The following is a 57671-nucleotide window of genomic DNA, read 5'->3' as shown; positions in this document are numbered from 1 at the left end:
CCACCTTCCTGTAGGAGCCGGCTCGCCGGCTCCTACAAAACAGCTCAACGATTGATCTGACCTGATGTCAGCACGGCCCCGTTCGGCCCGGAAAAACTTTGCAGGAGCAACACTATGAGCAAGACACCCGATACCGAGCCATCGCGGATTCGTGAAGGCTTGCCCTTCCCCCTCGGCGCGACCTGGGACGGTCTGGGGGTCAATTTCGCGCTGTTCTCGGCCAATGCCACCAAGGTCGAGCTGTGCCTGTTCGACGATACCGGCGAAGTAGAACTGGAGCGCATCGAACTGCCGGAATACACCGACGAGACGTTCCACGGCTACTTGCCCGACGCCCACCCCGGGCTGATCTATGGCTACCGCGTCTACGGCGCCTACGATCCTGCCAATGGCCATCGTTTCAACCATCACAAATTGTTGATCGACCCCTATGCCAAGCAACTGGTGGGCGAGCTCAAGTGGTCCGAAGCCCTGTTTGGCTACACCATCGGCCACCCGGATGCCGACCTGAGCTTTGATGAGCGCGACAGCGCGCCCTTCGTGCCCAAATGCAAAGTCATCGACCCGGCCCACACCTGGGGCAACGACCAGCCGGTGCGCACGCCCTGGGATCGCACGATCATCTACGAGACCCACTTGCGCGGCATCAGCATGCGCCATCCTTCGGTCCCTGAGGCGGTGCGCGGCACCTGCGCCGGGCTGATGGTCGATGACGTGCTCAAGCACATTCGCCAACTGGGCGTGTCATCCGTAGAGCTGCTGCCAATCCATGCCTTCGTCAATGACCAGCACCTGCTGCAAAAAGGCATGACCAACTATTGGGGCTACAACAGCATCGCCTTCTTTGCCCCCGACCCGCGCTACCTGGCCAGTGGCAAGATCGCCGAATTCAAGGAAATGGTCGCGCACCTGCACGAAGCCAAGCTGGAGGTGATCCTCGATGTGGTCTACAACCACACCGCCGAAGGCAACGAGCAGGGCCCGACGCTGTCCATGCGCGGCATCGACAATGCCTCCTACTACCGCCTGATGCCCGACGACAAGCGCTTCTACATCAACGATTCCGGGACCGGCAACACCCTGGACCTGAGCCACCCCTGCGTGCTGCAAATGGTCACCGATTCCCTGCGCTACTGGGCCACGGAAATGCATGTGGATGGTTTCCGCTTCGACCTGGCGACCATTCTCGGGCGCTACCACGACGGTTTCGACGAACGCCACAGCTTCCTGGTCGCCTGCCGGCAGGACCCGGTGCTGCGCCAGGTGAAAATGATCGCCGAACCCTGGGATGTGGGCCCCGGTGGTTATCAGGTGGGCAACTTCCCGCCAGGTTGGGTGGAATGGAATGACCGTTTCCGCGACACCGTGCGCGCGTTCTGGAAAGGCGATGATGGGCAACTGGCCGACTTTGCCGGGCGCATGACCGCTTCCGGCGAAATGTTCAACCAGCGCGGGCGCCGCCCCTACAGTTCGGTGAACTTCATCACCGCCCACGATGGCTTCACCCTCCACGACCTGGTGTCCTACAACGACAAGCACAACGAAGCCAACGACGAGAACAATCAGGACGGCAGCAATAACAACCTGTCGTGGAACCACGGCGTCGAAGGCCCCACCGAAGACCCCGAGATCAACGCGCTGCGCCTGCGCCAGATGCGTAACTTCTTCGCCACCCTATTGCTGGCCCAGGGCACGCCGATGCTGGTGGCCGGGGACGAGTTCGCACGTACCCAGCACGGCAACAACAACGCCTATTGCCAGGACAGTGAAATCGGCTGGGTCAACTGGGAGCTGGATGAAGATGGCAAGTCCTTGCTCAAGTTCGTCAAGCGCCTGATCAAGCTGCGCCTGGCCTACCCCATCCTGCGTCGCGGGCGCTTCCTGGTGGGCGACTACAACGAAGACATCGGGGTCAAGGACGTGACCTGGCTGGCCCCCGATGGCAACGAAATGTCCATCGAACAATGGGAAGACAGCCAGGGCCGTTGCCTGGGGATGTTGATGGACGGACGCGCCCAGGAAACCGGGATTCGCCGGCCAGGGGCCGATGCTACGCTGCTGCTGGTGGTGAACGCGCACCATGACCTGGTGAATTTCCGTTTGCCCCAGGTGCCGGATGGCGGCTTCTGGACCTGCATGGTCGACACCAACCAGCCGGCCGTACGCGGTCAGGAGCGTTTTGACTTTGACCACGAATATGCCGTGACCGGGCGCTCGCTGCTACTGTTCGAACTGCAGCATGAGGAAGAGGTGTGAAATGGCATTGCACGATTTTCTACAACTCAACCGCCACCCACTGGCTGAAATCGAGGGCCTTGGCCTGACCCTCAAGGCCCTGGTGGACGCGGGCCTGGACCAGTTGCCGCGCCCCGGTGGCGGGCAGACACTGGTGCGTTTCAGCCAGTTGGCCCAGGTGGCCGGCCACGATTTGAGCCTGTGCAAGTTGTACGAAGGGCACACTGACGCGCTGGCAATCATGGCCGAACTCGGCAGCCAGGCCCCGCCTGCGGGCAGCACTTGGGGCATGTGGGCCGCCGAACCGCCGGCGGCCCGGGTGCAGGTCAGACGCGCCGGCAGCCAGCTGCTGCTGGAGGGCCGCAAGGCCTGGTGCTCCGGCGCTGCGGTGGTCAGTCATGGATTACTGACTGCCTGGGATGAGCAGCAACGCCAACAGCTGGTCGCGGTGGCGATGGCTCAGCCGGGTGTCGAAGTGACCGGCGACGGCTGGCGAGCCGTGGGCATGCAAGCCTGTGCAAGTGTCGAGGTGGTTTTCGACACCGCCGTTGCAGTAGCGGTCGGCGGGCCAGGGGATTACCTGCAACGCCCGGGTTTCTGGCAAGGCGGGGTTGGTATCGCCGCCTGTTGGTACGGCGCGGCGCAACGTTTGGCCGAGGCCCTGCGCGAACACTGTGGCCGCCGCGAAGAACCCCATGCCCTGGCCCACCTGGGCGCGGTGGACATGGCGTTGCATGCTGGCGCCATGGTGTTGCGCAGCGCTGCACGGCAGATCGATGAGCAACCTCAGGCCAATGCCCAACTGCTCGCCCGCCGAGCGCGAGCAGTCATTGAGGCGACGGCCAACGAGGTCATCCATCACGTTGGCCGGGCCATGGGCGCCGGGCCGTATTGCCAGGATCCGCACTTTGCCCGGCTGATCGCCGACTTGCCGGTGTACTTGCGCCAAAGCCACGCCGAGCGTGACCTGGCGGCCCTCGGCCAGCAGCTGTCGCAGCAATCACCAGGGACGTGGCAGCTGTGAACGCCAACCCGATTGTCGGCCAAGGCACCTCGCTGCGCGCCTGGCAAGGCTCCACTCGGGTCGCCGGCCTGCCCCTGATCAGCATCGCGCAACTGGTGCCTGCTGGCTGTCGCGCGGTGATTATCGCGCCCCACCCAGACGATGAAGTACTGGGCTGTGGCGGCCTGTTGCAAGGCTTGGCGGCACTGGACCGCGAGTTGCTGCTGGTCTCGGTGACCGATGGTTGCGCCAGCCACCCCGGCTCGGCCCGCTGGCCGCGCCAGCGTTTACGCGAGGTGCGCCCCCAGGAGTCGGCCGAGGCGCTGCACCGCCTGGGCTGGTCGCCGCAACGGCTGAGCTGGCTGCGTGGTGGTTTTTCCGACAGCCAGGTACAGGCGCGGGAACCGGCACTGGTTGAATTTATCCAGCAACACTTGCACCCCCACGACGTGGTGTTCACCACCTGGCGCGAAGACGGCCATTGCGACCACGAAGCCGTAGGCCGAGCCAGTGCCCAGGCGGCCCGGGCCGTAGGCGCGCAGTTGATCGAGTTGCCGGTATGGACCTGGCACTGGGCAACCCCAGAGGACCCGCGGGTGCCCTGGCACCGTGCGCACAAGATCGCCCTGACGCCCGCTGCCGTAGCGCGCAAGCGCCACGCCCTGCACGCGTTCACCAGCCAGTTGGAGGGTGATCCGCAGATCGACTTGCCGCCCGTATTGCCGCCCCATGTGCTGGAGCGGCTACTGCAACCTTTTGAAGTGGTGTTTGTATGAGTGTTGCCACCGCCTATTTCGATCAACTGTTTGTCGACAATGACGACCCTTGGGCCTTTCGCCAGCGCTGGTACGAGCAGCGCAAACGGGCCTTGACCCTGGGGTTGCTGAGCAAACCGCGCTACACCTCGATTTTCGAGCCCGGCTGCGCCAATGGCGAATTAAGCGCCGAACTGGCGCCGCGCTGTGACCAGCTGGTGTGTTGCGACACCGCGGCCAAGGCGGTGGCCTTGGCCCAGGCGCGCCTGCAGGGTTTTGCCCACGCCCAGGTGTGCCAGAGCCGCTTGCCGGCACAGTGGCCGCAGGGCCGGTTCGAACTGATCGTGCTCAGCGAGTGGTGCTATTACCTCGACCATGATGACCTGTGCGAGTTGATCGAGCGGGCCCTGGCCGCGTTGACCCACGACGGTCAGGTGCTGGCCTGCCACTGGCGCCCGCCTATCAAGGGCTGCCCGCAGACGGCGGAACAGGTCCACCAGTTATTGCACGAGCGCCTGGGCATGCCGCGCGTGGCGCAAGTGGCTGACAGTGATTTCCTACTCGACCTGTGGTCTCGCGAAAGCGCCTCGGTCGCCCACCTTGAGGGGCTGCGATGATCGGCATTCTGATCCCGGTGCACAACGAAGAGGCGCTGCTGCCCGAGTGCTTGAAGGCTGCGATCATCGCCGCCAGCCATCCGGGCTTGCTCGGTGAAGAGGTGCAGATCCTGGTGGTCCTCGACAGCTGCACCGACCGCAGCAGCGAGATTGCCCAGGCATTCGGGGTGTACTGCCTGAACGTAGAGGCCCGCAACGTCGGCCAGGTGCGTGGAATAGGCGCACGGCACCTGTTGAACCAGGGCGCGCGCTGGATTTCCTGCACCGACGCCGACAGCCGCGTGGCGAGTGATTGGCTGGTGGCGCAACTGGCCCTGGGCGTGGACGCGGTATGCGGCACGGTCACGGTGGATGCCTGGAGCGAAGGTTTCGATGAGGCCGCGCAGATCCGCTACAACCAGGCCTATCGGGCTTGTGACGGGCATCGGCACATCCATGGGGCCAACCTGGGCGTCAGCGCCGGTGCCTATGTACGTGCCGGCGGCTTCGAACCCCTGGCCTGTCATGAAGATGTGCAACTGGTGCGCCAACTGGAGCGATGCGGCGCAACCATTGCCTGGAGCCATGCGCCCCAGGTCATCACCAGTGCGCGGCTGGACTGCCGCGCACAGGGCGGTTTTGGCGATTATTTGAAGGGCCTGATGCAGCCTTCCTGAAAAAGTTGCAACTTTGCCCGGCGAAATCCGGGTGATGAACAATACTCAAGCTTGGCAATCCAGGATTCGGATTGCCCGTGTGCCGCACAGGCCTTGGCGCCTGCGCGATAAAAAAGGAGAGTCGACCCGTCCACGGGGCACGACCTGCATCATCAGAACAAGGATGTGACATTGATCAAACCCGCCACTCTCAACGACGGTCGCCATACGCCGGCGCAAATCTGGAACAGCGCACCGCAACTGGCACAAATCCCCACCATCAGCCCTTCCCTCCTGGTGCCTGCCGGCTCGCGGGTGGTGATAGTTGCCCCGCACCCGGGTGACGAAGTGCTGGCCTGCGGTGGTTTGTTGCAACTGCTCAGCGCCCTTGACCACCCCTTGAAGCTGATCTCGATCACCGACGGTAGCGCCAGTCATCCGGGTTCCAACCAATGGTCGGCGCAGCGCCTGAGCGTGTTTCGCCCCCAGGAAAGTGTCGAGGCCCTGCGCCGCCTCGGCTTGCCCCTGCATAGCCTGAAGTGGATTCGCGGCGGTTTTTGCGACAACGACCTGGCCGCTCGCGAACAGCTATTGAGCCCCTTTATCGCCCGCTACCTGCAACCCGGTGATGTGGTGTTCACCACCTGGCGCAATGATGGCAATGCCGACCACGACGCCGTCGGCCGCGCCACGGCCATTGCCTGTGCGCTGACTGGCGCGCGCCTTCTTGAATTGCCGATCTGGGCCTGGCATCGCCCCGCCCGTGAAGCCGGGCGCATGCCCTGGCAGTGCGCGCGCAAGGTGCGCCTCGACACCTGGAGTGTGGCGCGCAAACGCCACGCCGCCCACGCCTACGCCAGTCAACTGCTTGGCGACCCGCTGATCGGCCTGGCGCCGATGCTGCCACCGGTACTGCTGGAACGGATGCGCGAACCCTACGAGATTGTGTTCTTGTAACTGGTCTGTACCTGTTAATTCTGACAGTGGCGGCCCTTTGCGGCTGTTGCTAACGTGGAACAAGCACTGCACCGGTTCAGGTGCAGTCGAGAAAGCCATGCCAACCCCTTGCATTGGCGATGTTTTACGAAACGGAACCAGCCGTCCCTTATCGTTATCGTGCTTCTCGTTGCCATGGTGGGTACCGCGCCTGCCCATGCAGGCGACGGGATGTCAGTTGCCATCGAGTGAGGATGGATCATGAGCACACGGCGATATTCTCTGCTGCACCTGAGCGCCTGGACGGCCGGCGCGACCCTGATGACCACCCTCTCGCTACCGGCCTACGCGGCTTGTACACCGGTGGTCACGGCCGGCGACGACACCACCACCTGCGACAGCGGCACCACGCCCGGCTTTACCGACCTCAACGGCAATAACACCCTCAACCTGCCTACCGGTGGCAATGGCGCAATCACCAGCGCCGTGACATTTGGCGACGGCCACGATCTGGTGCAAGCGCAATCGGGCAGCATGGGCGCGCTGAACATGGGCAATGGGGCGAATATTTTCCGTGTGGAGCTGGATGCTGTCGTGGGGGCGGTGACCCAGGGCGACGGCGCCGATAGCATCCAAATCAGCGGCGGCAGCGTTGGCGCGATTAACCAGGGTGATGGCATCGATGCCTACGCGCAAAGCGGCGGTCGTGTCGCCAGTTTGGCCCAGGGCGATGGGCGGGATACGTTCAACATGAGTGGCGGCGAGATCGTCGGGGCGTTCGAGGATGGCGATGTTGCCACCCAATCGGCGGGCACGATCGGGCGGGTCGACATGAAGCTCGACAACAACTTCTACACCCTGCTGGGCGGGAGGATCAACGGCAACCTGGTGACCGGGTTTGGCTTGGACACCATCAGCATTTCCGGGGGGTATATCGGCGGTAACGTCAGTGTCAGCGGCGGCAATGATTTGTTTACCCTGACCGGCGGCGTGGTCAACGGCCAGGTGCTCATGAGCTTTGGCAACGATCAGTTCAACTGGATCGGCGCCGGCACGATCAACTCTGCGGTCAATATGGGCCCGGATAACGACACCGCACTCCTGCAGAACCTGACGCAAGCCACCCTCGCCGCCACCCCCTTGATCGATGGCGGCCTGGGCAACGATACCCTGACGCTTGACAACACCCAGGCGACCAACGCCGAGCGCTACGCCAACTGGGAAACGCTCAACCTGGACAATGGCTCGCGTTTTAGCCTGGCTGGGGATTTCAAACTCGGCGATACAGGCACCGGCACTGGCACCTTGAATGTCGACGGCAGCAGCGTGCTGTTGGTCAGCCAGGGCAGCATCAGCCCCCTCACTGCCGGCCAGTTGGCCACCCTCCATAACAGCGGCCTGATTGATATGACCAGTGCCAGCAGCAGCGCCACCGACAGCCTGACGGTCAATGGCAACTACACCGGCAACAATGGCCAGATGGCGCTGCAAAGTGTATTGGGCGGTGATGGCTCGGCCAGTGACAGACTGGTGGTGAACCAGGGCACGCTTCAGGGCAGCACGACCCTCAACGTCAGCAACCTTGGGGGGGCTGGCGCCGAAACCCTGAGCGATGGCATTCAGGTGGTCCAAGCGCTCAACGGCGCGACCGGCAGTGACCAGGCCTTCAGCCTGGCGGGGGGCTCGGTGTCGGCCGGGGCGTTCGAGTACTTCCTGTTCAAGGGCGGTGTCAGCGCAGACTCCCAGCAGCAGTGGTACCTGCGCTCGGCCGTGGTGGCGCCGCCGCTGCCCGCCCCGGAGGGCCCCGTGGAACCGCTGCCGGTGCCGATTCCCGCCGAAGGCACACCGGTGGACTTGCCTGCGCCGGTGGCCGGGGAAGCGCCGATCCCGATCTATCGCCCCGAAGTACCCGTGTATTCGGCGCTGTTCCCCGCGGCGCAGCAGACGGTGCGGGCCATGCTCGGCACCTACCATGAGCGCATGGGCGACCAGGCACGCCAGGCCAACAGCGGCTCATTCCCGGCGGGCTGGGGCCGGGTGTACGGCAACAGCAGCCGCCAGGCCTATGCCGGCACGGTCAGCCCGCGGTTGGACAGTTCGGTCACCGGTTTCCAGGTGGGCAGCGACGTGCATGCCTGGACCACCGCCAACGGGCAGACCCAACGTGTGGGCTTCTTCGTCGGTCATAGCCGCCTGCGGGGCAATGTCGACGGCTTCAATCGCGGCTGGCAGCATCTGGATGCCGGCAACACCACCTTGCGTGGCGACAGCCTGGGCCTGTACTGGACCTTGATCGACCCGTATGGCTGGTACGTCGATGCCGTGCTGATGGGCACCCGCCTCAATGGCAGCAGCGAGTCTGATCGCGGGCTCAAGCTCAAGACCAAAGGCCACGATGTGCTGGGCTCGGTGGAAGTCGGCGTACCGCTGCCCGTCGCGCCAAACTGGGTGCTGGAGCCGCAATTGCAGTTGATCGTCAATAAAACCCGGCTCGATCGCCAGAATGACGGGGTTTCCGACGTTTCGTTTTCCGCCGATACCGCCATCACCACGCGGCTCGGCGCCAGGCTGCGGGGCAGCTATACCGTGGCGTCGATGCCGGTCCAGCCGTATCTGCGTGCCAATGTCTGGCATGCCTCGGCCGGCACCAATCGGGTGCGTTTCAACGGGGTCACGGATATCGACACCGAGCAAAAATCCACCACCCTGGACCTGAGTGCCGGTGCAACCCTGCAGATGTCCAGCAGCGTAAGCCTGTATGGCGATCTGGGTTATGAACGCAACCTCGATAGCAATGCGCTGGATGGGCGCAAAGGCACTGTGGGCGTCAGGGTGGAGTTCTGAAAACCCTAGGGGCGTGGGTGTTTTCTGTCGCGGGTGATGCGCCCGGGACTATTGGAACACCTGAGCCTCGCCATCGACGGTCGCCGCTATCCAGCGTGGTTCCATGGGGTCACTCCACACTGAACGGGGTGGCGTCGCCCCATCGCTGATCAGGATGCGCCGGCCCGACTGGCTCCACTCTTGCATTCGCGCCTTGAACAACGCGGGGTAATCCGCAGCTCGGCAGGTGATACCGGCCCAGGGATCAACGACCCAGGCGTCATCCCACTCCGGCCCCACAAACCCTTTGCTGCGAGGCTGCCCTGGCGGGCCGCCGATGATAGCGAAAGTATGCCCCTTGACTTGCGCGATACGCGCATGGCCGCCACTGGTATTGATGGTATCAACGGCCACCTTGGCCATCTGGTCGCAATTGCCGGCACCGGTTTTCAGGACTATTTCGCTATAGTTGGGGGCGCCTGTTCGTGTGTAAAGCCAGCCCACCATTTCCGTGGCGGTGTTGCTACGTGCGACCTCACCGGCAAGACCTGGAACCTGTTGATTGGCTGACCGGATGCCAGTGGCCTGGAATTGCTCGTCGACGGCTTTTCTCGCCCCTTCTGCATACAAGCGGTTCTGCTGCTCTGCCGGCAGTTGGACAAAGTCAGCCGGCTTCTTGATCGGCGCCAGTCGCACCGGCTTTGCCGCGACCACCACATGGCCGGGGTTGCTCCCCGCGGCGTACACCCCCATCAATACTTCACGCTGTTTTTCGGGGGGCAGTCCTTGCAACACGCCGGCAAGATGGTTGATTTCCTTAGGCGTCATGGGTTCGTCAGCGACGATCTTCTTGACCAGGCTATCCATAGTCGGCAGCACCACCAACGGGTTGTCCGGCAGGCCCTGGGCGGCAAAGCCATAGATATCCTTATGCTGGTCGTACAGTTTGATAAATTCAACGTCCAGTGGATCCTTGCGGGTCATGCGGTGAAATTCCAGTGGGCCATTGCCGTTCAGCTCAGCGTAGTAGTGCACACCGGTATCGGCCTCGACCACCACGTACTGCCGGCCGTCATGATTGACCTTCAGGCCCCTGACGACACGCTGGTCATTACTCAGATCGCTGATCGCATCCATCTTGACTACAACCGTTTGCTGGTTGACCGCCCGAGGCACACCAAAGTCGTCATAACCAAAGTCCGGTTCATTGACTACGGTCCCCGTGGTACGGCCCTTGTACGTCACAGGCTGTGAACTGGCCATTGGTAGTAGTTCATGGTTTCCCGCTTCATTGACGCGGTAACGACGATGCTCGTGAATGACCGTGCGCGGACCTTTCGCCTGCCCTACCCCCGGAATCAGGCGGCGATGCTCCAGGGCCTGGGCGTCCTGGAACACTGGGGTGCCGCCAGGTTCGATCTGTTTGGTGTAACACAGGTCGTCGAGATCCCGTTTGTGACGGCGCCCTCCGGCGCCACAGGTCATCACAAACCCTTCAAGCGGCCCTATATCCTCAGGCCCGCCTAGTTTGACCAGGCTTTCGGGTTTGCCCGGGTTATAGCGATAGACGTCATCGCCGACCATCACATCGCTGTATTTATTGCGTTTCACCACCCGTGCCTGCTCACTGGAAATACCTTCGGCCACCCGCAAGGTCTGTCCTTGGGCAACGGGCCTGGGGGTCAGGTCAATTGTTGGAGAGAGGTCGTAACGCCCTCGGCCGGGCAGTTTAAGCACGGCAGATTTTTTGAACTGTGCAATACCAGCTTGAACATTTTGCAGGTGCGCGCCGCCGAACTTCAGCAGCCTGTTGCCACTGCTACTCAGTGCAGGCATCACAGGGTCAAGGGGGTTGAGATTGCGCACCACAGAAACCGCAAACTTCTTTACCAACGAGCCAAACTTAGGCAGTAGCGCGCGCACTCCGATCTTGCCTGCACGCGAAACCAAACGCACCGAGCCCGCGGCAAACTTGCCCATAGGGCCCGCTAACGCTGACAGCCCATCGTTAACCAGATCCAACACACCCTGTTTGGTGTCACCCTTGACGAGACTTTCAATGCCGCTCCAGAGCGGAACCACCATCTGCGCGGTACCTTTGACGCGCTCCCAGAACGCCTCATCTTTTTTCTGTGCGGCACTTTCTCGCTCAGGATCGGACTCGGCCCACTCCTTCAGCCTGTCTGTATCGACGTAGAACAGATCATCAGTAGCAGTCTTTGCGATAGCCTCAGACCGTTCGGAAGTGAGGGTTTGTGGCACGGCTCGTGTAGAGGGGGCGGCAGATGATGGAAAGTGGGCGAGTTGTTGAGGGACAACGATAGAAAAACTAGCAGGTTTGGGGCCTTTGCCTGACTTATAGCTCGCCCACTTTTTCTGGAACTCAGCCCTGCCACCTGCACGAGCGTCGCGCACAACCAATTCTTCAGAAGGCACACCGTCAGCGGAGTGTTCGATCGAGATAAAGTCTTTGCCATAGCTTTTATCGGCCGGGTTGTAGGACTCCAGAATCGGTTTCAAGTCGTCACGACGCCGAGCGATACCTTTGACAGGATTGATCTCGTAGTAGGTTGTCTGCCCCTCATGTACCGCCTTGAGAATAAATGCCGGGCGTGTGATTGCTGCCTTTTTATCGTCATCAGTTTCCTTGGCTGAGTCGGGTTTAGTCCTAAGTGCGTAAACCGTGACATCTCCCTGTTCAATGGCCCTGCGGTCTTTTAGCGGGAGTTGGGACAACTGGTCGGTGATCAGTTTTGCATAGGCTGACTTTGTATCCTTAAGGTACTTGTCGAACGCCGTTTTGAACGTGGCTTGATCATAGACAGGGTATTTATAGCTGACCTCGGCCGGCGTGATTTTCTCGCCATTGAGATGCCTGTACAGAAGAAACAAAGGGCTGAACAGGCTCAGCACTTCGGTGCGTGAAGTACCCCGCGCCATACGCTCGAAATAATCCTTGCGCATCGGCACATCCGCTGACAATTGCTGGGCTGCCGACACCACCTTATCGACGTGGGCATCCAATGCGGCGACTGCTGTATTGATCTCCTCCTGGGAGTAGTCCTGTTTTTGTGGGAGCAGCCCTTGTGCCACGGCCCAATCCAACGTCGCCGGGATACGGGTCGACGCGATAGCCGCCCACTGCTCGTCCGTCGTCGCTTGCTCGCTGAACTTGGCTGGCAGGTCAACCAGCTCCTGAAAACTCATGTGCCGCGAAGAGCCCGGTTTTATCGCTTCGGCCAGGCTGACGCCGTGCTTGAAGTTCACCCACGCCGCCGATCCCTGGTAAGGCAGTTCTGCCGGTGTATCACGTACGGCAAAGTCGGCCGGGAATTGGGGTTTCAGGATATAGGCCGCCAGATAGGCCTGGTCGCTGGATAACTGCCTTGTGCTGACCAAGTGTTGCCTGAACTCGGACTTGATGGCTGGGTAGCTTTGGTTCCAACGCTCACTCGACGCTAGGTCAAAGCCGGCGATATGCCCCGGCTTTTGGCCTTGCACCGGGTCCAGGCTCAAGGTCAGGGCCTTGAGCAACAATTTGATCTTGACCTCACGGGTAATGACGCCATCCAGTGGAAATTCAGCCCCGCCCAGGGTCTTGAGCAACTGTTGAATCAGCTCATTGGCTTTGGGTGACTTAAGTATCAGTTCCAGTACCGCTGCAGGTGTGTCCTTGGCTTTTTCAAGGGCCTGTGGCGAGATCCCCTCAGTCAACAGACTGAGCAAAGGCCGCTTGTGCTTGGCCTCCTGCTCGGTGACCCATGCAGAGATAGCCGGCTCGTTAGTCTTGTGCAACAAACCATCGGCATTACTGGAAGTATTATCCAGACCCAGGGCGATTTCGCTGCGGGCATCTGCCACGGCATAAATGGCTGCTTGCAGTTGCTCCGGTGTCTTTGGATCAGATGGCACGATGCCATAAAACTTGAGCATGTTCTCCAGCCGGTTGGTACCCGGCTCGGTGGAACCGTTCGGCGGTATCAACGGTGAGTCTTTGTTCAGGAACACGCTTTTGTTCACGGGGGTATCGGCGTTTTTCGAGGCTGCAAGCTCCCTCAAAGTCTTCAGCATTTCGTCCAGATCCCCCAGTTTTCCTCGCACCTCGGCCTGTTGCGAACTGGCAGGTGGCTCCGCTGTTGGCACCGCGGCCAGGCTGGATTTGCCCTGGGCCACAGGTGGGGCATCAACCGGCGGAGCCGCCTGAGGCGAAAGAGTGGCGGGTCGGGTATTCAAGCTTGCTGGGGTCATGGCGTTTGCGTCTCTGGCAGTGATACACAGGGACAGCGACGAAACGAGGTGAACGGAGATCCTACGCCTGATCGCTGACAGCCTTGTGTGGATCACACGTAAGAAATTGTTCCAGAGGAATTGGTAACGGCGCTCGTCAGGGCAACGGCGCGGGTTGTTTTCAGGCGACGGCTTGGCGGCGATGGCGGCCGATAAACGCTGCGGGGTGTCTGGTACCCAACATCAGCGTTATCGTCCATCGCCGGCAGGCCGGCTCCTACGGTTATTACTCCTGGCGCAGAATCAGCACGGCCAAGGGCGGCAAATTCAACGACAGTGATACGGCCTGCCCATGGAGCGGCTCGTCCTGGGTAAAGGCTTCGCCGCCATTACCGTAGTTGGAGCCGGAATAGGTATCGGCATCGCTGTTGATCAGCTCTTTCCAGCGGCCGGCCAAGGGCACGCCGACCTTGTACGCCTCTCGGGGCACCGGGGTGAAGTTGGCAACGACCAACACCGGCTTGCCGCTTTTACCCCAGCGCAGCCACGCATACACGCTGTTGATGGCATCGTCACCAATCAACCACTGGAAGCCCTGCGGCGCATCGTCCTGCTCATGCAGCGCCGGCTCTTCGCGGTACAGGCAATTGAGGTCGCCCACCAGTTTCTGCACGCCGCGGTGTTCCGGGTACTGCAGCAGGTACCAGTCCAGTTGCTGGTCATGATTCCATTCGCGCCATTGGCCGAACTCACAGCCCATGAACAGCAGTTTTTTGCCCGGATGCATCCACATAAAGCTCAGGTAGGCGCGCAGGTTGGCGAATTTCTGCCAGCGATCGCCGGGCATTTTGTCGATCAGCGAGTGTTTGCCATGCACCACTTCATCATGGGAAATCGGCAGCACAAAGCGCTCGGACCAGGCATACACCAGGCCGAAACTCAGTTCGTTGTGATGGTGGGCGCGGTACACCGGGTCTTGCTGGATGTAATGCAGCGAATCGTGCATCCAGCCCATGTTCCACTTGTAGTTGAAGCCCAGGCCGCCCTGCTGGGTCGGCTGGCTGACGCCCGGCCAGGCCGTGGACTCCTCGGCGATCACCAGGGCGCCGGGGGCTTCCAGCGCCACCACGTCGTTCAGATGGCGCAGGAAGTCGATGGCTTCCAGGTTCTCGCGCCCGCCGTGGCGATTGGGCACCCACTCGCCGGCCTTGCGCGAATAATCGCGATACAGCATCGACGCCACCGCATCCACCCGCAGCCCATCGATATGGAAGTGCTTGAGCCAGTGCAACGCCGAGGCCAGCATGAAGCCGTGGACCTCGGTGCGCCCCAGGTTGTAGATCAGGGTGTCCCAGTCCTGGTGGAAGCCTTCGAGCGGGTTGCCATATTCGTACAGCGCGGTGCCGTCGAACTGCGCCAGGCCGTGGGTATCGGTGGGGAAATGCGCGGGCACCCAGTCGAGGATAATGCCGATATCCGCCTGATGGCAGGCGTTGACGAACGCGCCAAAGTCATCGGGCGAACCGAAACGCGCGCTGGGCGCAAATTGCGACAGCGGCTGATAGCCCCAGGAGCCGCCGAAAGGGTGCTCCATGATCGGCATCAACTCGATATGGGTAAAACCCAGTTGCTGCACATAGGGAATCAGCCGCTCACCCAGCTCGCGCCAACCGTATTGGCGCGCCACTTCGCCCAACTCGTCGAGTTCGCATTGCCAGGAGCCGACGTGCAGTTCGTAGATCGACAGCGGCGCGCTGGCCGCCTGGCGTTCGCCCCGGGCTTGCATCCACGCCTCATCTGCCCACTCCACCTGCAACGGTGCGGCGACTTTCGACGCGGTGTCGGGCGGCAGTTGCGTAGCCAGGGCCATGGGATCGGCCTTGAGCGGCAGGATCCCGGTGGCGCCGAGGATTTCGTATTTATAGGCCGCCCCCGGTTGCAGGCGAGGGATAAAGATCTCCCAGACCCCAGCCGGATGACGCAGGCGCATCGGGTGGCGGCGCCCGTCCCAGATATTGAAATCACCCACCACCGAGACTCGCCGCGCATTCGGCGCCCACACCGCAAAGCGCACGCCCTGGATGCCGTCAACACTCATCACCTGGGCGCCGAGGCAACTGCTCAGGTCGCGGTGATTGCCTTCGGCAAACAGGTACAGGTCCATTTCCCCGAGCAACTGCCCGAAGCTATAGGGGTCTTCGGTGATCTGCTCGCCGCCCGCCCACTGGATCTTCAGCAGGTAGCCCTGGCGTGTGGCGAAATGCCCAATGAATAAGCCTGGGACCGGCGTGGCGTCGAGGCTGCCGAGTACCTCGTGACTGCCACGGGCCAGGACCTCGACGCTCAGGGCCTCGGGCAAAAACGCGCGGATGACCTGGCCGCCTGCCTCGTCCTCATGGGGCCCGAGGATCGCGAACGGATCCGGGTGCTCGGCTCGCACCAGGGCTTCGATATCCTTGGGGGGTGGCATGATCTTGAACGTCGATTGCAGCGGTTCTTTGTGTGTAAAACTCATGATTTCTCCCACTGCTTGTGGTTTTGAATAAGGTCAGACACAGCAAACCCCCTAAATGTGGCCGGCCAACAAGCCATGCAACCCACGCAATGGCACCGCCAGCCAGGTCGGGCGGTTCTGCGCTTCGTAGGCCACTTCGTACGCAGCCTTCTCCAGGCTGAACAACGCCAGTGCCGCCTGCGCGCCTTTGGCATCCTGCCAGTCATGCGCCAGTGTAGACGTAGCCTGTTGATACGCCTGGATAAATGCCTGTCGCGCTTCACTCAGGTAACGATCGGCGACCCGCTGGCGTGCCGCATCAGCATCAGCCGAGTGATCCAGGCCTTGTGCTTGCACATTCAGGGCCATTGCGGCGGCATAGTCGAACGAACGCAACACGCCGCTGACGTCCTTGTACGGGCTGTGCTTGCCCCGGCGCTCGTGCAGCGGCCGTGCGGGCTCGCCTTCGAAGTCGATCAGGTAGGCATCGCCCTTGACCACCAGCACCTGGCCCAAGTGCAAATCCCCATGCACACGGATGCGCAAACCGCCCAGGGTGGCTTTTGCCAACTCCTGCACGTGGCTGGCGATGGGCTTTTTCTGCGCCAGCAGTTGAGTGACCAGCGCCTGATCGTCAGGGTTCAATTCACTTTGATGCTGTTTGAGCAGCTGCAGGGCGCGCTCGACCTGGGCCCCCACTTGCTTGGCCCACCCCTGGCAGTCCTTGGCCGAGGTGACTTCAGGCTGGAAGTCCGGATTGCTCGTAGGCGCGGCCAGGACGTTGTGCATCTCCCCGAGCCGCTGCCCAAGCAGCCCGGCGAAATCGGCCAGTTCACCGAGGGCGTTGTAGTGTTGTTCCTGTTCGGAAATGGCTTGGGCCAGTTCGTCGCGGATCGCCCGCTCCAGGTTGTTCTGGGTCCAGCTCCAGGCATCGCCCTGGTTGCTGAGATAGCCCTGGGCGATCATCAACAGATTGTCCTGGCCCTCGGCATCGCGACGGATCACCGAACCTAGCAAGGGCGAGATATGCGCGTAGCCGGCGGCGGTCAGGTAGGCGCCCATTTCCAGTTCCGGGTGGACCCCGGCGCTGACTTTGCGAATCAACTTCAGCACCAGGCTTTCGCCCACCACCACGGAACTGTTGGATTGTTCTGCCGCCAGGTAGCGCACTTGCAACTCGTCCCCCACCGGCAGGTTGGCCAATTGCGGGGTCGGCTCGAAACGGATCTCGCCGTCGCTGCTGCTGAGCACGGTCTGCGCACGCAGGCCCTCGATGACCGCGCGGATATAGCTGTCGAGGCTGAAGGCATCGGTGATCAAGCCCACCTGGCGTACTCGGCGGACCCGCGCCAGGGCCAGTTGTTGCGGCAAGGCGCTGGTGAACTGGTCTTCGCCTAGCAGGCCGAAGGGCAATTGGTAACGGCTGGTCTGCCCGCCGCTGGTCACTTCTATCTCGCTGAGCAGCACCGGGTGCTGCGCATCGCCAAACCGTACGCCATAGGCAATGTGCACACTGTCGATGGCCGCGTCCTTATTGGCAAACCAGCGCCGCTTGGGCAGCCAGGTGGGTAAGGAGGTTTGCTCCAGGGTGGTGCGCGATGGCGCTTCGAGCAACTCTTCGAGGCGTTTTTTCAGGACCAGGGTGGTGAAGTCCGGCATGCTTTGGGCCGGTTCCACATGCCAGCTGGGCATTTGGTTTTCGGTGGCCAGTACGAACCAGTAGAAGCCATAGGGCGCCAGGGTCAGCAGGAAATTCAGCTGGCCAATGGGCGGGAATGCATTGCCACCGAGCATTTCCACCGGAACCATGCCGGCGAAGGCCGACAGGTCCAGCTCCGCCGCCTGGGCGGTGCGCGACACGTTGGCCACGCACAGGATGATTTCGTGCTTGCCGTCGCCGCCGGTGTATTCGCGGGTGTAGGCCAGGATCCGGCGATTGCTGGGCGAAAGCATTTTCAGGCTGCCACGGCCAAATGCCTTGGACTGCTTGCGGATCGCCAGCATGCGCCGGGTCCAGTTCAGCAGTGAGTGTGGGTCCTGGGCCTGGGTTTCGACGTTGACCGACTGGTAACCGTAGAGCGGGTCCATGATCGGCGGCAGCACCAGGCTGGCCGGATCGGCGCGGGAAAACCCGCCATTGCGGTCGATGGACCACTGCATCGGCGTACGCACGCCGTCGCGGTCACCCAGGTAGATGTTGTCGCCCATGCCGATTTCATCCCCGTAGTACAGGGTCGGCGTGCCGGGCATGGACAACAGCAGGCTGTTGAGCAGCTCGATGCGCCGGCGGTCGCGTTCCATCAGTGGCGCCAGGCGCCGGCGAATACCCAGGTTGATACGCGCGCGGCGGTCGGCGGCGTAGTAGTTCCACAGGTAATCGCGCTCCTTGTCGGTGACCATTTCCAGGGTCAGCTCATCATGGTTGCGCAGGAAAATCGCCCATTGGCAGTTGGCGGGGATTTCCGGGGTCTGGCGCAGGATGTCGGTGATCGGGAAGCGATCTTCCTGGGCCAGGGCCATATACATGCGCGGCATCAACGGAAAATGGAAGGCCATGTGGCACTCATCGCCGTCATCGCCTTTCTGGTCGCCAAAGTACAGCTGGGTATCCTCCGGCCACTGGTTGGCTTCGGCCAGCAGCATGCGGTCGGGGTAATTGGCATCGATCTCGGCGCGGATCTGCTTGAGCACATCGTGGGTTTCGGGGAGGTTTTCGTTGTTGGTGCCGTCGCGCTCGATCAGGTAAGGAATCGCGTCCAGGCGCAGGCCGTCGATGCCCATGTCCAGCCAGTAGCGCATCACCGACAGCACGGCTTTCATGACTTGCGGGTTATCGAAGTTGAGGTCCGGCTGGTGGGAATAGAAACGGTGCCAGAAGTACTGGCCGGCCACCGGGTCCCAGGTCCAGTTGGACTTTTCGGTGTCGAGGAAGATGATGCGGGTGCCATCGTATTTCTGGTCATCATCGGACCACACGTAGAAGTCCCGCGCACTGGAACCGGGCTTGGCCTTGCGTGCCCGCTGGAACCAGGGGTGCTGGTCGGACGTGTGGTTGATCACCAGCTCCGTGATCACCCGCAGGCCACGCTTGTGCGCCTCGGCGATAAAGCGCTTGGCGTCGGCCATGGTCCCGTAGTCGCTGTGTACACCCCGGTATTCGGCGATGTCATAGCCGTCATCACGCCGTGGCGAGGGATAGAACGGCAGCAGCCAGATGGTATTCACGCCCAGGTCGGCGATGTAGTCGAGTTTGGCGATCAGCCCGGGGAAGTCACCGATGCCGTCGTTGTTGGAGTCGAAATAGGATTTGACGTGAACCTGGTAAATCACCGCGTCCTTGTACCAGAGCGGGTCTTTGATAAAGGTGGCAGCCTTGGGTTTCTTCGCCATTGGAAACTCCTGAATAAATACTGTGGTTAATGTGGGAGCTGGCTTGCCTGCGATAGCGATGGATCAGCAAAGATGCTTTTCACTGACCCACCGCTATCGCAGGCAAGCCAGCTCCCACATTGGATCCTCAGGGTTCTGAAGACCGTGTTCGACTTAAGAATGGGTTATGCGCCAGATGCCAAACGGCATGTGAGGCTCGATGCGCATCCATTGGGTCTTGCCGTACCAGGTCCAGCGATGGCCATTCATCAGGTCTTCGCCCTGGACCTGGGCGTCGTCCGACAAGCCCATCTCCCACAGCGGCAACTCGAAATGGGCCTCCTGGGCGTTGAACGGGTCGAGGCTGACGGCGATCAGGATGAAGTTGCTGCCATCTTCGCTGCGTTTGCCGAAGTACAGGATGTTGTCGTTGAAGGCGTTGTAGAGCGTCAGGCCCAGGTGTGTCTGCAGCGCCGGGTTCTGCCGGCGGATGCGGTTGAGCTGGGCGATCTCGGCAATGATGTTGCCGGGGGCGCTGAAGTCCCGGGGGCGGATCTCGTACTTTTCCGAGTCCAGGTACTCTTCCTTGCCCGGCACTGGCGCGCTTTCACACAGTTCAAAGCCCGAGTACATGCCCCACAGGCCCGAGCCCATGGTGGCCAGCGCGGCGCGGATCAAAAAGCCCGGGCGGCCGGACTCATGCAAGAAGCCTGGGTTGATGTCCGGGGTATTGACGAAAAAGTTCGGCCGGTAGCATTCACGCCAGGGCGACTGGTTCAGTTGGGTGAAGTACTCGCTGAGTTCGGCCTTGGTGTTGCGCCAAGTGAAATAAGTGTAGCTCTGGGAATAACCGACCTTGCCCAGGCGCGCCATCATCGCCGGGGTGGTGAAGGCTTCGGCGAGGAAGATCACCTCCGGGTGCTGGGCCCGTACGTCACTGATCAGCCATTGCCAAAATGGCAGCGGCTTGGTGTGCGGGTTGTCGACGCGGAAGGTCTTGACCCCCTCCTCGACCCAGCCCAGCACAATGTCGCGCAGCTCCAGCCACAGGCTGGGGATCGCATCGGCGGCATAGAAGTCGACGTTGACGATGTCCTGGTATTTTTTCGGCGGGTTTTCCGCGTATTTGATCGTGCCGTCCGGACGCCAGTTGAACCAGCCGGGGTGTTGCTTGAGCCACGGGTGGTCCTGGGAGCACTGGATGGCAAAGTCCAGGGCGATTTCCAGGCCATGCTCGGCGGCGGCCGCTACCAGGCGCCGGAAATCCTCGCGGGTGCCCAGTTGCGAATGGATTGCATCGTGGCCGCCCTCCTCGCTGCCGATCGCATAGGGGCTGCCGGGATCATCGGGGCCAGCGCTCAGTGAGTTGTTCTTGCCCTTGCGATGGCTACGGCCAATGGGGTGAATCGGTGGGAAATACAGGACGTCAAAGCCCATGTCGTGGATCATCGCCAGGCGCGAATGCACGTCATTGAAGGTGCCGTGGCGCGCCGGATCGTCGGTGATCGAGCGCGGGAACAGCTCGTACCAACTGGCAAACAGCGCCTGTGGGCGCTCCACATCCAGTGGGTACAGCGGGCTGATACTCAGGTAGGGGCGCAAATCAGCCTGGGCCATCAGCTGTGCACTGTCTTCGTGCAGAAACAGCGCGACCTGCTCGGTTTCCAGCAGCCCGGACAATTGCTGGTGCAACTGCTGCAAGCGCTCCTGCAATTCGCCTTCGCTGCGTTCGGCAGCTTGCAGCACCTGGTTGCGACCTTCCTGCAGCTCCAGGCTGACAGGAACCCCGGCCGTGTGTTTCTTGCCCAATTCGTAGCAGAAGCTGGCGAAATGATCGATCCACGCTTCGACGCAATACTGGTGGGGGCCTTGCTCGGTCACGCTGAACGCGCCCTGCCAGGCATTGTTGCCCTGGTCACTCATGGGCACGCTGTGCCAGCTGTCTTCACCCAAGGCCTGCCAACGGATCAAGACGGCCAACTGGTCATGGCCATCGGCAAAGACATTGCTCGCCACCTGGATGCGCTGGCCTTGCACGGCCTTGACGGCAAAGGCCCCGGCGTCGATCACAGGTGTGGTGTCTTCAATGGCGATCCTGGGCAGCAACAGTGCCTGGGACAGTGGTAGTGCGGGTCTTTCAGCAGTCATCGAGCATCTCCCCTTACGCCCCATGGACGCTCTTGTGCTTGATTGTCAGTGCTGCAAGCGGGCTCTCCCTGAGCCGGCCACATAAGGTCCGAGCCCGGGCGCGTTGGAAAAGTTCAGGTGGATGTACCGCCACCGGGCGGGAATCAAACGGCCATGACGGTTGTCCACCGGTTGAGCAAAGCACAAACGAGGCCACCGCGATGAACATCCCCATTCCTGCTGAAACCCCAGACCCGAATATCGACAAACCCACCCTGCCGCCGACCGAACCGGAGCCGATTCCCGAGCAGGAACCTCCGGAAAGCGTGCCACCGGCACAGGAAGAACCGCCGACGACGATGCCGCCGGTTATCGTGTAGGAGCCGCTGCTAAGGCTTGTCCAACAGCTTCACAATCCTTGGCATCACGCTGAACACGGCAAGGGCGAGCACGGTGCTCAGCACCGCAGTGGACTCCTTGCCCAGCCCCGCCGCCACCCCGATGGCGGCGGTCATCCACAGGCCGGCCGCAGTGGTCAGCCCCTTGACGTGCTGCCCGGCCTCCTCCTCCTTGCCCTTGAGGATGGTGCCCGCGCCCAAAAAACCGATCCCGGCGATCACCCCCTGTATCACCCGGCTCATGGCATCGGCCTGTGAACCGCCTATCTGCGGGACCAGCACGAACAACGCTGCGCCCATCGCCACCAGCATATGGGTGCGCACACCCGCGGCCTTGCCCTTTTGTTCACGTTCAAAGCCGAGGATGCCACCGAGGATCGCTGCAATCAGCAGGCGTACGGTGATTTGCGTCATTTGCCGCGCATCGCCGATATCGGCGAATTCGCTTTGCAGGGTTTGCCAGACTTCTTGCCACCAGGCGTCCATGGTCCTGTCCTTTTCATGGGGGGGATAGAAGATGGACAGCAACGACCGCCAGTCAGTTGCGCCGAACCATTGGCAAGGGCGCGACACCTAACCAACGGGACTGTGCAACCAGGAGAACACCATGCCCGTACGTATCGAAAACCAGAGCTGCTATTTCAAGATTGACGACAGCGGCGAAGAGCAGCGTTGCAGCGTGTTGGAGGTAACGGTGATTACCGACAGCGATAAAGCCATGTCGGCGGTGGAGATCGATGGCCAGCGGATTTACATCACTGAGGCGCAAGCCGACGCCTTGACCGTGGCCGGCGCCATCGATGGGCGTAAGCACCTCAAGGCCACTGACGGTGATTCGGTGATTTGATTGATCTGGATCAGCATGCCGTGGGCACTGTTGATCCAGGCACCGGCCCCACGGCTTGCGGGGTGCTGCACATTGTCGCAGGGCGGGCGCCAAAACCCATCTGATCCGCTTTTTATCGATTTACCTGAGTCTGTTATGCAAACAGATCGCGGCCCATAGTTCATCCGCCTGATGGAGGCTGATGAGCGAAAGACCATGAGCGATAGAATCCCCGTCCGATTAGTAGAAAATTTCGAGCCTGCACATCCAAAGAAGATGAAGGCCAAATCCAGCGACAACCTGATCCATACCCGCAGTTTCACCGGCCTGTTCCGCACCTTGCGCATCAGTGGCGCAGGCTTTTTGTTCCTGGCGTTTTTTGGCACCGTGTGGCTGAACTGGGACTCACGCCAGGCAGTGTTGTGGGACCTGGCGGAAAGCAAGTTTCATATCTTTGGCGCGACCTTCTGGCCCCAGGACTTCATCCTGTTGTCGGCGTTGTTGATCATCTGTGCCTTCGGGCTGTTTGCGATCACCGTCTTTGCCGGCCGCATCTGGTGTGGCTACACCTGCCCGCAAAGCTCGTTTACCTGGTTGTTCATGTGGTGCGAGAAAGTCACCGAAGGCGAGCGCAACCAGCGGATCAAGCTGCAGGCTGCGCCCTGGGGCGTGAACAAGCTGGCGCGCCGTGCGGCCAAGCACACGCTGTGGCTGGCGATCAGCGTGCTGACCGGTTTGACCTTTGTCGGCTACTTCACCCCGATCCGGCCGCTGGCCGAAGAACTGCTGACCTGGCAGATGGGCGGCGTCAGCCTGTTCTGGGTGCTGTTCTTTACCGGCGCCACCTACATCAATGCCGGCTGGCTGCGTGAAGCGGTGTGCATGCATATGTGCCCGTATGCGCGGTTCCAGAGCGTGATGTTCGACAAGGACACCCTGACCATTTCCTACGACGCCGCCCGTGGCGAAAGCCGTGGCCCGCGCAAACGTGATGTGAACCCGGCCGACGTCGGCCTGGGCGACTGCATCGACTGCCACTTGTGCGTACAGGTTTGCCCCACCGGCATCGATATCCGCGACGGCCTGCAGATGGAATGCATCGGCTGCGCAGCCTGCATCGACGCCTGTGATTCGATCATGGACAAGATGGGCTATGCGCGGGGCTTGGTGAGCTACACCTCCGAGCATCAGATGCAGGGCGGCAAGACCCACCTGCTGCGACCGCGATTGATCGGCTACAGTGCGGTGCTGCTGGTGATGATCGCTGCGTTGGTGATGGCGCTGGTGCAGCGGCCAATGGTGTCGCTGGACGTGACCAAGGACCGTGGGATGTTCCGGGAAAACAGCCAGGGGCTGATCGAGAACATCTACAGCCTGAAGATCATCAACAAGACCCAACAGCGCCAGGATTACCGCGTGGAGCTGCTGGATGGCGAGGGCTTCGAGCTGCAGGGCAAGACCGAGGTCAGCCTGGCGCCGGGGGAAATCACCGACTTGCCGGTTTCTGTAGCGTTGACCCGTGACAAACCGACCAGTAGCTCGCAAACCATCCGCTTCAAGGTAACGGATAAGGATGAGCCAAGTGTTTATAGTGTCGCCGACAGCCGTTTTGTGGCGCCGCTGAACCGCTGACACACGCAACCTCCCTTGTAGGAGCGGGCTTGCCCGCGATAGCGGTGCGTCAGTCGAAATATCTGCTACTGACACACCGTAATCGCGGGCAAGCCCGCTCCCACACTTTGCCCTGTGTAGACCTAGGATCACGATGAAACGCTACGAGAAATTTGCCGACGACATCGCTGAACTGATCCGCTCCGGCGTCCTCGGCCCCGGCCAGCGTGTGCCGTCGGTGCGCTATGCCAGCCAAACGTATGGCGTCAGCCCATCCACGGTGTTCCAGGCCTATTACCTGCTGGAGCGCCGTGGCCTGATCCGTGCGCGCCCGCGCTCCGGGTATTTCGTCAATACCCATGCCCCCAGCCCGTTTTCCGAGCCTGCGGTCAGCGCCCATGTGCACGAGTCCACTGAGGTGGACGTCAGCGAGCTGGTGTTCTCGGTACTCGATTCGATCAAGGACCCGCAGACCGTACCGTTTGGCTCGGCCTTCCCCAGCCCGATGCTGTTCCCCCTGCAACGCCTGGCCCGCTCCCTGGCCAGCGCCAGCCGCGAGATGGATCCGCGCATGGTGGTCACCGACATGTCGCCGGGCAACCCGCAACTGCGCCGGCAAATTGCCCTGCGCTACATGGTCGGCGGCTTGATGCTGCCCATGGAGGAGTTGCTGATCACCAACGGCGCCCTCGAAGCGCTGAACCTGTGCCTGCAGGCGGTGACCGAGCCGGGAGACCTGGTGGCCATCGAGGCCCCGGCGTTTTATGCCTGCCTGCAAGTGCTCGAGCGCTTGAAACTCAAGGCCGTGGAAATCCCCGTGCACCCGCGCGATGGCATTGACCTCCAAGTGCTGGCCCAGACCCTGGAGCGCTACCCGATCAAGGCCTGCTGGTGCATGACCAGTTTCCAGAACCCCATGGGGGCAACCATGCCCGAGGCCAAGAAGCAGGCGTTGGTTGAGTTGTTGCGCGGGCATCAGGTGCCGCTGATCGAGGACGACGTGTACGCCGAGTTGTATTACGGCCAGCAGGCGCCCAAGCCCGCCAAGGCCTTCGACACCGAAGGCCTGGTGATGCACTGCGGTTCCTTCGCCAAGAGCCTGGCCCCTGGCTATCGCGTAGGCTGGGTGGCCGCCGGCCGTTATGCGCAAAAGATCGAACGCCTGAAGCTGATGACCTCGCTTTGTGCCTCGATGCCCGCCCAGGCGGCGATTGCCGATTACCTGCAACACGGCGGCTACGACCGGCACCTGCGTAAATTGCGCTATGCCCTGGAAGAGCAGCAAAGTGCCATGCTCGCCGCCATCGGCCGTTACTTTCCGGCGCAAACCCGGGTCAGCCAACCGGCCGGCGGCTATTTCCTGTGGCTGGAACTGCCAGAACAGACCGACTCGTTGAAACTGTTCCAGATGGCCCTGGCCCAAGGTATCAGCATCGCGCCGGGGCCGATTTTTTCGCCGACCCAGCGTTTTCGCAACTGCATTCGCTTGAACTACGGCAGCCCCTGGGATGAGGCGGCGGAAAAGGCCATGGAAACGTTGGGGCGCATTGTGCGTTCGTTTTAAGGGGCTGCGCTTGAAAGGGAACCAAACACTGAAACGTGCCACGTAGGAGGGTCCATTTTCTCCATTGCTCAGGAAACGTTTGATGCGAGGTGTACTGCCGCCCTTCTTCCATCTTCCGCTGCCGCTCCCACCCAACTACATGCGGGTGGCCGAACAGCGCGAAGTTCGCCAGTTGAACGGGCCAACCGGGCGCCCGACAGGTGACCATCGTTCGGCAGAAAGGATTATCGAACAGAGCCCGGTGCTCAGGGACTTCCTTGCAGGCAATGATCGCTTTCAGCTCCAGCCGGACCTCAAGCGCCACGTGGGGGACTGGACGCCGGCCAACAACGCCCCCCAGGCCCGCGCCACTGCGATCTACAACCTGGATAAAGTGCTGCGCTTCATTGATAACCTGGACGAAGACAAGCTCAAGGGCAGCGTGGAACGTAACGGCAAGATCGACGGGTTTTACGACTTGGGCGTCACCATCCTGCATGACTCGGAGGCAGACCGCCTGGACCAGTTTGCGCGTCGGGGGTATCAGGCTTTAGGCACTTTCTGACACGGGTTCGTGCAGAACGTGGTGAGGCGATTGAGGCGGCTTCGCCACCCAGCGCGGGCGATGCGGCGTTCCGACAAGCCCGCTCGCCACGAAAAGCCAGGAAGCCCCGCCCCTTTGTGAGGGGGCTCTCAGCACCCAGGCAGAATCAACGCCCGCCGCCAAGATCCAGAAATGTCCCGGTGGTGTAAGAGGCCTTGTCCGATAACAACCAGACAATCGCTTCCGCCACTTCATCAGGGCGCCCGCCACGGGCCATGGGAATGCCCGGCTCAAGCTTGCTGACCCGGTCCGGGTCGCCGCTCAAGGCGTGGAATTCAGTGAAGATATAACCCGGGCGCACCGCGTTGACCCGGATCCCCTCGCCCGCCACTTCCTTGGACAAGCCAATGGTAAAGGTGTCCAGCGCGCCCTTGGACGCTGCGTAGTCTACGTACTCACCGGGCGAGCCCAGGCGTGCAGCCACCGAGGACACATTGACGATGCTACCGCCCTGCCCGCCGTGCTTGGGCGACATGCGCAGCAATGCATGCTTGGCGCACAGAATCGGGCCCAGCACGTTGGTCTTGAGGATTTTCAGGATGCGGAACTCGGACATTTCGTCGACCCGCGACTTGTGGCCGACGGTGCCGGCGTTGTTGACCAGCGCGGTGACGCGACCCAATTCGGTGTCGACACGGTTGAACAGGCTGATCACTTCGTCTTCGATGCTCACGTCGGCGCGCACCGCGATGGCCTGGGCGCCGAGTGCGCGGACCTGCTCCAGCACACGCAGGGCGGCTTCTTCGTCAGACTGGAAATTGATGCAGATGCGATAGCCCTGCCGGGCCGCCAGCAAGGCCGTGGCGGCCCCGATCCCACGACTGCCACCGGTAATGATGACGACTTTGTCCATGTGTACTGACTCCCCATTCAACCAGGCTGTTGGATCCAAGAATACCTGTGCCTGCCAGGTTTTGCATGGACCGGGGTCAATTGATCTCAGGGTTGGGTAAACGGCGGCCGGGTCAGTTGTTCCTTGGCCACGATGGCGCTCATAAATGTATCCGGCGGCAGCGGGTGGCCCAGGTGATAGCCTTGCAACGAGTCGCAGCCCAGACGCGTGAGGAAATCCTGCTGCATGTCGGTCTCCACCCCTTCGGCGACGATGCGCAGGCCGAGGGCCTGGCCCAGGGCGACAATCGCCGAGACAATGGCGGCATCGTCGCTGTCATGCTCCAGGTCCCGTACAAAACCGCGGTCGATCTTCAGTTCGTTGGCCGGCAGGCGCTTGAGGTACATCAGGCTGGAATAACCGGTGCCAAAGTCGTCGATTGACAGGTCAACGCCCATTTCCGAGAGTTCCTGCAACACCGTCATGCTGGCATCGGCATCGCTCATGGCGGTGGTTTCGGTGATTTCCAGGGTCAGGCTGTTGGCCGGCAACTGGTGACGCTGCAGGGCGTTGGCCACACTGGTGACCAGCCCGGCATGGCAGAACTGCAGGGCCGACAGGTTGACCGCGATGCGCCAGTCCCGATACCCCTGGGCAAACCACACCTGCATTTGCCGGCACGCTTCGTTGAGCACCCAGTCGCCGATGGCAATGATCACCCCGGTCTTTTCCGCCAGCTCGATAAACTTGTCCGGCAGCAACAAGCCATGTTGTGGATGCTCCCAGCGCAATAGCGCCTCGGCGCCGACAGCGCGGCCGCTGAGGGCGTCGAACTTGGGTTGGTAGTACAGGCGCAACTGCTGTTGGTCCACCGCATTGCGCAAATCCTGCAACAGTTGCAGTTGCCGGCGCGCGTTGGTGTTCATCGATACATCAAAAAAGCTGTAGCCGTTCTTGCCCATGCTCTTGGCGTGATACATCGCCGCATCGGCATTCATCAACAGTTCCTGGGGCGTTGCTCCGTTGCCGGGGAACAGGGCGATACCGACGCTGGCGGAGATGTTCAAGTCATGCTCGGCGACCCGGAACGACTGGTTGATCAGGCCGACTTGGCGCTCGGCCAGGCGCAGGGCATCGTCGGGCTGGCTCAATTGCACCAGCAACACGAACTCATCGCCACCGATCCGGGCCAGGGTGTCCTGGCTGCGCAGATCTTCACGCAGGCGCAGGCCCACTTCGCGTAGCAATTGGTCACCCATATGATGGCCAAAGGCATCGTTGACCGGTTTGAAGCCGTCCAGGTCGATAAACATCAGGGCAAAACAGCCGCCCTGCTCCGCCACCAACTGCATAGCCTGCTGAATGCGATCGGCCAACAGCGTACGGTTTGGCAAGCCGGTGAGTGTGTCGTGCAAGGCCAAGTGGGTGAGTTCCTGGTTGGCCAGGGACAGGGAATCGGCCAGCACGGCGGTGCGGGCTTCCAGGCGCGCGTCAAGCAACGAGGTCAACAGCGCAATGGCCAGCACCGCCAGGGTGGTCACCAGCACCAGGTTATCCAGGCCGCTGCCGCTCAGGCCATTCACCGACGCCCCGCAAAAGCTGCCATCGGCAAAACGGGCGGCGGCCATGCCGGTGTAATGCATGCCGACGATGGCCACGCCCATCACCACCGCTGCCCCACCCCGCGCCAGGCGTACATAGGGGGTATTGCGCCGCAGGTTGAAGGCAATCCACAGGGCGGCGGCCGAAGCGCCGACGGCGATCAGCAGTGAGGCAGCGAACAAGATGGGGTCGTAGTCGATCCCCGGGGTCATGCGCATGGCGGCCATGCCGGTGTAGTGCATGCTACTGATACCGGCCCCCATGACCAGGGCACCAAAACCCAGTTGCCAAATAGGCAGGCGCGGTTGGTTGACCAGCCACAGGGCGAACCCGCAGGAGAAAATCGCGATCACCAGCGACAACGTGGTAATGCCGATGTCGTAGCCCAGCGCGATTGGCAAGCGGAAGGCCAACATGCCGATAAAATGCATCGACCACACGCCAATCCCCATGGCCAGCGCCCCGCCGGCCATCCACAGGTACACCGCCCGCCCCCTCGCCGTGGCAATGCGGCCGGTCAAGTCAAGGGCGGTATAGGAAGCAAGGATCGCCACAAACAGGGAGATCAGGACCAGTGCGGGGGAATAGCTGCCGGTAAGCATGGGGCGTCTCTAAGGCTGACAGTGCGAGCGGCATCCATGCCAGGAAAGGCCGGGGATTGTAGCGAGAATAATTCTTGAATAGGTGAAATATTGTCACAAGGCCATCACCTGAAGTCGCCCTTTGACGAACAGCCTTCCCTGTGGCGAGCGGGCTTGTCGGAACGCCGCATCGCCCGCGCTGGGTGGCGAAGCCGCCCCAATGGCCTCACCAACTGCTGTCAGAGATACCGATTACTCTTCGCGTGGCTGCATCTGACCGTCCCATCCGCCGCCCAATGCGGCGATCAGTTGCACACTGGCGACCAGCCGGGTTTGCAGCAAGGTCAACACCGTGCGTTCGTTGCTCAATGCCGTGGCCTGCACGTTAACCACGTCCAGGTAGGCGATCAGGCCCGCCTTGTACTGATTCTGGGTCAGGCGCAGGGATTCGCGGGCAGATGCCAGGGCTTCGTTGCTCACACCCGCCTCGTCTTCCAGGACCTTGAGCTGGACCATGTAGTTTTCCACCTCGCGGAAACCGTCGAGCACGGTCTGGCGGTACTTGGCCACGGTTTCGTCGTAGGAGGCTTCGGCGCGGTCAACTTCCGCCGAGCGTTGCCCGCCGTCGAACAGGGTCATCGCCAGTTTCGGCCCCACCGACCAGAAACGGTTGGGCAGGCTGATCCAGTCGGCGTAGGTGCTGCTGGAATAACCACCGGCCAGGCTCAGGGTCAGGTCGGGGTAGTAGGCGGTTTTCGCCACGCCAATATTGGCATTGGCCGCGATCACCGCCCGTTCGGCCGAGGCGATGTCTGGGCGGCGCTCCAGCAATTGTGATGGCAGGTTGGCAGGGATCTGCGGCAAGGCCGGAATATCCTTGCTCACCGCCAGGTTGAAGGTGGCCGGGGCTTCGCCGATCAGTACGGCGATGGCGTTTTCCAGCTGCGCACGCTGCCAGATCAGGTCGATCATGCTGGCCTGGGTGCTTTTGAGCTGGGTCTGCGCCTGGGCCACGGCGTCTTTGCCGGAGACACCGGCGCGATACTGGTTTTCGGTCATTTGCAGCGAGCGCTGGTAGGTCTCGACGGTGCTTTGCAGCAAGCGGGTCTGTTCGTCCATGACCCGCAGTTGCAGGTAGTTCTGCACCAACTCCGACTGCTGGCTCAAGCGCATGGCGGCCAGGTCTGCGGCGCTGGCTTGCTCGCTGGCGTTGCTGGCTTCCAGGCCACGGCGCAACTTGCCCCAGATATCCGCTTCCCAACTGACACCCAACTGGGTGTTGAGGGTGTCGCGGATACCGCTGCTGGAGCTGCTCAGGCTTGCATTGCTGCTACCGGTGCCCTGGCTGGCGCGGGTTTTACCGGCGCTCAGGTCAACCGTGGGGAAAAAGGCGCCACGGGAACTGCGCGCAGTGGCCTGGGCCTGACGGTAGCGGGCTTCGGCCTGGGCCACGGTCTGGTTGGCGTTGTTGAGCTTGTCCACCAGGTTGTTGAGTTGCTGGTCGCCATACAACTCCCACCAGGCGCCACGGGCCAAGGCATCGCTGGGCGCCGCCTGGCGCCAGCCCTGGGCTTCTTTGTATTGCGCCGGCTCAGCCACTTGCGGGCGCTGGTAATCCGGGCCGATGGCGCAAGCGCTGAGCAATACGGTGCAAAACACGGTAGGCGCGAGCTTGCTCGCGAAAAACCTGAGGCCCCGGCGGTGAGTCAGGTGCCCCGCGTCATGGTTGGCGTTTTTCGCTGGCAAGCCAGCGCCTACAGGGAGGTGCGTTGCGGTCATAACGGAGTGTCCAGGGCAGCGTCGGTACGCACCCCGCGCCAACCGTTGAAACGGTGGCGCAGGCGGTCGAGATAGAGGTAAACCACCGGGGTGGTGTAAAGGGTCAGGATCTGGCTGAACACCAGCCCGCCGATAATCGTCAGGCCCAGGGGCTGGCGCATTTCCGCGCCTTCGGCGGTGCTCAGCAGCAAAGGCAAGGCACCGAGGATTGCCGCCAGGGTGGTCATCAGGATCGGTCGCAAGCGCAGCAGGCAGGCGCTGCGAATCGATTCCAGGGGCTGCATGCCTTCCTTGCGCTCCAGTTGCAGTGCCAGGTCGATCATCAGGATCGCGTTTTTCTTCACCACGCCGATCAGCAGGAACAGGCCCAGCAACGAGATCAGGCTGAACTCGCCGCCCAGCACGTAGATCGACAACAGCGCACCAACCCCGGCCGACGGCAAGGTCGAAAGGATGGTCAGCGGGTGGATGTAGCTCTCATACAAAATCCCCAGCACCAGATACACCGCCACCAACGCGCCGAGAATCATGAACGGCTGGCTTTTCTGAGTGGCGGCAAAGGCATCGGCGGTGCCCGCCATCTTGGCGATGACGTCTTCGGGCAAGCCGACCTTGGCAATCGCCCGCTCGATAGCGGCCGTGCCCTGCTCCACCGTGACCCCGGGGGCCATGTCGAAGGCGATGTCTTCGGAAGCGAACTGCCCTTCGTGGCTGACACGGTCGTCGGCCAGGCTGTTTTCGTAGTGGGCGATGGTCGACAGCGGGATTCGCGCGCCATCGGCGGTAATCACTTGCACCTGATTGAGGGTGATCGGGTCCTGGGCGTATTTTGGATTGACCTCCATCACCACCCGGTACTGGTTGAGGCTGTCATAGATGGTGGAAATCTGCCGCTGGCTGTAGGCGTTGTTCAGCACCGAGGTGACCATGTTCATGTCGACGCCCAGGCGCTTGGCCTGATCGCGGTCGACAATCAACGTCACCTGTTGCGCACCACGGCCTTCGCGGGCGTCGATCGCGGTCAGTTCCGGCAGCTCGCGCAGCGCGGCGACCACTTTCGGGTACCACAGGCGCAAGGCGGCCAGGTCGCCACTTTGCAGGATGTAGGAGTACTGCGAGGACGTCTGGTCGCGGCCGCCGCCAAATTGCAGGTCCTGGTCGGCCATCAGCATCAAGCGACCACCCGGTACCAGCGGCACTTCTTTACGCAGGCGCTCGATCACTGCCTGGGCCGACAGCTTGCGTTCCTTGATCGGCTTGAGCCGCACCAGCATCACCGCGTTGTTGGTGCCGTTGCTGCCACCGATAAAGCCGGCCACGCTCTCCACTGCCGGGTCTTGCAACACAGCCTTGCGGAAAATCTCCATCTTCGGCTGCATGACGCTAAATGACAGGCCGTCATCGCCGCGCACAAAACCGATCAATTGCCCGGTGTCCTGTTGCGGCATAAAGGTTTTGGGGACCACCACATACAGCGCGATATTCACGCCAATGGTCACCAGCAGGCTGAGCAGGGTCAGGCGTTTGTGCCGCAGCACCCAGTCCAGGCTGCGGGCATAACCCGCCACCATATGGTCGTTGACCTTCTGGCTCCAGCGCTGCAAGCCGGTCTGCTGCCCTTTGACATGGGGCTTGAGCCAGCGCGCGCAGAGCATCGGCGTCAGGGTCAGGGAGACCACCAGCGAAACGATGATCGCCGCCGCCAGGGTGATGGAGAATTCACGGAACAGGCTGGTGACAATCCCGCCCATAAACAGGATCGACAGGAACACCGCCACCAGCGACACGTTCATCGACAGCAGGGTAAAACCGACCTCCTTGGCCCCAAGATACGCCGCCTTCATCGGCGCGATACCGTCGTCGATATGCCGCGAGATGTTCTCCAGCACCACGATGGCATCGTCCACCACCAGGCCAGTGGCCAGGATCAGGGCCATCAGCGACAGGTTGTTCAGGGAAAACCCGTACAGGTACATGATCGCAAAGGTGCCCACCAGCGACACCGGCACCGCCAGGGTCGGGATCAGCGAGGCGCGGAAGTTGCCGAGGAACAGGTACACCACCAGGATCACCAGGGCCACCGCAATCAGCAGGGTCATTTCCGCCTCATGCAGGGTGGCGGTGATCACCGGCGAGCGGTCCATGGCCAGGTTGAGCTTGACGCTGGACGGCAGCACCGCCTGCAGCGCCGGCAACTGCGCCTTGATCTGCTTGACGGTCTCGATGATGTTGGCGCCCGACTGGCGGTTGATCACCAGCAACACCGCCGAATCATTGTTGAAGAAACCACTGTTGTAGCGGTCCTCGACGCCATCGCTGATCTTCGCCACATCGCTCAGGCGCAACGCCGCGCCGTCCTGGTAGCGGATCAGCAGCGGCTCATAGTCCTTGGCCTTTTCCAACTGGTCGTTGGCCTGGATCTGCCAGTTACGCTCGCCGTCTTCCACCGAGCCCTTGGGCCGGCGCACGTTGGCATTGGCAATGGTGTCGCGCACTTCATCCAGGGACACGCCGTACTGGTCGAGAGCCTTGGGTTCGAGCTCGATGCGCACCGCCGGCAGGGAACTGCCGCCGATCTGCACTTCACCCACACCCGGTACCTGGGACAGGCTTTGGGAGAGGATGGTCGAGGCCAGGTCATACAACTGGCCCTTGGGCAACACGTCCGAGGTCAGCGACAACACCATGATCGGCGCCTGGGACGGGTTGATCTTGCGGTAGGTGGGCATGCTGCGCATGCCGCTGGGCAACAGGTTGCGCGAGGCGTTGATCGCCGCCTGCACTTCCCGCGCCGCGCCGTTGATATCGCGGTCGGAGTCAAAGGCCAGGATCACCCGGGTCGAGCCCTGGCTCGACGAACTGCTCAAGGTGGTGACCCCGGCAATCGCGCCGAAGGAGCGCTCCAGGGGCGTAGCCACGGTAGACGCCATCACTTCCGGGCTGGCGCCAGGCAGGCTGGCGGAGACCACAATCACCGGGAAGTCGATCTGGGGCAGCGGCGACACCGGTAACAGGCTGAAACTGACACCGCCCAGCAACATGATCGCCAGGCTCAGCAGCATGGTGGCTACCGGCCGGCGAATAAAAGGTCCGGACAGGTTCATGGCTCAACCGGCTCCAGCGCTTCGGGGGTCTTGCGCCAGCGACGGCCCAGGCGGTCGAAGTACAGGTAGATCACCGGGGTAGTGAACAGCGTAAGGACCTGGCTCAACAGCAAGCCGCCGACCATCACCAGGCCCAGGGGCTGACGCAGTTCGGCGCCGGAGCCGGTGGCCAGCATCAGGGGCACCGCACCGAACAGCGCCGCCAGGGTGGTCATCAGGATTGGCCGGAAGCGCAACAGCGCCGCCTGGTAGATCGCGGTCTGCGGGTCCAGGCCCTGGTTGCGTTCGGCGTCGAGGGCGAAGTCGATCATCATGATCGCGTTCTTCTTCACGATGCCGATCAGCAAGATGATGCCGATGATCGCGATCATCCCCAGGTCGTTGCCCGTGAGCAGCAGCGCCAACAGGGCCCCCACCGCTGCCGATGGCAGGGTCGAGAGAATGGTGATCGGGTGGATGTAGCTCTCGTACAACACGCCGAGCACGATGTACATGGTGACCACCGCCGCCAGGATCAGCAGCAAGGTGCTCGACAGCGACGCCTCGAACGCCTGGGCGGCGCCCTGGAACTGGGTCTGCACGCCGACCGGCATGCCAATGTCCTTCTGCACCTGGTTGATCAGCTCCACACCTTTGCCCAGGGCCACGCCGGGTGCCAGGTTGAACGACATCATCACCGCCGGGAACTGGCCGATATGGGTAATCGCCAACTGCGCCTGGCGCTGCTCGATGCGGGCCAGGCTCGACAGGCGAACCTGGCCGCCGTCGGTGGTTTTCACATGGATCTGGTTCAGCGCATCCGGCCCCAGGGTTTCGCCGGACTGGGCCTGCAGCACCACGCGGTACTGGCTGGCCTGGGTGTAGATCGTGGAAATCTGCCGTTGGCCAAAGGCGTCATACAGGGCGTCGGTGATATTGGCCACCGACACGCCCAGGCGCGAGGCGGCATCGCGGTCGATCACCATGTACACCTGCAAGCCCTTGTCCTGCAGGTCGCTGGCGACATCGGTGAGTTCCGGATACTGGCTCAGGGCCTGTACCAGCTTGCCGCTCCACAGTGCCAACAGGTCGGCGTCCGGGGAGGACATGCTGAACTGGTACTGGGTACGACTGACGCGGTCTTCGATGGTCAGGTCCTGCACCGGCTGCATGAACAGGCGGATGCCCACCAGCTTGTCCAGCGTCGGCTGCAGGCGCGCAATCACCTCGACGGCGCTCAAGTCCCGCTCTTTATGGGGCTTGAGGTTGATCAGCAGGCGGCCACTGTTGAGGGTGGCGTTATCGCCATCTACCCCAATGTAGGACGACAGGCTTTCCACCGCCGGATCTTCGAGGATGATCTTCGCCAGTTCTTGCTGGCGCTGGCTCATGGCAGCGAAGGAAATCGACTGCGGCGCCTCGGAAATGCCCTGGATCACCCCGGTGTCCTGCACCGGGAAGAAGCCCTTGGGCACCACCAGGTACAGCACCACCGTCAGGCCCAGGGTGGCGATGGCCACCAGCAGGGTCAGCGGTTGGTGCTTGAGCACCCATTGCAGCTTGCGCCCGTAGGCAGCCACCAGCCAGTCGATCCAGGCGCCGCTGGCCTTGTAGAAGCGGCCCTGTTCTTCTTCCTTGGGTTCGCGCTTGAGCAGGCGCGCGCACATCATCGGCGTCAGGGTCAAGGACACCACCAGGGAAATCAGGATCGCCACCGCCAGGGTGATGGCAAATTCGCGGAACAGCCGCCCGACCACATCGGCCATGAACAGCAGCGGGATCAATACCGCAATCAGCGACAGGGTCAGGGAAACCAGGGTGAAGCCGATCTGCTTGGCGCCCTTGAGCGCCGCGGCCATCGGTGTCTCGCCTTCCTCGATGTAGCGGGAAATGTTCTCCAGCATTACGATGGCATCGTCCACCACGAACCCGGTGGCGATGGTCAGGGCCATCAGGGTCAGGTTGTTGATGGAGAAACCGGCCAGGTACATCACGCCAAAGGTGCCGATCAGGGACAACGGCACGGCAATCGACGGGATGATGGTGGCGCTGAAGCGACGCAGGAACAGGAACGTCACCATTACCACCAGGGCAATGGCGATCAGCAATTCATGCTGCACATCGGTGACCGAGGCGCGAATGGTCTGGGTGCGGTCGGTGAGCACCGTCACGTCGAGGCCCGCGGGCAGGTTGTCGGTGATGCTGGGCAGCAGCGCCTTGATCCGGTCCACCACCTCGATCACGTTGGCGCCCGGCTGGCGCTGGATATTGAGCAGCACCGCCTGGTTTTCATTGGCCCAGGCGGCAAGGCGTTCGTTCTCGGCGCCATCGACGATCTGCGCGACGTCCTTGAGGCGCAGCGGCGCACCGTTGCTATAGGCCAGGATCAGTTCGGCGTACTGCTCGGGCGATACCAACTGGTCGTTGGCGTCGAGCATCGACACCCGGGTCGGGCCGTCGAAGTTACCCTTGGGCTGGTTGACGTTGGAGGCCGCGATCAGGCTGCGCACGTCCGCCAGGTTCAAGCCGTTGGCGGCCAGGGCCTCGGGGTTGACCTTGATCCGCACGGCCTGGCGCTGGCCGCCGGCGATGCTGACCATGCCCACACCGCTGATCTGCGCGATTTTTTGCGCCATGCGCGTATCGACCAGGTCATTGAGCTTGGGCAACAACATGGTCTTGGAAGTAATGGCCAGGGTCAGCACCGGGGTATCGGCCGGGTTGACCTTGTTGTACACCGGGGGCGCCGGCAGGTCCGAAGGCAGCAGGTTGCTGGCCGCGTTGATCGCCGCCTGCACCTGTTGCTCGGCGACGTCCATGTTGACGTCGAGGTTGAAGCGCAGGGTCAGCACCGAGGCCCCACCGGAACTGGTCGAGGCCATCTGCGTCAGGCCGGGCATTTGCCCGAACTGGCGCTCCAGGGGCGCAGTGACCGCGCTGGTCATCACATCCGGGCTGGCGCCGGGGTACAGGGTCATGACGCGGATGGTCGGGTAATCCACCTGGGGCAAGGCTGACACCGGCATCAAGCGATAGGCGATCAGGCCAGCCAGGACAATGGCCAGCATGCTCAGGGTGGTGGCGACGGGCCTGAGGATGAACAGCCGTGACAGGTTCATGCGCCGGCCTTTTGCGCCTTGCCGGCATCCGCCGCCGGGCTGCTTTCGCCTTGTGCCGCGGGCTTGCCCTGCAAATGTTCAGTGGGGGTGGTTGGCACCTGGTTGCTGTCGTTGACCACTTCGACGTCGGTGCCGTCCTTCAAGCGATCGGTGCCTTCGAGTACCACGCGATCGCCGGCAGCCAGGCCTTCCTTGACCACGGTGTTCTGGCCATCGGTATCACCAATGACCAGGGTGCGGATCTTGACCTTCTTGTCAGCGTCCAGGGCATAGACGAAGGTGCCGTTGGTGCCGAACTGGATCGCCGCCGATGGCACCAACACCACGTTTTTCAGGGTGTCGGCCAACAGGCGCACGTTGACGAACTGATTGGGGAACAGCACCTGGTCCTGGTTATCGAAACGGGCCTTGAATTTCAGGGTGCCGGTGGCGACATCGATCTGGTTGTCCAGGCTCTGCAACACGCCGGTGGCCTGTAGCTGCAGATCGCCACGGTCCCAGGCCTGCACCGGCAGCTTGTTGCCGGTACGGTAGCGGGCCAGCACGGTTTGCAGGCTGTTCTCCGGCAAGGTGAAGGCCACGCTGATCGGTTGGGTCTGGGTGATGATTGCCAGGGCGGTGGTGTCGTTGGCCGCCACCAGGTTGCCGACGTCCAGTTGGCGCAGGCCGACACGGCCGGAGATCGGCGCGCGGATCTGGGTGAATTCAAGGTTGAGCTTGGCGTCATCCACCGCACCCTGGTTGGTCTTGACCGTACCCTGGTATTGCAGGACCAGCGCGGCGGCGGTGTCCAGGGTCTGCTTGGCGATACTGTCTTGTTCATACAGGCCGCGATAACGCTCAAGGTCAACCTGGGCGTTTTTCAGTTGGGCCTGGTTTTGCAGAAGCGTGCCCTGGGCCTGGAGCAAGGCGTTCTGGTAGCTGCGCGGGTCGATTTGCGCCAGCAGGTCGCCGGCCTTGACCATCTGCCCTTCTTCAAAGGCGATCTTCACCAGCTCTCCCCCAACCCGGCTGCGCACGTTGATGGTGTTCAGCGCCGTCACAGTGCCAAGCGCCTTGTAGTACACCGGGAAGTCCCCGGTGACCGCAGGTGCAACACGTACGGGCACTGCAGCGCCGGAGCCGCCGAAGCCGGGACGCATCATCCCCGTCTTGCTGGTCCTGGCTGCCGGGGCGTCTTTCTGGGCGGAGCCTGCCGGCCAGAACTTCCAGCACAGGCCGGCAATCACCAACAGGACAAGCAAGCCAAACAGCCAGCGGCGGGAACTACGGGGAGACGATTGCATGGATTGATCAACCATTGGATGCGAGGGCTTCTTCTTTGGGAGGCTGAAAGATAAGCACTGGGGCGCGTTTAGAAAAGCGCCTTTACCGGCTATTTACCTTCGGGCTTACAAACATTTACTTTTCGAGGTGAAACATCAGCAATTTGGGCTAAACCGCTGAAGCACAAATGAAAACGGCCTGGACTAGGCCAGGCCGCAAGCATGCATCATACGTGTTACTGCAAAGCGACAGTAACGGGCTGGAACAATTACTTCAGTACAGCCAGGGCCGCTTCGTAGTTTGGTTCTTCGGCGATCTCGCCAACCAATTCGCTGTGCAGCACTTTGTCGTTTTCATCCAGAACCACCACGGCGCGGGCGGTCAGGCCCTTGAGGGCGCCATCGGCAATGGATACACCGTAGTCAACGGCAAAGTCGGCGCTGCGGAAGTCCGACAGGTTCTTCACGTTTTCCAGGCCTTCGGCACCGCAGAAGCGAGCCTGGGCGAATGGCAGGTCGGTGGAGATGCACAGTACAACGGTGTTGTTCAGGTCGTTGGCCTGGGCGTTGAACTTGCGCACCGAAGTCGCGCAGGTCGGGGTGTCAACGCTTGGGAAGATGTTCAGTACTTTGCGCTTGCCGGCGAAAGTCGCCAGGGTGACGTCCGACAGATCGCCTGCGGTCAGGGAAAAGTCGAGGGCCTGGGTGCCAACTTGCGGCAACTCGCCTTCAACCTGGACCGGGTTGCCTTTGAGGGTGACTTGAGCCATGAACGGAATCCTTATGCTGGGTTAGATGAAACGAATTCGAGAGGCAGAAGTTAACCACAAAGTGCGATTGACACCTATGGCCGAACACAAAATGTCATGACTGCGCCCGGGCCGGGCGGCTGTGGTTTAATTGCGCCGCTTTTGCCCTGCTCTTGAAGGAATTGATCGTTGAACAATCAGCCTGCCACCCGCGTCCTGGTCATTGGTTATGTCTGGCCGGAGCCCCGTTCCTCTGCTGCGGGCGGGCATATGATGCAGATTCTCGAGAGTTTTCTTGCTCAAGGCTGGGAAATAACCTTCAGCAGCCCGGCGGCCATCGGCGAGCACAAGGCCGACCTTGCCGCCCTGGGCATCCACGAATGCGCCATCGAGCTCAATAACAGCAGTTTCGACGAATTTATTCGGGAACTCGCCCCGGATATCGTGCTGTTCGACCGGTTCATGATGGAGGAACAGTTCGGCTGGCGGGTCGAGAAGCACTGCCCGGACGCCTTGCGCGTGCTGGAAACCTCGGATTTGCAGAGCCTGCGCGATGCCCGCCATCAGCGCCTCAAGGACCATCTCAAGAGCCAGCCTGACGCAGATGATTTCAGCCCGCTGTTCGCTCCCGCCCTGGATGAGGAATTCCAGTTGATGGCGCCAACCGACCTGGCCAAGCGCGAAATCGCAGCGATCTACCGCTGTGATATCAGCCTGATGATTTCCGACGTCGAGATCCAACTGCTCACCGAGCATTTCAAGGTGCCCCGCGCCCTGCTCCACTGGTGCCCGTTGATGATCGAGCAGCCCAGCGAAGCATTTGTGCCGTTTGAAGACCGTGCGCACTTCCTGAGTATCGGTAACTTCCGCCACGCCCCCAACTGGGATGCCGTGCTGTGGATGAAGAACAGCCTCTGGCCCCTGATCCGCCAGCAACTGCCGGGTGCCCAGTTGCATATCTACGGCGCCTACACTCCGCCCAAGGCCACCGCGCTGCATAACCCGGCCCAGGGCTTTCATGTGATGAACTGGGCCGAAGACGCACTGCAAGTCATGTCAGCCGCACGCATCTGCCTGGCCCCCTTGCGCTTCGGCGCCGGGATCAAGGGCAAGCTGGCGGACGGCATGCTCTGCGGTACACCCAGCATCACCACCCCCATCGGTGCCGAAGGCATGGCCGACGGGCAGCCTTGGCCCGGAGCGATCGCCCACAGCGCCAGCGCCCTGGCCGCCGCTGCCGTGGCACTGTACTCAGACCCGCAAGCCTGGACCGCGGCCCAAGCCGCTGGCCGCGAACTGCTGGCCCGACGCTATGCCCCGCAACTGCATGGCCCGGCGCTGGTCGAGCGCCTGCAACTTTGCCGTGGCGAACTGGCGCAACATCGACGCAACAACTTCACCGGCAGCATGTTGCGCCACCATCTGCATAAAAGTACCCAGTACATGGCGCAGTGGATCGAGGCAAAAAACCGCACGCTCTAAATGCTGGCGAGGTGCTGCGCAACGGGGCATTATCGGTTGCGCAACCACAATAAAAGCGACGCCAGCATGACTCGAGCCGCGCGAATCACCGACCCCTCCTATGAATTGATGGACGACCACAATGGCCTGTCCATCATCTATCGCCAGCATGGTTTCCCCTGCCCGCTGGTGCGCTGGCATTTCCATAAGGAATACGAGCTGCACCTGATTATTGCCAGCTCCGGCAAAGTGTTTATCGGCGACTACATCGGCAATTTCTATCCCGAAAGCCTGTTCCTCACCGGCCCCAACCTGCCCCATAACTGGATCAGCCAGGTGGCCGAGGATGAGGTGGTGCCCAAGCGCGACATGCTGGTGAATTTTACCGACGAGTTGTTTGATAGCGCCGTCCCGGTCTTCAGTGAGCTCAAGGCCCTGGCGCCGTTGCTGGAACGGGCCAAGTACGGCATCGAGTTTCGCTGCAAGCGCACCATCGCCCAGGCCATGACGCTGATGCAGCAGATCGAAGAGGCACGCGGCGTGGCGCGGCTCGGGCACTTTTTGATCCTGATGGAGGTGTTGAGTGCCTGCGAGGATTACCAGTTACTGTCCGGGGTGACCACCCCGCAACTGGCCGATGAGCACAGCATCGACCGCACCAACCGCGCGGTGGACTATATCTTTGCCAACTACGGCCGAGAGTTGCCCCTGGAAGAAGTAGCCGACCATCTGGGGATGAAGCCGACGTACTTTTCCAGGGTGTTCAAGCAGGCGACCGGGCGCACCTTCATCGAGTTCGTCAATCGGCTGCGCATCAGTAAATCCTGCGAACTGTTGGCCGATGGTGACAAGGCCGTCACCGATGTGTGCTTTGAATCGGGGTTCAACAATATCTCCAACTTCAACCGGCGCTTTCAGCAGCTCAAGGGCATGACACCTTCCCATTATCGGCGCCTGGCGGTCCAGCGGCTCACAGAGCAGAACCTGGCCAAAATACACGCCCCAAAAGATTTCTTACAGATCACGCAGGCATTTCATTCTCCGATACAGGAACGTTCAGCGAAACCTTGACCACGTATCTAAGTACCTCGCTCGCCTAACCGACGGGGTATTTATGAAATAACCTGGTAGGAGGCAGCCTCATGATCAGCATTAATCCGTCATATATTTCCCACCTTCTCCCCACGAACAAACTAAACCCACCGCCCGGCAATACCGATTCAATGACGCCCCAAACTATCCAAGTCTTTTATAAGGGGCACACGGATGTCCAGGCTTCTCCTGCGTCCTCTAACTGAGTAATAAACCAACGTTGGATAGTGCCGAGAGAGGGACTAATGCAGGCGCAAGTACGGATATGACTAGAGAGAAACTCGACTTCACTGACTGATCAAAACGCCTGCTTCAAACTTTGATTGATTCACCCTTATCATTATTTCCCTTCAATGGTAGTTACTACTCATGAAAGTCGAATCATTGCGTATGCCCGCAACTTCCCCTACTGCAAATACCACCGACTCTGCGTTTGAAAATACCGCTCCTGGGTTAATACGTGTCAAACGTACGAATCAGGCAATAACCCAAGAGAACAAAAAACTTGCCACCGAACTCATCAGGTCTGGCGACGCGACGCTCGCTTACCAATACAATGCTGCATTAATGGAACAAATCCTCGCTAGCCCCACTGACGGGGAGGCAAAGCCAGCTGGCAAATTTGTGTCGAATATTCCACCCTTATCCACATTCGGTATGGCCTGGGGTCAGCTTACCCAAGCCATTCAAAGCGAGCCATTTGCGACTTTCGCCAGGGTACACAAGATCGAGCCAGGCACCCTGCGACTGAACACTCGTGATGGATGGACGCTTGATTGTATTGCAGACGGAAAACCTGCCTCTTTTTCGAAATACACGCCTGGCTGGTGGAAGGCTACCGCAGCAGTGATAGCGGCCGCTCGGGCGCTTACCCCGACACTCAAGCTGGACGTTGAATACACCGGCGCAACGAGTGCGCCCGCAGAGGTGATAGGCGATTTCTATGCCGCACGCACCAACGGTACGCAAGCCGATAAGCTTTATCTAATCGCCCTGCAGAACCAGCATGGCTCGTTCGACGCTCTGCGCGAACCGGACTCCACAGCGCCTGCGTTCAACCGTCCCGCACATTTGCCGGTCCGCCAGCAGCAAGAAAAGGCAATAGAGGCGTTATCTGCAAAAATTGCAGCCGATCCACAACGGTTTTCACTCGCCGAACCCAATCCAAAGTCGTCAGTTGAGGACGCCGACTTGGCGTTAGCACGGTTGTACGGGAGAGCCGTACTCAGCCTCAGGCCGGAAATGGGGCGCCTGGTTAATGCACCCCGCGCGACTTTGTCGGTGTCTGAAATACCTGAACACTCAACACTTGGGCAAACCCTGCGCAACTCAACGCAGCCGCGTGGTAAAAACACCCAACTGACACTCGACTGGATCGGTAGGTTCTATGGCGAACCGGCCAGCGATGGCACATTGGAAGGCGCGCTCAAACATACCTCATCACTCACGCACCACGGCTTTCACGCGTTGAGCAAAGCCGATCCGCCAACTGATAAACGCTCCGTTGCGGTTCGACGACGGCAAGATGCCGCTATCCAGCGGCTCGCCAACCCCGTCTTACCCACTGACAAACCAGCCCCGGCCATCAATACTATGGCCGATCTCGCACGCAGCCAGTTTAGCAGTGAGCCTACGTTGCATTCGGTGACCTCCCGATTGGTCAGCGACAGGATAAAAGCGATCGCTCCTGGACTGGATGTCGACGCCAACCAGATCGCCATTGCCACACCCGACCCGCAACATCCAGGGCAGTTCAAGAAAACGCAACTGATGACACTGGTAATGGACTACCTGGCTGGCGGCACTCCACCCGACTTCACCAATGGCCATCGAGCGTTTGATACCCGCCCGAACGTGCTGGAGCATACAGGCAACGATGCTGGCATCCCGCTGAGCCTGGATTTACCGGCACTCAGCGCGGCACTACGCGCACTGCCAACCCAACTCAACGAGGCGTTAAACGTCGATTCACAAGCCTATTGGAATAAACCGGCCTTCAGTACCCCAACTGCTACCGGCACCGCCTTTCCCGGCAGCCACCGTGACTTGGTTAGCAGCATATTGCGTAGCAACCTGCAGCAAGCTGGCCTGAAGCAACCTGGCCTGGATGATGAACAACGTAAAACCGTGGCCATGGTCACGATGCGTCCGAACGGTTCGACGCGCGCCCTCCCCCTTGACCCCACAACCTCTGACGCCGACGTCTATGCCGCCCCTGGCCCCATACCGAACATACTGATTCATCGCTACTTGTCGCAACCCCACCGCGAGATACTCCTGCTCGTGGAACCCAGCGGAAAAATCACCGCTTATAACGCCTGGGACGACCTACCGTACGCAAGACGAAACCTGACAATTCAAAACGGCAATACCTTCGATGCGCAGGCCGATGTTCTTATCAAACAGCATCAAGGGAACAGCTTGTCCGCCGCCCCACCGCTATATGACGACAATTCTAAAACCAAGCTGCCCGATTGGATGAGTAAAGCCGGCGACGCGCAACGTTTTGTGTTCCATGAACTCAGCCTTGAGTTGGCTAACTTCCTGCTGTTGAACAAGGGACAAATGTACAACAGCGATATCAAGGACATCCGCACCTTCGCAGAGGAGAAGTTCGACAGGTTGCCTAAAAAGAACAAGTTAACCCGGTATGCCGCCAATCAACTGGAGGTGGTCTTCAAAGTGCCTTATGGCGCACCGATGACCGCAGGCATTATCGATCGCCAGTCAATGAGCCTGACCGACATGATGCTGAAGAACTTGTCGGGGCTGCCGAATGGCCAGATAGAAGTATTTGCCAAGACAGGGCTCAAGGAAAATGGAGTCGACATAAAAGTCAGGGTTCCCCAGCTGGAAAAAGAGGGGGTGCTCAAACAAATGATCAACGATCTTGATATCGGCAAAACCTATCCTGCTTTGCTGAAACAAAAGTTGCTCGGCGAGCCCGGCAAAACCGCAGAGCGTCAAGCGCTTTTCGCCCAGCAGGTGCCGATCGAACTGCAGATGAAGGCACTGGAGTTGAGCATAAAGGGAACAGCCGGGGTTACCACTACAGGTTTTCGTTTCATCCAGGAAATACTCAAGCCGGGGCCCGCCCCAAGGATGGTTGACGGCAAGGAAATCGTGATCCGTCCGCTGGCTTTTGATAACACAGCCAATGGGAAAATCGATGTAGTCGAGGGTGCCTACCTGATCGAACCCAAGGACAGTGCCACCGGCCCCCATATCTTATATCGGCCGTTGATTGCCGATGCACCACTTATGCAGTTCCCTTCTCGCCAGGCGTTGCTGGAAGCCATACAAAAGAGAGGCAAACTGCAAACCGACACCCTAGCGTGGCTACCTGACGAAAGCACGCGACAGCTTTACCGCGGCAACGGTTTCACACACCCCAACGTAGTGCTGTTCGGTTACAACCTTGGATCTACGAGCCTGAATGAAACCATTCCCCTCGCGGTGGATGATCGTCTGCAGCAAGCGCTGCACGATGGTAAATTGATTGAATACCTGTACACGGCTAACGCTCAGAACTTGATAACACTGGCTAAACAACAATCGACATCCGATGCAGAAAGCCGCTGGGCTTCCCTGAAAGAGGGCGGGTTTCTATTGCTCAATGCTCTACTGCCAGCGATGCGTGGTCCCGGTGCCACACTGGGTGTGCTGCTACAAGCTGACGGTATCCTCAACGACGTACACGTCCTGAGCGCTGATGACGTGAAAAACAAAGAGGCGGCCCTGACTGATCTGCTGGTCAACCTTGCGTCTTTATTGATTCACTTCAAAGTGCGCTCATCGAGTGAGCGTGCCGTCGGCGGTTCGACTCGAGCGCCACATAGCACAAGCTTGTTAATCGATGAAGTGGCAAGTACCGCAGCACCGGCAAAAAACCGCATTGTCTTGGGAGGGCCGGCGGATATCAAACCGCTGTCTGGTGATATTCAAATCTTCGTGGATACTTACAAAGGCGAGCAGCGTCTTAACATCATGGGCCACGCCGAGGCACCCAGTGGGGACGGGGCATCGCGCATTTTAGGAGAAGATAACAAAAGTTACGGAGCTGAAGATATCAACCAGGAATTGCTGGCCCGCGGCATAGACATTCGAAACTACAGCGAGGTACGGCTGTTATCCTGCTATTCCAGCAGTGGCGGTGATCAATCACTTGCCGCGCAGCTTCAGACGCTCACGGGCGTGCGCGTCAAAGGCTTCCGCAGGGAAATTATCGTAGATTACAAAGGTGTTGACGGTGAAGACCCGTTCTTGATCTACGAAGATGCATCGACACGCTATCGCCAACAATATCCAGCCCTCAGTGACAGTGATATTCATCTCTTGGCCGAAAAAGAACTGAACCGCAAGCTTGCGGGGCGTGACCTCGACTTCAACATCAACAAAGATAACGGCACGGAAATTGAAATTAATATAGGCAGCGATGAAAAGCCTGTGTTTTATAGAACCCGGGTCGATTATCAGCCTCGTACCTTTGGAAGTCCGAAAACCAAAACGGCACCGCAGAAACCGATAGAAGTGCTGATGGGCTACTCTCACACCGTTGAAAACTCAACCTCGGTACTATCGACCCGCAGTCTGACAGACTGCTCCGCCCTTGCCGTGCTGACAGATCTAAAAGATGGGGTTTATCAAAAACGCACATTAATGCACCTGACCGGCAGCAACCTGGAGTTTGGCCTGTTCGACGCAAACGCCGCCCAGACAGTGGATGAGTTGGAGAAGTCATTAGCCAAAGGCGGCAAGGTCATCTTCGTAGGCGGTGTGGACTCTCAATCACCCGTCGGCATGGGGGTCGTATTGGGGCAGGAGGTCCAAGGTAGAAAACCGCTGTTAGATATACTTAAGAAGCCGGGCGTGGAGACCATCATCGCCAGCTCACTGGGTGTGGATATCAATCCCGATGGTACTTACAAGCTGATCGAGGGGACCGGTAAGGGCACTTTCACTCAACCCATGATCAAAAACGTGTTCGACTTCGCCGAGTAATTCGCCTAACACCGCAGCTGCAGCAGGCAACTGTAACGGCTGCTTCATTTCCAAGTCCCCATCAAGTATCTCTATCGCTGCGCGATAGAGTGCAAAAAAGTATCAGTCCAAGTGCGCTCAAGGATTTGTCACCGCGCCTTTAGAAGGCTGTAATCAACGCACACTCTTCCTGCAGCCATGGAAGACACAACAACAATAACTGTCCTTCTGCAGCCCCTGGGCGCAGAAACGGAGTGCGCGATGAACTTCCCTGCAAAAGCACTGCTTGCCTGTACCTGCATGACCCTCAGCGCCGTCAGCCTGGGCGCACAGACCCTGACCATTGCCACCGTCAACAACAGCGACATGATCCGCATGCAAAAGCTGTCGAAAACCTTCGAGGCCGAGCATCCGCAGATCAAGTTGAACTGGGTGGTACTGGAAGAAAACGTCCTGCGTCAACGCCTGACCACCGATATCGCCACCCAGGGCGGGCAGTTCGATGTGCTGACCATCGGCATGTACGAAGCCGCACTCTGGGGCGCCAAGGGCTGGCTGGAACCGATGAAGGATCTGCCGGCGTCCTACGACCTGGACGATGTGTTCCCTTCAGTGCGCGACGGCCTTTCCGTCAAGGGCACGCTGTACGCCCTGCCCTTCTATGCAGAAAGCTCCATCACTTACTACCGCACCGACCTGTTCAAGCAGGCCGGGTTGACCATGCCTGAGCATCCAACCTGGGTACAGATTGGCGAGTTTGCCGAAAAACTCACCGACAAGAGCAAGGAACAATACGGCCTGTGCCTGCGCGGCAAGGCCGGCTGGGGCGAGAACATGGCGCTGATCGGCACCCTGGCCAACGGTTATGGCGCACGCTGGTTCGATGAAAAGTGGCAACCGCAATTCAACGGGCCCGAATGGAAGGATGCACTGAACTTCTACGTCGACAACATGAAGAAATCCGGCCCACCGGGTGCGTCCAGCAATGGTTTCAATGAAAACCTCGCGCTGTTCAACAGCGGCAAGTGCGCGATCTGGGTGGATGCCAGCGTCGCCGGCTCGTTTGTTACCGACAAGACCCAGAGCAAGGTCGCCGATCACGTCGGCTTCACCTTTGCCCCTCAGCAGGTCACCGACAAGGGCACCTCGTGGCTGTATTCCTGGTCCCTGGCGATCCCGACCAGCTCCAAGGCCAAGGACGCAGCCAAGGTCTTCAGTGCCTGGGCCACCTCCAAGGAGTACGGCGCGCTGGTGGCCAAGACCGATGGTATCGCCAACGTGCCGCCAGGTACCCGCGCCTCGACCTACAGCGAGGAATATATGCAGGCCGCGCCTTTTGCCAAGGTGACGCTGGAGTCGTTGAAGGTTGCGGACCCTACCAAACCGACTCTCAAGCCGGTGCCGTATATCGGTATCCAGTTGGTGACCATTCCTGAGTTCCAGGCGATTGGCACCCAGGTGGGCAAGTTCTTCTCCGGCGCCCTGACCGGCCAGCAGACGGTGGACCAGGCCCTGGCTGCCGCGCAAACCACCACCGAGCGGGAAATGAAGCGCGCCGGCTATCCCAAATAACCCAGGTCCACCCCTGTAAATGTAGGTGCTGGCTTGCCTGCGATGGCGGCCTGTCAGTGGATGAATCGGTTGACTGATCGTCCGCTATCGCTGGCAAGCCAGCTCCCACATTGACTGCATTCCAAGGCCGGTTCTTTCTGCCTCTAATGGGTTTCGATTGCCATGAATACGTCTAAACGCCGCCTGCTCAACCCCGGCTGGTTCCTCGTCAGCCCCTCGGTGGCCCTGTTGCTGCTGTGGATGATCGTGCCCCTGGGCATGACCCTGTACTTTTCGCTGATCCGCTACAACCTGCTTTACCCCGGCGAAAACCAATTCGTGGGCCTGGAGAACTTCACCTACTTCATCACCGATTCCGGCTTCCTGCCCGGCGCCACCAACACCCTGTTGCTGGTGGGCAGCGTGCTGTTGATCAGCGTGGTGCTGGGCGTGTTGATCAGTGCCTTGCTGGAGGCCAGCGAGTTTTTCGGTCGTGGGTTGGTGCGGGTGTTGTTGATCTCGCCGTTCTTCATCATGCCCACGGTGGGTGCGCTGATCTGGAAGAACCTGATTTTCCACCCGGTGTCCGGCGTGCTGGCGGCGGTGTGGAAGCTGTTTGGCGCGCAGCCGGTGGATTGGCTGGCGCACTACCCGCTGCTGTCGATCATCATCATTGTGTCCTGGCAATGGCTGCCCTTCGCCATCCTGATCCTGATGACCGCCATGCAGTCCCTGGACCAGGAACAGAAAGAAGCGGCGCGCCTGGACGGTGCCGGTCCGATTGCGATCTTCTGGCACCTGACCCTGCCACACCTGGCCCGGCCCATCGCCGTGGTGGTGATGATCGAGACGATTTTCCTGCTCTCGGTGTTCGCCGAAATCTTCACCACCACCAACGGCGGCCCCGGCTACGCCTCGACCAACCTCGCCTACCTGATCTACAACCAGGCGCTGGTGCAGTTCGACGTGGGCATGGCTTCGGCCGGCGGCTTGATTGCCGTGGTCATTGCCAACATCGCAGCGATCATCCTGGTACGGATGCTCGGCAAAAACCTGACTGACAAGCCTTGAGGGCCGCGCCATGACGCTTCAACAATCCCGCCGCCTGCAAAGCTTGTTGCTCGGCACCCTGGCCTGGGCCATCGCGATCGTGATTTTCTTCCCGATCTTCTGGATGGTACTCACCAGTTTCAAGACCGAAATCGACGCGTTTGCCACGCCGCCGCAGTTCATTTTCACGCCAACCCTTGAGAACTACCTGCACATCAACGAGCGCAGTAATTACGTAAGCTTCGCCTGGAACTCAGTGGTGATTTCCTTCAGCGCCACCGCCTTGTGCCTGCTGATTGCGGTGCCGGCGGCCTACTCCATGGCGTTCTACGAAACCCAGCGCACCAAGGGCACGCTGCTGTGGATGCTGTCGACCAAGATGCTGCCACCCGTGGGTGTGCTGATGCCCATCTACCTGCTGGCCAAGAGCATGGGCCTGCTGGATACGCGCATCGCGCTGATCATCATCTACACCCTGATCAACCTGCCGATTGTGGTGTGGATGGTTTACACCTACTTCAAGGACATTCCCAAGGACATCCTCGAAGCCGCGCGCCTGGATGGCGCCACCCTGTGGCAGGAAATGGTGCGGGTGCTGCTGCCCATCGCCAAGGGCGGCCTGGCTTCCACGGTATTGCTGTCGCTGATCCTGTGCTGGAACGAAGCGTTCTGGTCGCTGAACCTGACCTCGTCGAATGCCGCGCCGCTGACCGCGTTGATCGCCTCCTACTCCAGCCCCGAAGGTTTGTTCTGGGCCAAATTGTCCGCCGTCTCGACCCTGGCCTGCGCGCCGATCCTGATCTTCGGTTGGATCAGCCAGAAGCAACTGGTGCGCGGCCTGTCCTTTGGCGCCGTGAAATAACGACCCTTATAAAAAATGGAGGCCCATCATGGCCAACCTGAAAATCAAGAATCTGCAAAAAGGCTTCGAAGGCTTCTCCATCATCAAGGGCATCGACCTGGAAGTGAACGACAAGGAATTCGTGGTCTTTGTCGGGCCTTCGGGCTGTGGCAAGTCCACCCTGCTGCGCCTGATTGCCGGCCTTGAGGAAGTCACCGAAGGCACCATCGAACTCGATGGCCGCGACATCACCGAAGTGACCCCGGCCAAGCGCGACCTGGCCATGGTGTTCCAGACCTATGCCCTGTACCCGCATATGAGCGTGCGCAAGAACATGTCGTTTGCCCTGGACCTGGCGGGCGTAGACAAGAAGATCGTCGACAGCAAAGTCAGTGAGGCTGCACGCATCCTGGAGCTGGGCCCGCTGCTGGAGCGCAAGCCCAAGCAGTTGTCTGGCGGCCAGCGTCAGCGGGTGGCCATCGGCCGGGCGATTGTGCGCAACCCGAAGATCTTCCTGTTCGACGAGCCGCTGTCCAACCTCGACGCCGCCCTGCGCGTGCAAATGCGCCTGGAACTGGCGCGCCTGCACAAAGAACTGCAAGCCACCATGATCTACGTGACCCACGATCAGGTCGAGGCCATGACCCTGGCCGACAAGGTGGTGGTGCTTAACAGTGGGCGCATCGAACAGGTCGGCTCCCCCCTGGAGCTGTATCACCAGCCGGCCAACCTGTTTGTCGCGGGTTTTCTGGGGACGCCGAAAATGGGCTTTCTCAAGGGCCAGGTTACGCGGGTCGAAGGCCAGGGCTGCGATGTGCAACTGGACGCTGGCACCCTGATCAGCCTGCCATTGAGCAGCGCCAGCTTGCGCGTGGGCAGCGCCGTGACCCTGGGCATCCGCCCCGAGCACCTGGAACTGGCCGCGCCGGGTGATACCACCCTCACCGTTACCGCCGACGTGGGCGAGCGCCTGGGCAGCGACACGTTCTGCCATGTGCTCACCGCCAGTGGCGAGCCGCTGACCATGCGGATCCGTGGCGATATGGCCAGCCAGTATGGCGAGACGCTGCAATTGCACCTGGACCCGGCGCACTGCCATCTATTCGACGCCGACGGCGTTGCGGTGGCCCGTCCACTGCGCGCTGCCGCCTGATTTCGCGAGCATTTTGATGAAACTCAATCAACACAATCTCACCCAGTTGGCGCCCGAAGTGCGCCTGCCCGCCTATGCCATTGCCGACACACGCCAGGGCATCGCCCATATCGGCGTCGGCGGTTTCCACCGCGCACACCAGGCGTATTACACCGACGCCCTGATGAACACCGGTGTCGGCCTGGACTGGAGCATTTGCGGCATCGGCCTGCGCGCCGAAGACCGCAAGGCGCGGGATGACCTGGCCGGCCAGGACTATCTGTTCACCTTGTATGAGCTGGGCGACACCGACGACACCCAAGTGCGGGTGATCGGCGCCATCAGCGATATGCTCCTGGCGCAGGACGGCGCCCAGGCCCTGATCGACAAACTGGCCAGCCCTGAAATCCGCATCGTGTCGCTGACCATCACCGAGGGCGGCTACTGCATCGACGACAGCAACGGTGAGTTCATGGCCCACTTGCCGCAGATCCAGCATGACCTGGCCCACCCTGCGGCGCCGCAGACCGTATTCGGTTTTATCTGCGCGGCCCTGAGCCAGCGCCGTGCTGCAGGCATTCGGGCCTTTACCGTGATGTCCTGCGATAACCTGCCGCACAACGGCGCCGTGACCCGCAAGGCGTTGCTGGCGTTCGCCGCGTTGCGCGATGCCGAACTGCATGACTGGATCCAGGCTAACGTGAGTTTCCCCAACGCCATGGTCGACCGCATCACGCCCATGACCAGTACCGCCCACCGCCTGCAACTGCATGATGAACACGGCATCGACGATGCCTGGCCGGTGGTGTGCGAACCTTTTGTGCAATGGGTACTGGAAGACAAGTTTGTCAACGGCCGGCCAGCCTGGGAGCAGGTGGGTGTGCAGTTCACCGACGACGTCACGCCCTATGAAGAAATGAAGATCGGCCTGCTCAACGGCAGCCACCTGGCCCTGACCTACCTGGGGTTCCTCAAGGGTTACCGGTTTGTCCACGAAACCATGAACGACCCGCTGTTTGTCGCGTATATGCGCGCCTATATGGACCTGGACGTGACCCCCAACCTGGCGCCGGTGCCGGGCATCGATCTGGACCAGTACAAGCAGACCTTGGTGGAGCGCTTCTCCAACCAGGCGATTGCCGATCAACTGGAGCGGGTCTGTTCCGACGGTTCGTCGAAGTTTCCCAAGTTCACGGTACCGACCATCAACCGCCTGATTGCCGAGGGTCGCGACACCGAGCGAGCAGCGCTGGTGGTGGCGGCCTGGGCCTTGTACCTGCGAGGTGTGGACGAGAACGGCGTGCGCTACCGCATCCCCGACCCGCGCGCGGACTTCTGCCGGGCACTGGTGGTGGATGACGCTTGCGTCAGTCAGCGGCTGTTGGGTGTGGAAGAGATTTTTGGCCCGGCGATTCCCAACTCACCTGAGTTTGTGGCAGCGTTTGAGCGGTGTTTTGCCAGTTTGCGTGACAAAGGTGTCGCAGAGACCCTGAAGCACCTGCTCGCCAACCTTCACTGACACAACTTGAGCAAAATAATGTGGGAGCGGGCTTGCTCGCGAAAGCAGTGGGTCAGTTGATAAATGTTTGGCTGATACGCCGCTTTCGCGAGCAAGCCCGCTCCCACATTTTGACCGCGTTCCATTGAGCGATAACTATGACCCGGCAATCTCTGTTCCTCGGCATCGACTGCGGTACCCAAGGCACCAAGGCCATCGTCCTCGACACTGCCAGCGGCAAGGTGCTGGGCCTGGGCGCGGCTGCCCACACACTGATCAGCGGCGCCAATGGCCGGCGCGAGCAGCACACTCAGGAGTGGCTGGACGCCTTTACCGAAGCCACTCACCGCGCCCTGCAACAAGCCGGCGTGGACGGCCAGGACATCCTCGGCATCGGGGTTTCCGGCCAGCAACACGGCCTGGTGCTGCTCGACGAGCACGGCCAGGTACTGCGCCCGGCCAAGCTGTGGTGTGACACCGAAACCAGCGCCGAAAACGCCCGTTTACTCGAGCACCTGGGCGGTGAAAGCGGCTCCCTGGAGCGGTTGGGCGTCGCGATTGCCCCGGGCTATACCGTGTCCAAGCTGCTATGGACCCTGGAGCAACACCCGGACGTTTTCGCACGCATCGCCCATGTGCTGCTGCCCCACGATTACCTCAACTATTGGCTCACTGGCCGCGCCTGCGCCGAGTATGGCGACGCCTCGGGCACCGGTTATTTCAATGTGCGTACCCGCCAATGGGACCTTGCGTTGCTGCGGCACATCGATGCCAGCGGGCGCCTGGAGGCGGCTTTGCCCGTGTTGATCGAGGCCAACCAGCCCGTGGGCAACATTCTGCCGGCCATCGCCGAACGCCTGGGGATCAACCCCGGGGCGATGGTGTCCAGTGGTGGCGGCGACAATATGATGGGGGCGATTGGCACCGGCAATATCGTGCCAGGGGTGTTTACCATGAGCCTTGGTTCGTCGGGCACCGTGTATGCGTTTGCCGATCAACCGACGGTCAGCGCCGAAGCTGCGGTGGCGACGTTCTGTTCTTCCAGCGGTGGCTGGCTGCCGCTGATCTGCACCATGAACCTGACCAATGCCACCGGGGTCATCCGCGAATTGTTCGAGCTGGACCTGGTAGCGTTCAACGCCCTGGTGGCCCAGGCCCCGATTGGCGCCGAGGGCGTCAGCATGCTGCCGTTCCTCAATGGCGAGCGCGTGCCCGCCCTGCCCCACGCCACCGGCAGCCTGCATGGCCTGACCATGACCAACCTGACCCGTGGCAATCTATGCCGCGCAGTGGTCGAAGGCACCACCTTCGGCTTGCGCCAAGGCTTGGACCTGTTGCGCCAGACCGGCCTGCAAAGCCACAGTATCCGCTTGACCGGCGGCGGCTCGAAAAGCCCGGTGTGGCGGCAGATGGTCGCCGATATCATGGACACCGAAGTGGTGTGTACCGAACAAAGCGAAGCGGCGGCCCTGGGCGCGGCGATCCAGGCCGCGTGGTGCCAGTCTGGCGAAAGCCTGCAGGCGCTGTGTGCACGCTGCGTCAGCGTCGACCCGGCCAGCCGCACCCAGCCTGTCGCCGCCAGCGTCAGGGCTTATCAGCAGGCCTATGAACGTTATCAACAGCATGTGGCAACCCTTTAAGAGCGAATAACTATGTATCTGGTGTGTGGCGAAGCGCTGTTTGATTTTTTCAGCCAGGAGGATGCCAGCGCGCAGGCGTCCCAAGTCAATTTCAAGGCAATTGCCGGCGGTTCGCCGTTTAACGTCGCCGTGGGCCTGCGCCGCCTGGGGATCGAAGCCGGGTTGTTCGCCGGGCTGTCCAGCGATTACCTGGGCCAGCGCCTGCGCCAGGTCCTCAAGGATGAAGGCGTGCACGCCGATTATTTGGTGGAGTTTGCCGCGCCGACCACCCTGGCGATGGTGGCCCTGGGGGCCGACGGTTCACCGCAGTACAGCTTTCGCGGCGCAGGCTGTGCCGATCGGCAGTTGCAGATCGAACATCTGCCGGTGCTCGATGGGCGCGTACGCGGTCTGCATTTCGGTTCGTTTTCCCTGGTGGTGCAGCCGGTCGCTGACAGCCTGTTGGCCCTGATCCGCCGGGAAAGCGGCAAGCGCCTGATCAGCCTTGATCCGAATGTGCGTTTGAACCCCGAGCCGGATATCGAACTGTGGCGCCGGCGCGTGGCTGAACTGGTGCACTATGCCGACCTGATCAAGGTCAGCGATGAAGACTTGCACCTACTCTACCCCGGCCAGGCGCCGGAAAGCGTGTTGCAGGGTTGGCTACAGCACCGCTGCCAGTTGATTTTCCTGACCCGTGGCGGCGATGGCGCAAGCGTGTTCAGCCGCCAGCACGGCAACTGGTCGGCCCCGGCGGTCAAGGTGGTGATGGCCGATACGGTGGGCGCTGGCGACACCTTCCAGGCGGCGTTGATCGCCTGGCTCACCGAGCAGCAGCTGGATTCGGTGGAAGGTGTGCAGGGCCTGGGCCGCGAGCAGATTGACGGCATGCTCAAGTTCGCCATCCGTGCCGCCGCGCTGACGTGTGGCAAGACCGGGCCAGACCTGCCCTATCGCCACCAATTAAACGAATAAACCCCATGCGGTCTCACTTCGCCGTCACTCGCACGCCACGGGCCACCCAGGCGCCGACGATGCCGCCAGCCAGCGGGGCCAGCCAGAACAACCAGAGCTGCATCAGGTAATCGGTGCCGGCAAACAGCGCCGTCCCGGTACTGCGCGCCGGGTTGACCGAGGTGTTGGTGACGGGAATCGATACCAGGTGGATCAGGGTCAGCGTCAGGCCCACGGCAATTGGCGCAAACCCTGGCGCGGCGCCGGGTGTGGTGACCCGCATGACGATAAACACCAGGAAGAACGTTCCCACGCTCTCTACCACCAGTGCGGCCAACAGGCTGTACTGGCCCGGACTCAATGCGCCGTAGCCATTGGCTGCGAACTCACCGAGTTCAAAGCCTGGCCGGCCGCTGGCGATCAGCGCGAGAATCGCCGCCGCGACGGTCGCCCCGGCGACCTGGGCGATGATATAGGGCAACACATCCAGCCCCGGCATTCGTCCTCCCACCCATAGGCCGACTGTAATGGCCGGGTTGAAATGCGCGCCACTGATGCTGCCCACCGCGTAGGACATGGTCAGCACACTCAGGCCAAACGCCAGGGCTACCCCGGCAAAGCCAATGCCCAGGCCGGGAAATGCGGCCGACAGAATGGCGCTGCCACAGCCGCCGAAGGTCAGCCAGAAAGTGCCGAGAAACTCTGCTGCGATTTTTTGTTGCACGCCCTACCTCAGCCACTGGCGACAGATGTGGCCGGACAGTAGCAGCGCAAGCGGGCGGCGCCGTATCGGATTTGTCTGAGGCTTGCTGCACAGCGTACTCTTGGGCCCTTCTGAAACGGCCGAAAGGACTCGCCATGCGCATCAGCTTCCCCCCGCTTGCCACTTTTACCGCCGTACTGTGCCTGGCCCTGGCAATTGCCTGGGGTTTGCGGCCCGACTGGCTGCTGTGGCTGTGGGACGTGGAATTTTCCGAAGCCAGTGGGCTCGTCGCTCGACGCAACGCCATGCTGTTCCTGGCGATCGGCGTCATGTTTTATCGGTTGCGCCACACGCCCCCATCCCCCACGCGCAGCGCACTGGTTTCAGGGTTTATCGTCGGTTGCCTGGGGTTGGCGGGGCTGGGGATCGGCGAATGGCTCAATGGCCATGCCGGCCCAGGGATTTTGCTGGCCGTGGGCACAGAGTTGGCGCTGGGCCTGGGGTTTATCCAGGCCCGCAATCCTGCCGTACGCTGATCAGTACAGTCTCGCCCCCGCTCTGCGCGGAGCCGGGGCATGGGCATGCTTGAGGTCTTCACGCAACTCGGTGATCAAGTTGCAGATCGCTCGGCTGCTGTTGAGTTCGTGGGCCTGGATGCCGGTGAAGGTGACATCCGTACCGTCGTCATCGTAGATTTTGATGGTCAACGACGCATCCTGAGCCTTGATGCATTCACAACGCCTGGGCAGGAAGCTGCCTTCAATAAGGCCGCGTAATTCCAATTCAGAAAGCATGGCTGAACCTCTCCTTTTTTGAGACCGCCAATGAATTTTTATCGATACCGACAGTCTGACCGCCGCGTCAGGACGGTTGACTTCACGCTTGCCAACCCTGGCAGGCGCTTTAACTGCAAAGCCTACTCCTTGTGTCTGTAGGCGTAGGATCCTTTCCTCATAAGCACCAGCAACCCTTATATAAGTTGCTGCTGGTTTGCACGGCCGGACGTTGGCGTGCATCGTGGCAGCCGCTGTTTTATTGCCCCCTAAGATAAGGAAGTCCCATGACCTCTTCTGCTCTCACCCTCCTTTCGGTACTGGCCATGAGCGTGCTGGCCGCCCAGGCCAATGCCGCCAAACTTGAAGATATCGCGCCCTACCCCAAGGCCGACGCCGGGCATGTTCGCCAGGTCATCCACTTGCCGGCAAAGTCCCAGGAACAGGACTTCAAGGTCGAAATCCTCGCCGGCAAAACCCTGCTGGTGGACTGCAACCAGCAGCGCCTGGGCGGTGTGCTGGAAGAGAAAAACCTCGAAGGCTGGGGCTATCCGTTTTACCGCCTGGAGAAGGTCAGCGGCCCCATGAGCACGATGATGGCCTGCCCCGAAGGCAAGACCCGCGAGGACTTTGTGCCGGTGGTCGGCGACGGTTTTGTGCTGCGTTACAACAGCAAGTTGCCCATCGTTGTATATGTTCCAAAAGATGTCGAAGTGCGTTACCGCATCTGGTCGGCATCGACCACGGTCGAGAAGGCTAGCGAGCAGTAACGCGCAGATCGACCTTCTGTGGCGAGCGGGCTTG

The 57671-nt window shown here is 61.0% G+C and carries 37 protein-coding genes and 1 pseudogene; 24 read left to right on the top strand and 14 right to left on the bottom strand.

The genetic code is table 11. The features are described from left to right. The first annotated feature begins 114 nt into the window (after positions 1-114). From glgX to BHC62_RS09465, 7 genes are all read left to right on the top strand, one after another. Positions 115-2256: a glycogen debranching protein GlgX gene (gene glgX, locus BHC62_RS09495; protein ID WP_029291626.1), complete on the top strand. Its 2142-nt coding sequence runs from the start codon at positions 115-117 to the stop codon at positions 2254-2256. Between the two features lies 1 nt (position 2257). Next, a complete protein-coding gene (locus BHC62_RS09490; RefSeq protein ID WP_070994835.1) occupies positions 2258-3259 on the top strand; it encodes an acyl-CoA dehydrogenase family protein in 1002 nt (333 codons plus the stop codon). Continuing rightward, a complete protein-coding gene (locus tag BHC62_RS09485) occupies positions 3256-4014 on the top strand; it encodes a PIG-L deacetylase family protein (RefSeq protein WP_070994834.1) in 759 nt (252 codons plus the stop codon). The genes BHC62_RS09490 and BHC62_RS09485 overlap by 4 nt, the downstream gene beginning before the upstream one ends. After that, positions 4011-4610, top strand: a complete 600-nt coding sequence (locus tag BHC62_RS09480) for an SAM-dependent methyltransferase (protein ID WP_070994833.1) — start codon at positions 4011-4013, stop codon at positions 4608-4610. The genes BHC62_RS09485 and BHC62_RS09480 overlap by 4 nt, the downstream gene beginning before the upstream one ends. Next, positions 4607-5266, top strand: coding sequence for a glycosyltransferase family 2 protein (locus tag BHC62_RS09475; protein WP_070994832.1), 660 nt, complete (start codon positions 4607-4609; stop codon positions 5264-5266). Before BHC62_RS09480 ends, BHC62_RS09475 begins: the two co-directional genes overlap by 4 nt. A gap of 174 nt (positions 5267-5440) precedes the next feature. Further along, complete coding sequence (locus BHC62_RS09470) at positions 5441-6202, top strand: PIG-L deacetylase family protein (protein ID WP_070994938.1); 762 nt, start codon at positions 5441-5443, stop codon at positions 6200-6202. A 240-nt stretch (positions 6203-6442) separates the two neighbouring features. After that, on the top strand, positions 6443-9025 hold the full coding sequence (locus BHC62_RS09465; protein ID WP_070994831.1) for an autotransporter outer membrane beta-barrel domain-containing protein: 2583 nt from the start codon (positions 6443-6445) through the stop codon (positions 9023-9025). A 48-nt stretch (positions 9026-9073) separates the two neighbouring features. Here the strand turns inward: BHC62_RS09465 and BHC62_RS09460 are convergent, their stop codons facing one another. The 4 genes from BHC62_RS09460 to BHC62_RS09445 form a co-directional block, all read right to left on the bottom strand. Further along, positions 9074-13252 (bottom strand): hypothetical protein, encoded by a 4179-nt coding sequence (locus BHC62_RS09460; protein ID WP_143007516.1) that lies wholly within the window; start codon positions 13250-13252, stop codon positions 9074-9076. A 265-nt stretch (positions 13253-13517) separates the two neighbouring features. Further along, positions 13518-15746 carry a 1,4-alpha-glucan branching protein GlgB gene (glgB, locus tag BHC62_RS09455; RefSeq protein ID WP_070994829.1) on the bottom strand — a complete coding sequence of 743 codons (2229 nt, stop codon included), beginning with the start codon at positions 15744-15746 and terminating at the stop codon, positions 13518-13520. 51 nt (positions 15747-15797) lie between these two features. Further along, the gene (treS, locus tag BHC62_RS09450; RefSeq protein WP_070994828.1) at positions 15798-19115 is read right to left on the bottom strand and encodes a maltose alpha-D-glucosyltransferase; all 3318 of its coding nucleotides are present in this window, start codon (positions 19113-19115) and stop codon (positions 15798-15800) included. Between the two features lie 153 nt (positions 19116-19268). Continuing rightward, positions 19269-21242, bottom strand: a complete 1974-nt coding sequence (locus BHC62_RS09445; protein ID WP_070994827.1) for an alpha-1,4-glucan--maltose-1-phosphate maltosyltransferase — start codon at positions 21240-21242, stop codon at positions 19269-19271. 200 nt (positions 21243-21442) lie between these two features. On the opposite strand from BHC62_RS09445, the gene BHC62_RS28565 reads away from it, so the two are divergent. Beyond that, positions 21443-21601 carry a hypothetical protein gene (locus BHC62_RS28565; protein ID WP_167362635.1) on the top strand — a complete coding sequence of 53 codons (159 nt, stop codon included), beginning with the start codon at positions 21443-21445 and terminating at the stop codon, positions 21599-21601. 9 nt (positions 21602-21610) lie between these two features. On the opposite strand, the gene BHC62_RS09440 is transcribed toward BHC62_RS28565, so the two are convergent. Further along, a complete protein-coding gene (locus BHC62_RS09440) occupies positions 21611-22105 on the bottom strand; it encodes an MgtC/SapB family protein (protein ID WP_070994826.1) in 495 nt (164 codons plus the stop codon). Positions 22106-22226: 121 nt separating this feature from the next. Between BHC62_RS09440 and BHC62_RS09435 the strand changes: the two genes are divergently transcribed. From BHC62_RS09435 to BHC62_RS09420, 4 genes are all read left to right on the top strand, one after another. Further along, positions 22227-22466 carry a DUF3203 family protein gene (locus BHC62_RS09435; RefSeq protein ID WP_070994825.1) on the top strand — a complete coding sequence of 80 codons (240 nt, stop codon included), beginning with the start codon at positions 22227-22229 and terminating at the stop codon, positions 22464-22466. Between the two features lie 195 nt (positions 22467-22661). Further along, the gene (gene ccoG, locus BHC62_RS09430) at positions 22662-24077 is read left to right on the top strand and encodes a cytochrome c oxidase accessory protein CcoG (protein WP_029291600.1); all 1416 of its coding nucleotides are present in this window, start codon (positions 22662-22664) and stop codon (positions 24075-24077) included. A 133-nt stretch (positions 24078-24210) separates the two neighbouring features. Continuing rightward, positions 24211-25620 carry a GntR family transcriptional regulator MpaR gene (gene mapR / locus BHC62_RS09425; protein WP_029291598.1) on the top strand — a complete coding sequence of 470 codons (1410 nt, stop codon included), beginning with the start codon at positions 24211-24213 and terminating at the stop codon, positions 25618-25620. An 82-nt stretch (positions 25621-25702) separates the two neighbouring features. Beyond that, positions 25703-26164 (top strand): hypothetical protein, encoded by a 462-nt coding sequence (locus BHC62_RS09420; protein WP_256324305.1) that lies wholly within the window; start codon positions 25703-25705, stop codon positions 26162-26164. A gap of 145 nt (positions 26165-26309) precedes the next feature. Here the strand turns inward: BHC62_RS09420 and BHC62_RS09415 are convergent, their stop codons facing one another. From BHC62_RS09415 to tpx, 7 genes are all read right to left on the bottom strand, one after another. Next, positions 26310-27056 carry an SDR family oxidoreductase gene (locus BHC62_RS09415; RefSeq protein WP_029291594.1) on the bottom strand — a complete coding sequence of 249 codons (747 nt, stop codon included), beginning with the start codon at positions 27054-27056 and terminating at the stop codon, positions 26310-26312. An 86-nt stretch (positions 27057-27142) separates the two neighbouring features. Next, the gene (locus tag BHC62_RS09410) at positions 27143-29239 is read right to left on the bottom strand and encodes a bifunctional diguanylate cyclase/phosphodiesterase (protein ID WP_070994824.1); all 2097 of its coding nucleotides are present in this window, start codon (positions 29237-29239) and stop codon (positions 27143-27145) included. Between the two features lie 231 nt (positions 29240-29470). Continuing rightward, entirely contained in the window at positions 29471-30997 is a 1527-nt protein-coding gene (locus BHC62_RS09405; protein ID WP_070994823.1) for an efflux transporter outer membrane subunit, read from the bottom strand. Next, complete coding sequence (locus BHC62_RS09400; RefSeq protein ID WP_029291587.1) at positions 30994-34101, bottom strand: efflux RND transporter permease subunit; 3108 nt, start codon at positions 34099-34101, stop codon at positions 30994-30996. Before BHC62_RS09400 ends, BHC62_RS09405 begins: the two co-directional genes overlap by 4 nt. Next, positions 34098-37199: an MdtB/MuxB family multidrug efflux RND transporter permease subunit gene (locus BHC62_RS09395; RefSeq protein WP_029291585.1), complete on the bottom strand. Its 3102-nt coding sequence runs from the start codon at positions 37197-37199 to the stop codon at positions 34098-34100. Before BHC62_RS09395 ends, BHC62_RS09400 begins: the two co-directional genes overlap by 4 nt. Further along, a complete protein-coding gene (locus BHC62_RS09390) occupies positions 37196-38500 on the bottom strand; it encodes an MdtA/MuxA family multidrug efflux RND transporter periplasmic adaptor subunit (RefSeq protein WP_029291583.1) in 1305 nt (434 codons plus the stop codon). Before BHC62_RS09390 ends, BHC62_RS09395 begins: the two co-directional genes overlap by 4 nt. A gap of 233 nt (positions 38501-38733) precedes the next feature. Further along, positions 38734-39234, bottom strand: coding sequence for a thiol peroxidase (gene tpx, locus BHC62_RS09385; protein WP_029291581.1), 501 nt, complete (start codon positions 39232-39234; stop codon positions 38734-38736). A 168-nt stretch (positions 39235-39402) separates the two neighbouring features. Between tpx and BHC62_RS09380 the strand changes: the two genes are divergently transcribed. The 10 genes and pseudogenes from BHC62_RS09380 (at position 39403) to BHC62_RS09335 (ending at position 55412) form a co-directional block, all read left to right on the top strand. Next, the gene (locus BHC62_RS09380; protein ID WP_070994822.1) at positions 39403-40695 is read left to right on the top strand and encodes a glycosyltransferase; all 1293 of its coding nucleotides are present in this window, start codon (positions 39403-39405) and stop codon (positions 40693-40695) included. 66 nt (positions 40696-40761) lie between these two features. Then, positions 40762-41664 (top strand): annotated as a pseudogene (locus BHC62_RS09375) (helix-turn-helix domain-containing protein); the annotation flags it as partial. 471 nt (positions 41665-42135) lie between these two features. Continuing rightward, complete coding sequence (locus BHC62_RS09370; RefSeq protein WP_143007515.1) at positions 42136-46767, top strand: dermonecrotic toxin domain-containing protein; 4632 nt, start codon at positions 42136-42138, stop codon at positions 46765-46767. Positions 46768-47007: 240 nt separating this feature from the next. Continuing rightward, on the top strand, positions 47008-48318 hold the full coding sequence (locus BHC62_RS09365) for a sugar ABC transporter substrate-binding protein (RefSeq protein ID WP_029291573.1): 1311 nt from the start codon (positions 47008-47010) through the stop codon (positions 48316-48318). Between the two features lie 162 nt (positions 48319-48480). Then, a complete protein-coding gene (locus BHC62_RS09360; RefSeq protein WP_070994819.1) occupies positions 48481-49368 on the top strand; it encodes a carbohydrate ABC transporter permease in 888 nt (295 codons plus the stop codon). 10 nt (positions 49369-49378) lie between these two features. Next, entirely contained in the window at positions 49379-50209 is an 831-nt protein-coding gene (locus BHC62_RS09355; protein WP_029291568.1) for a carbohydrate ABC transporter permease, read from the top strand. A gap of 28 nt (positions 50210-50237) precedes the next feature. Beyond that, on the top strand, positions 50238-51341 hold the full coding sequence (locus tag BHC62_RS09350; protein WP_029291567.1) for an ABC transporter ATP-binding protein: 1104 nt from the start codon (positions 50238-50240) through the stop codon (positions 51339-51341). A gap of 16 nt (positions 51342-51357) precedes the next feature. Further along, positions 51358-52839, top strand: coding sequence for a mannitol dehydrogenase family protein (locus tag BHC62_RS09345; protein ID WP_070994818.1), 1482 nt, complete (start codon positions 51358-51360; stop codon positions 52837-52839). A 137-nt stretch (positions 52840-52976) separates the two neighbouring features. Next, the gene (gene xylB / locus BHC62_RS09340) at positions 52977-54458 is read left to right on the top strand and encodes a xylulokinase (protein ID WP_070994817.1); all 1482 of its coding nucleotides are present in this window, start codon (positions 52977-52979) and stop codon (positions 54456-54458) included. A 12-nt stretch (positions 54459-54470) separates the two neighbouring features. Then, the gene (locus BHC62_RS09335) at positions 54471-55412 is read left to right on the top strand and encodes a carbohydrate kinase (RefSeq protein WP_070994816.1); all 942 of its coding nucleotides are present in this window, start codon (positions 54471-54473) and stop codon (positions 55410-55412) included. Between the two features lie 13 nt (positions 55413-55425). Here the strand turns inward: BHC62_RS09335 and aqpZ are convergent, their stop codons facing one another. Beyond that, positions 55426-56115, bottom strand: a complete 690-nt coding sequence (gene aqpZ, locus BHC62_RS09330) for an aquaporin Z (RefSeq protein ID WP_029291556.1) — start codon at positions 56113-56115, stop codon at positions 55426-55428. A gap of 134 nt (positions 56116-56249) precedes the next feature. Here aqpZ and BHC62_RS09325 point away from each other — a divergent pair, with 134 nt between their 5' ends. Next, a complete protein-coding gene (locus tag BHC62_RS09325) occupies positions 56250-56630 on the top strand; it encodes a hypothetical protein (protein ID WP_070994815.1) in 381 nt (126 codons plus the stop codon). Here the strand turns inward: BHC62_RS09325 and BHC62_RS09320 are convergent, their stop codons facing one another. After that, entirely contained in the window at positions 56631-56888 is a 258-nt protein-coding gene (locus BHC62_RS09320) for a DUF1652 domain-containing protein (RefSeq protein WP_029291551.1), read from the bottom strand. A 266-nt stretch (positions 56889-57154) separates the two neighbouring features. Between BHC62_RS09320 and eco the strand changes: the two genes are divergently transcribed. Beyond that, positions 57155-57637: a serine protease inhibitor ecotin gene (eco, locus tag BHC62_RS09315; RefSeq protein ID WP_070994814.1), complete on the top strand. Its 483-nt coding sequence runs from the start codon at positions 57155-57157 to the stop codon at positions 57635-57637. The last annotated feature ends 34 nt before the right edge of the window (positions 57638-57671 follow it).

The sequence above is a fragment of the Pseudomonas sp. 06C 126 genome, from assembly GCF_001855215.1.
In the GTDB taxonomy this organism is placed as follows: Bacteria; Pseudomonadota; Gammaproteobacteria; order Pseudomonadales; family Pseudomonadaceae; genus Aquipseudomonas; species Aquipseudomonas proteolytica.
This window is presented reverse-complemented; position numbering and strand designations above follow the sequence as displayed.

Excerpts from the sequence above, each read along its gene's own strand:
- glgX (WP_029291626.1), top strand. The coding sequence starts at position 115 with ATGAGCAAGACACCCGATACCGAGCCATCGCGGATTCGTGAAGGCTTG.
- BHC62_RS09490 (WP_070994835.1), top strand. The coding sequence starts at position 2,258 with ATGGCATTGCACGATTTTCTACAACTCAACCGCCACCCACTGGCTGAA.
- BHC62_RS09480 (WP_070994833.1), top strand. The coding sequence starts at position 4,011 with ATGAGTGTTGCCACCGCCTATTTCGATCAACTGTTTGTCGACAATGAC.
- BHC62_RS09475 (WP_070994832.1), top strand. The coding sequence starts at position 4,607 with ATGATCGGCATTCTGATCCCGGTGCACAACGAAGAGGCGCTGCTGCCC.
- BHC62_RS09465 (WP_070994831.1), top strand. The coding sequence starts at position 6,443 with ATGAGCACACGGCGATATTCTCTGCTGCACCTGAGCGCCTGGACGGCC.
- BHC62_RS09460 (WP_143007516.1), bottom strand. The coding sequence starts at position 13,252 with ATGACCCCAGCAAGCTTGAATACCCGACCCGCCACTCTTTCGCCTCAG.
- glgB (WP_070994829.1), bottom strand. The coding sequence starts at position 15,746 with ATGAGTTTTACACACAAAGAACCGCTGCAATCGACGTTCAAGATCATG.
- treS (WP_070994828.1), bottom strand. The coding sequence starts at position 19,115 with ATGGCGAAGAAACCCAAGGCTGCCACCTTTATCAAAGACCCGCTCTGG.
- BHC62_RS09445 (WP_070994827.1), bottom strand. The coding sequence starts at position 21,242 with ATGACTGCTGAAAGACCCGCACTACCACTGTCCCAGGCACTGTTGCTG.
- BHC62_RS28565 (WP_167362635.1), top strand. The coding sequence starts at position 21,443 with ATGAACATCCCCATTCCTGCTGAAACCCCAGACCCGAATATCGACAAA.
- BHC62_RS09440 (WP_070994826.1), bottom strand. The coding sequence starts at position 22,105 with ATGGACGCCTGGTGGCAAGAAGTCTGGCAAACCCTGCAAAGCGAATTC.
- BHC62_RS09435 (WP_070994825.1), top strand. The coding sequence starts at position 22,227 with ATGCCCGTACGTATCGAAAACCAGAGCTGCTATTTCAAGATTGACGAC.
- ccoG (WP_029291600.1), top strand. The coding sequence starts at position 22,662 with ATGAGCGATAGAATCCCCGTCCGATTAGTAGAAAATTTCGAGCCTGCA.
- mapR (WP_029291598.1), top strand. The coding sequence starts at position 24,211 with ATGAAACGCTACGAGAAATTTGCCGACGACATCGCTGAACTGATCCGC.
- BHC62_RS09420 (WP_256324305.1), top strand. The coding sequence starts at position 25,703 with ATGCGAGGTGTACTGCCGCCCTTCTTCCATCTTCCGCTGCCGCTCCCA.
- BHC62_RS09415 (WP_029291594.1), bottom strand. The coding sequence starts at position 27,056 with ATGGACAAAGTCGTCATCATTACCGGTGGCAGTCGTGGGATCGGGGCC.
- BHC62_RS09410 (WP_070994824.1), bottom strand. The coding sequence starts at position 29,239 with ATGCTTACCGGCAGCTATTCCCCCGCACTGGTCCTGATCTCCCTGTTT.
- BHC62_RS09405 (WP_070994823.1), bottom strand. The coding sequence starts at position 30,997 with ATGACCGCAACGCACCTCCCTGTAGGCGCTGGCTTGCCAGCGAAAAAC.
- BHC62_RS09400 (WP_029291587.1), bottom strand. The coding sequence starts at position 34,101 with ATGAACCTGTCCGGACCTTTTATTCGCCGGCCGGTAGCCACCATGCTG.
- BHC62_RS09395 (WP_029291585.1), bottom strand. The coding sequence starts at position 37,199 with ATGAACCTGTCACGGCTGTTCATCCTCAGGCCCGTCGCCACCACCCTG.
- BHC62_RS09390 (WP_029291583.1), bottom strand. The coding sequence starts at position 38,500 with ATGGTTGATCAATCCATGCAATCGTCTCCCCGTAGTTCCCGCCGCTGG.
- tpx (WP_029291581.1), bottom strand. The coding sequence starts at position 39,234 with ATGGCTCAAGTCACCCTCAAAGGCAACCCGGTCCAGGTTGAAGGCGAG.
- BHC62_RS09370 (WP_143007515.1), top strand. The coding sequence starts at position 42,136 with ATGAAAGTCGAATCATTGCGTATGCCCGCAACTTCCCCTACTGCAAAT.
- BHC62_RS09365 (WP_029291573.1), top strand. The coding sequence starts at position 47,008 with ATGAACTTCCCTGCAAAAGCACTGCTTGCCTGTACCTGCATGACCCTC.
- BHC62_RS09360 (WP_070994819.1), top strand. The coding sequence starts at position 48,481 with ATGAATACGTCTAAACGCCGCCTGCTCAACCCCGGCTGGTTCCTCGTC.
- BHC62_RS09355 (WP_029291568.1), top strand. The coding sequence starts at position 49,379 with ATGACGCTTCAACAATCCCGCCGCCTGCAAAGCTTGTTGCTCGGCACC.
- BHC62_RS09350 (WP_029291567.1), top strand. The coding sequence starts at position 50,238 with ATGGCCAACCTGAAAATCAAGAATCTGCAAAAAGGCTTCGAAGGCTTC.
- BHC62_RS09345 (WP_070994818.1), top strand. The coding sequence starts at position 51,358 with ATGAAACTCAATCAACACAATCTCACCCAGTTGGCGCCCGAAGTGCGC.
- xylB (WP_070994817.1), top strand. The coding sequence starts at position 52,977 with ATGACCCGGCAATCTCTGTTCCTCGGCATCGACTGCGGTACCCAAGGC.
- BHC62_RS09335 (WP_070994816.1), top strand. The coding sequence starts at position 54,471 with ATGTATCTGGTGTGTGGCGAAGCGCTGTTTGATTTTTTCAGCCAGGAG.
- BHC62_RS09325 (WP_070994815.1), top strand. The coding sequence starts at position 56,250 with ATGCGCATCAGCTTCCCCCCGCTTGCCACTTTTACCGCCGTACTGTGC.
- BHC62_RS09320 (WP_029291551.1), bottom strand. The coding sequence starts at position 56,888 with ATGCTTTCTGAATTGGAATTACGCGGCCTTATTGAAGGCAGCTTCCTG.
- eco (WP_070994814.1), top strand. The coding sequence starts at position 57,155 with ATGACCTCTTCTGCTCTCACCCTCCTTTCGGTACTGGCCATGAGCGTG.